The sequence below is a fragment of the Streptomyces sp. NPDC037288 genome, from assembly GCF_055603265.1.
On record NZ_JBVJVY010000003.1, the window covers coordinates 298,059 to 348,849 of the forward strand.

36 protein-coding genes, 1 rRNA gene and 1 pseudogene are annotated in these 50,791 nt (G+C 71.9%); 21 read left to right on the forward strand and 17 right to left on the reverse strand.

What is annotated here, in order from left to right; all coding sequences use genetic code 11:
* Nucleotides 1–124 precede the first annotated feature (124 nt).
* From ACZ7GZ_RS05480 to ACZ7GZ_RS05490, 3 genes and pseudogenes are all read left to right on the forward strand, one after another.
* A pseudogene (locus ACZ7GZ_RS05480) lies at nt 125–1,538 on the forward strand (CDP-glycerol glycerophosphotransferase family protein); the annotation flags it as partial.
* 152 nt (nt 1,539–1,690) lie between these two features.
* Nucleotides 1,691–3,892, forward strand: coding sequence for a bifunctional glycosyltransferase family 2 protein/CDP-glycerol:glycerophosphate glycerophosphotransferase (locus ACZ7GZ_RS05485; protein WP_471021180.1), 2,202 nt, complete (start codon nt 1,691–1,693; stop codon nt 3,890–3,892).
* A gap of 6 nt (nt 3,893–3,898) precedes the next feature.
* Nucleotides 3,899–6,106 carry a bifunctional glycosyltransferase/CDP-glycerol:glycerophosphate glycerophosphotransferase gene (locus ACZ7GZ_RS05490; RefSeq protein WP_471021181.1) on the forward strand — a complete coding sequence of 736 codons (2,208 nt, stop codon included), beginning with the start codon at nt 3,899–3,901 and terminating at the stop codon, nt 6,104–6,106.
* Nucleotides 6,107–6,167: 61 nt separating this feature from the next.
* On the opposite strand, the gene ACZ7GZ_RS05495 is transcribed toward ACZ7GZ_RS05490, so the two are convergent.
* Entirely contained in the window at nt 6,168–6,581 is a 414-nt protein-coding gene (locus ACZ7GZ_RS05495) for an organic hydroperoxide resistance protein (protein WP_471021182.1), read from the reverse strand.
* Nucleotides 6,582–6,678: 97 nt separating this feature from the next.
* Between ACZ7GZ_RS05495 and ACZ7GZ_RS05500 the strand changes: the two genes are divergently transcribed.
* The gene (locus tag ACZ7GZ_RS05500; RefSeq protein WP_471021185.1) at nt 6,679–7,173 is read left to right on the forward strand and encodes a MarR family winged helix-turn-helix transcriptional regulator; all 495 of its coding nucleotides are present in this window, start codon (nt 6,679–6,681) and stop codon (nt 7,171–7,173) included.
* Nucleotides 7,174–7,182: 9 nt separating this feature from the next.
* Entirely contained in the window at nt 7,183–7,563 is a 381-nt protein-coding gene (locus tag ACZ7GZ_RS05505) for a hypothetical protein (RefSeq protein ID WP_471021186.1), read from the forward strand.
* Here the strand turns inward: ACZ7GZ_RS05505 and ACZ7GZ_RS05510 are convergent.
* Nucleotides 7,560–9,041 carry a glycosyltransferase family 39 protein gene (locus ACZ7GZ_RS05510; RefSeq protein WP_471021253.1) on the reverse strand — a complete coding sequence of 494 codons (1,482 nt, stop codon included), beginning with the start codon at nt 9,039–9,041 and terminating at the stop codon, nt 7,560–7,562. The two genes, ACZ7GZ_RS05505 and ACZ7GZ_RS05510, sit on opposite strands and share 4 nt — an antisense overlap.
* A gap of 241 nt (nt 9,042–9,282) precedes the next feature.
* Here ACZ7GZ_RS05510 and ACZ7GZ_RS05515 point away from each other — a divergent pair, with 241 nt between their 5' ends.
* The 3 genes from ACZ7GZ_RS05515 to galE all read left to right on the forward strand — a co-directional run bounded on the left by ACZ7GZ_RS05515 (nt 9,283) and on the right by galE (nt 13,331).
* Nucleotides 9,283–10,551 (forward strand): glycosyltransferase 87 family protein, encoded by a 1,269-nt coding sequence (locus ACZ7GZ_RS05515; RefSeq protein WP_471021188.1) that lies wholly within the window; start codon nt 9,283–9,285, stop codon nt 10,549–10,551.
* A gap of 44 nt (nt 10,552–10,595) precedes the next feature.
* A complete protein-coding gene (locus tag ACZ7GZ_RS05520; protein WP_471021255.1) occupies nt 10,596–12,251 on the forward strand; it encodes a glycosyltransferase in 1,656 nt (551 codons plus the stop codon).
* Between the two features lie 99 nt (nt 12,252–12,350).
* Nucleotides 12,351–13,331 (forward strand): UDP-glucose 4-epimerase GalE, encoded by a 981-nt coding sequence (galE, locus tag ACZ7GZ_RS05525; RefSeq protein ID WP_471021189.1) that lies wholly within the window; start codon nt 12,351–12,353, stop codon nt 13,329–13,331.
* A gap of 131 nt (nt 13,332–13,462) precedes the next feature.
* On the opposite strand, the gene ACZ7GZ_RS05530 is transcribed toward galE, so the two are convergent.
* Complete coding sequence (locus ACZ7GZ_RS05530) at nt 13,463–14,089, reverse strand: TetR/AcrR family transcriptional regulator (protein ID WP_471021190.1); 627 nt, start codon at nt 14,087–14,089, stop codon at nt 13,463–13,465.
* 219 nt (nt 14,090–14,308) lie between these two features.
* Between ACZ7GZ_RS05530 and ACZ7GZ_RS05535 the strand changes: the two genes are divergently transcribed.
* The 4 genes from ACZ7GZ_RS05535 (at nt 14,309) to ACZ7GZ_RS05550 (ending at nt 20,074) form a co-directional block, all read left to right on the forward strand.
* Nucleotides 14,309–15,223: an ABC transporter permease gene (locus ACZ7GZ_RS05535; RefSeq protein ID WP_471021191.1), complete on the forward strand. Its 915-nt coding sequence runs from the start codon at nt 14,309–14,311 to the stop codon at nt 15,221–15,223.
* Nucleotides 15,216–16,028 (forward strand): ABC transporter ATP-binding protein, encoded by an 813-nt coding sequence (locus ACZ7GZ_RS05540; protein ID WP_471021192.1) that lies wholly within the window; start codon nt 15,216–15,218, stop codon nt 16,026–16,028. The genes ACZ7GZ_RS05535 and ACZ7GZ_RS05540 overlap by 8 nt, the downstream gene beginning before the upstream one ends.
* Nucleotides 16,029–16,178: 150 nt before the next feature.
* Nucleotides 16,179–18,395: a CDP-glycerol glycerophosphotransferase family protein gene (locus tag ACZ7GZ_RS05545; protein WP_471021194.1), complete on the forward strand. Its 2,217-nt coding sequence runs from the start codon at nt 16,179–16,181 to the stop codon at nt 18,393–18,395.
* Nucleotides 18,392–20,074: a glycosyltransferase family 2 protein gene (locus tag ACZ7GZ_RS05550; RefSeq protein WP_471021196.1), complete on the forward strand. Its 1,683-nt coding sequence runs from the start codon at nt 18,392–18,394 to the stop codon at nt 20,072–20,074. Before ACZ7GZ_RS05545 ends, ACZ7GZ_RS05550 begins: the two co-directional genes overlap by 4 nt.
* A gap of 127 nt (nt 20,075–20,201) precedes the next feature.
* Here the strand turns inward: ACZ7GZ_RS05550 and ACZ7GZ_RS05555 are convergent, their stop codons facing one another.
* The 3 genes from ACZ7GZ_RS05555 to ACZ7GZ_RS05565 form a co-directional block, all read right to left on the reverse strand.
* On the reverse strand, nt 20,202–21,713 hold the full coding sequence (locus ACZ7GZ_RS05555; RefSeq protein ID WP_471021199.1) for a hypothetical protein: 1,512 nt from the start codon (nt 21,711–21,713) through the stop codon (nt 20,202–20,204).
* Complete coding sequence (locus ACZ7GZ_RS05560; RefSeq protein WP_471021202.1) at nt 21,694–22,182, reverse strand: GtrA family protein; 489 nt, start codon at nt 22,180–22,182, stop codon at nt 21,694–21,696. The genes ACZ7GZ_RS05555 and ACZ7GZ_RS05560 overlap by 20 nt, the downstream gene beginning before the upstream one ends.
* A 127-nt stretch (nt 22,183–22,309) precedes the next feature.
* Nucleotides 22,310–27,247, reverse strand: a complete 4,938-nt coding sequence (locus tag ACZ7GZ_RS05565) for an NAD-glutamate dehydrogenase (protein WP_471021204.1) — start codon at nt 27,245–27,247, stop codon at nt 22,310–22,312.
* A 698-nt stretch (nt 27,248–27,945) separates the two neighbouring features.
* Between ACZ7GZ_RS05565 and ACZ7GZ_RS05570 the strand changes: the two genes are divergently transcribed.
* Nucleotides 27,946–28,512 carry a DJ-1/PfpI family protein gene (locus tag ACZ7GZ_RS05570; protein WP_471021206.1) on the forward strand — a complete coding sequence of 189 codons (567 nt, stop codon included), beginning with the start codon at nt 27,946–27,948 and terminating at the stop codon, nt 28,510–28,512.
* A 207-nt stretch (nt 28,513–28,719) separates the two neighbouring features.
* Here the strand turns inward: ACZ7GZ_RS05570 and ACZ7GZ_RS05575 are convergent, their stop codons facing one another.
* Together ACZ7GZ_RS05575 and ACZ7GZ_RS05580 are read right to left on the reverse strand one after the other, a co-directional pair.
* Nucleotides 28,720–29,388: an HAD family hydrolase gene (locus tag ACZ7GZ_RS05575; RefSeq protein WP_471021208.1), complete on the reverse strand. Its 669-nt coding sequence runs from the start codon at nt 29,386–29,388 to the stop codon at nt 28,720–28,722.
* A gap of 57 nt (nt 29,389–29,445) precedes the next feature.
* Nucleotides 29,446–29,958 carry a DUF6912 family protein gene (locus ACZ7GZ_RS05580; protein ID WP_471021210.1) on the reverse strand — a complete coding sequence of 171 codons (513 nt, stop codon included), beginning with the start codon at nt 29,956–29,958 and terminating at the stop codon, nt 29,446–29,448.
* 330 nt (nt 29,959–30,288) lie between these two features.
* Here ACZ7GZ_RS05580 and ACZ7GZ_RS05585 point away from each other — a divergent pair, with 330 nt between their 5' ends.
* On the forward strand, nt 30,289–30,876 hold the full coding sequence (locus tag ACZ7GZ_RS05585) for an Rv3235 family protein (protein WP_471021211.1): 588 nt from the start codon (nt 30,289–30,291) through the stop codon (nt 30,874–30,876).
* A gap of 142 nt (nt 30,877–31,018) precedes the next feature.
* Here ACZ7GZ_RS05585 and secA read toward each other — a convergent pair whose 3' ends face one another.
* Nucleotides 31,019–33,829: a preprotein translocase subunit SecA gene (secA, locus tag ACZ7GZ_RS05590; protein ID WP_471021212.1), complete on the reverse strand. Its 2,811-nt coding sequence runs from the start codon at nt 33,827–33,829 to the stop codon at nt 31,019–31,021.
* A 252-nt stretch (nt 33,830–34,081) separates the two neighbouring features.
* Here secA and ACZ7GZ_RS05595 point away from each other — a divergent pair, with 252 nt between their 5' ends.
* Both ACZ7GZ_RS05595 and ACZ7GZ_RS05600 read left to right on the forward strand, forming a co-directional pair.
* A complete protein-coding gene (locus ACZ7GZ_RS05595) occupies nt 34,082–34,651 on the forward strand; it encodes a GNAT family N-acetyltransferase (protein WP_471021214.1) in 570 nt (189 codons plus the stop codon).
* Nucleotides 34,652–34,703: 52 nt separating this feature from the next.
* The gene (locus tag ACZ7GZ_RS05600; RefSeq protein ID WP_471021215.1) at nt 34,704–35,906 is read left to right on the forward strand and encodes a winged helix-turn-helix domain-containing protein; all 1,203 of its coding nucleotides are present in this window, start codon (nt 34,704–34,706) and stop codon (nt 35,904–35,906) included.
* Between the two features lie 10 nt (nt 35,907–35,916).
* Here ACZ7GZ_RS05600 and ACZ7GZ_RS05605 read toward each other — a convergent pair whose 3' ends face one another.
* The 7 genes from ACZ7GZ_RS05605 to mtnA form a co-directional block, all read right to left on the reverse strand.
* Nucleotides 35,917–36,663 carry a response regulator transcription factor gene (locus ACZ7GZ_RS05605; RefSeq protein ID WP_351249899.1) on the reverse strand — a complete coding sequence of 249 codons (747 nt, stop codon included), beginning with the start codon at nt 36,661–36,663 and terminating at the stop codon, nt 35,917–35,919.
* Nucleotides 36,664–36,864: 201 nt separating this feature from the next.
* Complete coding sequence (gene hpf, locus ACZ7GZ_RS05610; RefSeq protein WP_471021217.1) at nt 36,865–37,557, reverse strand: ribosome hibernation-promoting factor, HPF/YfiA family; 693 nt, start codon at nt 37,555–37,557, stop codon at nt 36,865–36,867.
* 323 nt (nt 37,558–37,880) lie between these two features.
* A complete protein-coding gene (locus ACZ7GZ_RS05615; protein WP_471021218.1) occupies nt 37,881–38,729 on the reverse strand; it encodes a ComF family protein in 849 nt (282 codons plus the stop codon).
* A 126-nt stretch (nt 38,730–38,855) separates the two neighbouring features.
* The gene (locus ACZ7GZ_RS05620) at nt 38,856–40,694 is read right to left on the reverse strand and encodes an LpqB family beta-propeller domain-containing protein (RefSeq protein WP_471021219.1); all 1,839 of its coding nucleotides are present in this window, start codon (nt 40,692–40,694) and stop codon (nt 38,856–38,858) included.
* Nucleotides 40,684–42,789 carry an MtrAB system histidine kinase MtrB gene (mtrB, locus tag ACZ7GZ_RS05625; protein WP_471021220.1) on the reverse strand — a complete coding sequence of 702 codons (2,106 nt, stop codon included), beginning with the start codon at nt 42,787–42,789 and terminating at the stop codon, nt 40,684–40,686. The genes ACZ7GZ_RS05620 and mtrB overlap by 11 nt, the downstream gene beginning before the upstream one ends.
* A 1-nt stretch (nt 42,790) precedes the next feature.
* A complete protein-coding gene (gene mtrA / locus ACZ7GZ_RS05630; protein ID WP_187279108.1) occupies nt 42,791–43,480 on the reverse strand; it encodes a two-component system response regulator MtrA in 690 nt (229 codons plus the stop codon).
* A 4-nt stretch (nt 43,481–43,484) separates the two neighbouring features.
* On the reverse strand, nt 43,485–44,627 hold the full coding sequence (mtnA, locus tag ACZ7GZ_RS05635; protein WP_471021222.1) for an S-methyl-5-thioribose-1-phosphate isomerase: 1,143 nt from the start codon (nt 44,625–44,627) through the stop codon (nt 43,485–43,487).
* Between the two features lie 140 nt (nt 44,628–44,767).
* Between mtnA and ACZ7GZ_RS05640 the strand changes: the two genes are divergently transcribed.
* Genes ACZ7GZ_RS05640 through ACZ7GZ_RS05660 form a run of 5 tightly spaced genes read left to right on the forward strand, consistent with a single transcriptional unit; the run spans nt 44,768 to nt 50,414 of the window.
* Nucleotides 44,768–46,138 (forward strand): glycerophosphoryl diester phosphodiesterase membrane domain-containing protein, encoded by a 1,371-nt coding sequence (locus ACZ7GZ_RS05640; RefSeq protein ID WP_471021224.1) that lies wholly within the window; start codon nt 44,768–44,770, stop codon nt 46,136–46,138.
* A gap of 4 nt (nt 46,139–46,142) precedes the next feature.
* Nucleotides 46,143–46,922, forward strand: coding sequence for a DUF4129 domain-containing protein (locus ACZ7GZ_RS05645; protein ID WP_471021225.1), 780 nt, complete (start codon nt 46,143–46,145; stop codon nt 46,920–46,922).
* A complete protein-coding gene (locus ACZ7GZ_RS05650) occupies nt 46,919–48,115 on the forward strand; it encodes a DUF4350 domain-containing protein (RefSeq protein ID WP_471021227.1) in 1,197 nt (398 codons plus the stop codon). Before ACZ7GZ_RS05645 ends, ACZ7GZ_RS05650 begins: the two co-directional genes overlap by 4 nt.
* Nucleotides 48,115–49,104 (forward strand): AAA family ATPase, encoded by a 990-nt coding sequence (locus ACZ7GZ_RS05655; protein WP_471021257.1) that lies wholly within the window; start codon nt 48,115–48,117, stop codon nt 49,102–49,104. The genes ACZ7GZ_RS05650 and ACZ7GZ_RS05655 overlap by 1 nt, the downstream gene beginning before the upstream one ends.
* Nucleotides 49,104–50,414 carry a DUF58 domain-containing protein gene (locus ACZ7GZ_RS05660; protein WP_471021229.1) on the forward strand — a complete coding sequence of 437 codons (1,311 nt, stop codon included), beginning with the start codon at nt 49,104–49,106 and terminating at the stop codon, nt 50,412–50,414. The genes ACZ7GZ_RS05655 and ACZ7GZ_RS05660 overlap by 1 nt, the downstream gene beginning before the upstream one ends.
* A gap of 103 nt (nt 50,415–50,517) precedes the next feature.
* Here ACZ7GZ_RS05660 and rrf read toward each other — a convergent pair.
* A 5S ribosomal RNA gene (gene rrf / locus ACZ7GZ_RS05665) occupies nt 50,518–50,634 on the reverse strand.
* Nucleotides 50,635–50,791: the final 157 nt, after the last annotated feature.

Consider the following 50,791-nt stretch of genomic DNA (forward strand, 5'->3'; position numbering starts at 1 on the left):
GTGTGGTGGTGGGGGTGGGGAGACAGGACCTCCCCCTCTCCCTCCCCCCCCCCCCCCCCCCCCCCCCCCCCCCCCCCCCCCCTCCCTCGCCCCCCCCCCCCCCCCCCCCCCCCCCCCCCCCCCACGGCGAGTTCCTGCGCCGGGCCCGCGCCCACTACCGCCGCTACCGGGTCCCCGGCACCCGGATGCGACGGCGGAACATCCTGGTCCGCTTCGGTCTGCACCGCACGTTCCGGGCCCTGCAGCTGTCCTCGGCCGGGTGCCGGCGCACGCTGAAGGCGGTGGTGAAGCTGGCCCGCGCCGTGCGCACCGGCGCGCTGCGGCTGCACTACCGGATCCAGCTGCGGCTGCCCGTCCGCGCCGACCGGGCGGTGTTCGCCTCCGGTGCGGGCCGCGGCCACGGCGGCGACCCGGGCGCCCTGGAGGAGGCGTTCCGCGCGCACGTCCCGCACATCCGCACCGCGTGGATCACCCGCCCCGAGTACCAGCACACGGTCCCGCCCGGGCCGCGCCGGCTGCGGCCCGGCACGGCCGCCTACTGGACGGCGCTGGCCCGCTCCACGTACCTGGTCACCGATGATGTCCTGGACCGGCGGCTGCGCAAGCGGCGCGGGCAGGTGGTGATCCAGACCCGGCAGGGCACACCCCTCAAGCACATGGGCCTGGACCTCCAGGAGCGCCCGGCGGCGGCCCACGGCACCGACTTCGCCGAGCTGCTGCGCGGCGTCGACCAGTGGGACCTCGTCCTGTCCGGCAACCGGCACTCGACGCTGGTCTGGGAGCGGGCCCTGCCGGGCCGCTACACCACGCTGGAGTACGGCGCCCCGCGCAACGACGCCCTCCAGCGGGCGACCTCGGCGGACGTGGCCCGGCTGCGCGAATCGCTGGGCATCCCCGAGGGCGCGGTCGCGATCCTGTACACGCCGACCTTCCGCGACCACCAGCGCACCCAGGACCCTCCGCTGGACCTGGAGCGGATCGCCCGCCGCCTCGGCCCGCGCTTCGTGATCCTGGCCCGCCCCCACCCCACCCGCGGCGGCCCGCTCGGCACGGGCACCCGGATCATCGACGTCGGCGACCACCCGAGCGTGCAGTCGCTCTGCCTGGCCTCGGACGCGCTGCTCACCGACTACTCGTCGATCATGTTCGACTACGCGGTCCTGGACCGGCCGATCGTGGTGCACACCGGCGACTGGGAGGCGTACCGGGCGGCCCGCGGCGTCTACTTCGACCTGCGCGCCTTCCCGCCGGGCGCGGTCGCGCGCAGCGAGGACGAGCTGATCGACATCTTCGCGACCGGCCACTGGCGCGGCTCGCGCTCGGCCCAGCTGCGGGCGGCGTTCCGGGAACGGTTCTGCCCGTACGACGACGGGCGCGCCGCCGAGCGGGTCGTACGGCATGTGGTGCTGGGCGAGACGGGCCGGCCGCGGGTGGTGCCGCTCGCGGAGCGCAGCCCGGTGCCGTCCGCCTGCACGCGTTCGCCGCTGGCCACCGTGGCGCAACCTTCCGGTTCCCTCCCCGTCACCGAGAGGCGCTGAACAGCGTTGGTCCCTGCGGGAGTTCCCCTGCACCTCGGCTCGACGCGGCCCACCCCGAGCCGGCCGTCCACCTGGCGTCCGGCGGGGCGGCCCGGTCGCGGGTCCGGCGTCGTACGCGGGACACGTGTCCGCAAGACAACAGAAAGAACAGAATGCCCCGCTTCAGCATCATCGTCCCGTCCCACGGGGTCGCGGCCCGGCTGTCCCAGGCGCTGGACTCGGTTCTCGGCCAGTCCTTCGGCGATCTGCAACTGATCCCGGTCTGCGACGCCCCCGACTCCCCGGCCGCCGCGGTGGCCGCCGGATACGCGCAGCGGGACTCCCGGGTGACCCCGGCCGACTCGCCGCCGTCCGCCGGTCTGAGCGGGGCGCGCAACGCCGGGATGCGGGCGGCGACCGGCGCGTACGTGCTGTTCCTCGACGGCGACGACGTGCTGCTGCCGGGCGCGCTCGCCGCGCTGGACGCCCGGCTGACCGAGACCGCCGGCGTGGACGTGCTCCATGTCGAGCACGAGCGCGTCCCCTGGTGGGAGGGCGAGCCGGCCAACCCGGCCGCGCCGCTGCTCGCGCGGGCCCCGGAGGGCGCCTTCGCCCCCGCCGACCTGCCGGAGCTGACCGGCGTGCAGCTGCCGGCGTGGAGCGCGCTGTACCGCCGCGCCTTCCTCACCGAGCATCGACTCGCCTTTCCCGACAGCTGCTTCACCGACCTCGGCTGGGGCGGCCTGGTCACGATCGCCGCCGGGCGGATCGCGGTGCTGCGCCGGGTCGTCGTACGGCACCGGCTGCGCCGGCAGGGCAGCCGGCTCAACCTGCCCGGCCCGCACCAGCACGACCTGCTCGACCAGGTGGACCTGGTGCTGACCCGGGCCGCCGAGGCCGCCCTGCCCGCCGAGCGGATCCGGCCGCTGTTCGAGCAGTTGTTCTCCCGTGTGCTGAAGACCGCGTCCCGGCCGGAGCGGCTGCCGTCCGGGCACCGGGCGTTCTTCCGCCGCGCGGCCCGCCTCTACCGGCGCCACCGGCCGGCCGGCTTCCGGCCGCCGGGCGGCAGCCTGGGGGTGCAGCACCGGCTGCTGGCGACGGGCGCGTACTCCGCGTTCCGCGGTCTGCGCGGCGCCAACCAGGTGGCCTCCGGGGCCGCCGAGCGGCTGCCGCGCCCGCACATGCTGCGCACCCGGCTGCGCTACGCCCGCGACCTGCACCGCCCGCTCGACCCGCACCTGGCCGTGTACTGCGCCTACTGGGGCCGGGGCTACACCTGCAACCCGGCCGCGATCCACGCCAAGGCCCGCGAACTCGCCCCGCACATCCGCTCGGTGTTCCTCGTCGAGGCCGGCCAGGCGCACGCCATGCCGAAGGACGTGGACCACGCGGTGATCGGCTCGCGCCGCTACTGGGAGGTGCTGGCCCGCGCGACCTACCTGATCAACAACGCCAACTTCGCCGATCAGATCGTCAAGCGGCCCGGCAGCGTGCATCTGCAGACCCAGCACGGCACCCCGCTGAAGACGATGGGCGTGGACCAGTCGACGTACCCGGTGGTGGCCGCCCAGTCGGGCAGCTACACCCGGCTGCTGGGCCGGGTGGACCGCTGGGACTTCAACCTCTCCGCCAACCGCCACTCGACCCAGATGTGGGAGCGTGCCTTCCCCGGCTCCTACGAGCACCTGGAGTACGGCTATCCGCGCAACGACGTGTACTGCACGGCGACCGCCGAGGACGTGGCGCGGATCAGGCGGCGGCTGGGGGTCCCGGAGGGCAGGACCGCCGTGCTGTACGCGCCGACCCACCGCGACCACCACACCGGCTTCGAACCCGGGCTGGACCTGGAGGCGTTCTGCGCGGCGGCCGGCGAGGACGTCGTCGTACTCCTGCGCGCCCACTACTTCTACGACCGGGGCGGCTCCCAGGGCTCGGACCGGATCATCGACGTCACCGCGCACCGCTCCACGGAAGACGTGTGCCTGGCCGCGGACGCGCTGGTCACGGACTACTCGTCGATCATGTTCGACTACGCGAACCTGGACCGGCCGATCGTCGTGTACGCCGACGACTGGGACGTCTACCGGGAGACCCGGGGCGTCTACTTCGACCTGATGACCGAGCCACCCGGCCCGGTCGCGCGCACCCCTCAGGAGCTGGCCGCCGTCTTCCGTGACGGCTCGTACGCGGGTGAGGAGGCCAGGGCGCTGCGGGCCGCGTTCCGGGAGCGGTTCTGCGAGTTCGACGACGGCCGGGCCGCCGAGCGGGTCGTACGGCGGGTGCTGCTCGGCGAGCCGCCGGAGGCGCTCCCGCCGGTGATCCCGCTGGCGGAGCGCGTCCCCGCCCCCGCCGCCGCGACCCTCGTGAGGAGCTGACCCGCCGTGCCCCGCTTCAGTGTGATCGTGCCCTGTTACCAGGTGCAGGGCTTTCTGCGCGAGTGCCTGGACTCGGTGCTGCTGCAGTCCTTCAGCGACTTCGAGCTGATCGCCGTGGACGACCGCTCCCCGGACGGCTGCGGCGCGATCCTCGACGAGTACGCCGGGCGCGACCCGCGCGTGAAGGTGCTGCACCTGCCGGAGAACGTGGGTCTCGGGCGGGCCCGCAACGCCGGGATGCGGCAGGCCACCGGCGACTACCTGTTCTTCCTGGACAGCGACGACACCCTCACTCCGGGCGCGCTGCGGGCCGTCACCGACCGGCTGGCCGAGGCCCGGGACCCGGACGTGCTGGTCTTCGACTACGCGCGCACCTACTGGTGGGGCGGCACCCGGCGCAACGTCCTCGCGCACGTCCTCGGCGAGGCCGGACCGGGCACGTTCACCGCCGACGAGTTCCCGCAGATCCTGGATCTGCTGATGGTGGTGTGGAACAAGGTCTACCGGCGCCGGTTCGTGGAGTCGGAGGGCTTCGAGTTCCCGCCCGGCTACTACGAGGACACCCCCTGGACCTTCCCGGCCCTGCTCAGCGCCCGGCGGATCGCCACGCTGGACCGGATCTGCCTGAACTACCGGCAGCGCCGGCAGGGCAACATCCTGTCCACGACCAGCCGCAAGCACTTCGACATCCACGACCAGTACGCACGGGTCTTCGCGTTCGTCGAGCAGCGGCCTGAGCTGGCGCACTGGCGGCCGTATCTGCACCGCAAGATGGGCGAGCACTGCCTGGACATCCTGGCCAAGCCGGACCGGCTGCCACCCGCCGACAAGGCCGAGTTCTTCCGGCGTACGGCGAGGATGTTCCGCGACCACCGGCCCGAGGGCGCCCTGGTCGACGGCGAGGTCCGCCTGCTGGAGGGCTCCTGGACGGCGTACCGGATCAGGCGGCAGGCGGCGCGGGCCGGGCGGGAGACGGCACGGCGCGCGGACCTGGTCCGCGGCACGGCCACCGCGCGGGCCCGCTCCGGCTGGGCGTCCCTGCACACGCACCGCCCGCTCGACCCGCACCTGGTCGTCTACTCGGCGTCCTCCCACCGGGGCGTGCTCGGTGACCCGGCCGCCGTGTACGCCAAGGCCCGCGAGATCGCCCCGCAGCTGCGCGGGGTGTGGGTGGTCCGGGACGCCGAGACCGCCGCACAGCTGCCACCCGGCGTCGAGCACGTGATCGTGGGCTCCCGGCGGTATCTGGAGGTCACCGCGCGGGCGGCGTTCTTCGTCAACGACGTCAACTGGCCCGGCGCCCTGGCCAAGCGGCCCGGCAGCGTGCACATCCACACCCACCAGGGCACCCCGCTGAAGTACATGGGCGCCGACCTGCGGGACAAGCCGGGCGCCCGGCTCGGCTTCGACGTGCCGCAGATGCTGCGCCGGGCCGACCGCTGGGACTACAGCCTGGTCGCCAACCGCCACTCCGAGCTGGTCTGGGAGCGGGCCTACCCGTGCCACTTCACCTCGCTGCGCACCGGCAGCCCGCGCAACGACGTGCTGGTGGACGGCGGTCCGGGCGACTTCCGCGAGCGGCACGGCATCCCGGCGGACCACACGGTCGTGCTGTACGCGCCGACCCGCCGGGACTACCGCCGCGGCGGGCACGTGGACCGGATCGACCTCGCCCGGTTCGCGGCCGACCTGGGCGAGGGGCGCACCCTCGTGGTCCGGCTGCATCCGTCGCTGGCGAACGGGCCCGCGCGCGGAATGGGCCTCGCGGAGCTGGCCCGGCGCGGGATCGTGGTCGACGCGACCGGGGAGCCGCGGGTGCAGGACGTCCTGCTCGCGGCGGACGTGCTGGTCACCGACTACTCGGCCGTGATGTTCGACTACGCCAACCTGGACCGGCCGATCGTGGTGCACGCCGACGACTGGCCCGCGTACACGGCGAGCCGGGGCGCCTACTTCGACATCACCGCCGAGCCGCCGGGCCATGTCGCGGGCTCCTACCGGGAGCTGGCGTGGCTGTTCGCCTCGGGGTCCTGGCGGGACGAGGAGTCGGCGCGGCTGCGGGCGGACTTCCGGGCCCGGTTCTGCGAGTTCGACGACGGCCGGGCCGCCGAGCGCGTCGTACGGACGCTGCTGCTGGGTGAGCCGATGAGCGGCGAGGGCACGGTACGGATCCCCGGCCAGGCGGCCGGCCGGGACGCGCTGACGTCGGCGTGACAGCACGCGTGCGAGGGTGCCGCCCCCTGCCCGGCACCCTCGTCACGCCTGTCCTGCGGGCTTACTCGATGACGAGGTCGACCTCGACGTTGCCGCGGGTGGCGTTGGAGTAGGGGCAGACCTGGTGGGCGGTCTCGACCAGCTTGCGGCCGGTCTCCTCGTCCACGGTGCCGGGCAGCTCGATGCGCAGCGTCACCTTCAGCCCGAAGCCCTCGCCCTGCTTGCCGATGCCGACCTCGGCGGTCACCGCCGCGTCGGTGACGTCCACCTTCGCCTGCCGGCCCACGAGGCCGAGGGCGCTGCCGAAGCAGGCGGCGTAACCGGCGGCGAAGAGCTGCTCGGGGTTGGTGCCCTGGCCGTTGCCGCCCAGCTCCACCGGCGGGGCCAGCTGGAGGTCGATCGTGCCGTCGGAGGAGACGGCGCGACCGTCGCGGCCGTGGGTGGCGGTGGCGACAGCGGTGTAGAGCGCGTCCATGAAGACCATCCCTTACGAAGTCGGTGGTTCCGGCGGCCCCTGTCCTGACCGCCTCACGACCACAAGTAGAGCACACAATTAAGTTGTGCACAACTAAATGGACCGCAAGAGCTACCCTGGAGTCATGACCGACACGGAGTGGCTGCGCCTGGACCGCCAGATCTGTTTCTCGCTGCACGCGGCGTCCCGCGCCTTCAACGGCGTCTACCGCGTGATCCTCAAGGACCTCGGACTGACCTACCCCCAGTACCTCGTGATGCTCGTCCTGTGGGAGCAGGGCGACCTGCCCGTCAAGGCGCTCGGCGAACATCTGCGGCTCGACTCCGGCACGCTGTCCCCGCTGGTCAAGCGGCTGGAAGGGGCGGGCCTGGTGCGCCGGGAGCGCAGCGCGCAGGACGAGCGCTCGGTCCGGGTCCGGCTCACCGGGGAAGGTGCGGCACTGCGCGAGCGGGCCCTTCAGGTACCGCGCCGGATCGTGGGCGCGACCGGCTTCGACCTGGCGGAGATCGCAGAGCTGCGCGACCGCCTCGACCGGCTCACCACCGCGCTGGACGCGGCAGCGCTGGCGGAGGGGCACCAGGCCTTGTCCTAGAGTGCCGCCATGGGCAGGCGCAGGGTCCGCCGCATGACGGTGGAAGGCATCGTGTACGGCTGGTGTTTCGGGCACCGGCACGATCGCGTGCGGGGCTACCGCGGCTGCGGCAGCACGGTGACGCTGTGGCGTCCCGGGAGCCGGGCCTGCCTGCGCCTCGTGTTCCAGCCGGCATCCGGCCGGGCCATCGCCGACGGCTACTTCGACGAGGGCGCGGTGGTGCGCCTGCAGGACGGGGAGCATCTCAGTCTCCACGAGCCCGGCAGCGTCCGGGCGTTGCTGGACGAGGCCCTGGTCCGCGGGCTGTTTCCCGCGGTGGGATCGGTGGAAGTGGACGGCTGGCCCCTGTTCGACGCCGTACGCCCGCAGGCTCCGCCGGACGCGTCCTAGGCCCACCGGCCGACGCGGACCGGCCGACCCCGCCCGAGGGGCGCGGGCCGTGGGGCGCGGACGTACAGCCGTACGGTCGTCCCGTCCCGCGGGATGTCCTCCCGCTCGGTGAAGTCCCTGCGCAACACGGCGAGTTTGGCCCGCTCGACGGGACTGCGGGGGCTCCAGCGCCCGGCGAGCAGGTCCGGGTCCGCCACGACCCACACCCGGTCCAGCCGCGCCAGCCTGCGCCGCACCTCACGGGGGCCGGCCTCCCGCCCGTACAGGGTCCCCGACTCGGGCGCCCCCTCCACCAGCGTCACGTCCCGCACCCCCCGGAACGCCCGCGGATAGGCGAGGGCCACGTTCCGCACGCTCCCCGGCAGGAACACCACCGCCTCCCCCGGCCTCACCTCCCGCGCCACCGCCCGGGAAACCGCCCCGAAGTCATCGGCCCGGCTACCGGGATCACGGTCCGCGCACAGGAGGGGGAACTGGACGAGGAGGGCGAGGCAGACCGCGAGAACACCGGTCAGGGTGCCGAAAGGGAACCGCGGCAGAGGGCGGCCACCGAGCCGCAGGCGTCCCACGGCCCCGGCCACCCGCTCGGCCCCCGCGGCGACCAACAACGGCGCCCCGCTCAACGCGTACAGCACATACCGGTCGACATACAGCGGCGAGAGCTGGGAAGCCGACATCAACACCACCGGCGGAACCGCGGTCAACGGCAACGCCACCCCCGGAAGAGTGATGTGCCCCCGTCGCCCCACCAGCCCCGACAGCCCCACCAGGGCAAGGACCAGACACACCACGTACACCCCGGTTGCGGGCCCCAGAAACCCCCGCAACAACCCTTCCGCCGAAGACGCCGTGGGCCTCCGCAGCCACGCCACCTGCGCCGCCTGCCCCCGCGACACCACCACCACCGGCAGCAGCGACAGCACCACCACGCCCGCCGCACACCCCCAGCCCCGCCACACCCGCAGCCCCGCCCGGGCCAGCGCCAGCGACCCCGCGTGGGCGCACAGCAGCAGCACCGCGAACTCGTGCAGCCAGCAGGTGAGGCCGAGGACGGCGCCGTACGCCCACCAGGAACCCCCCTGCACCGCCCGCACGAACAGCAGCGTCGCGCCGGTGGCCCCGGCGGCGACCAGGGCGTAGGAACGGCCCTCCTGCGCATAGTGGCCGGCCATCGGCGCGACGGCGTACAGCAGCCCGGCCCACAGCCCGACCCGCGGCCGGGCGAGCCGGGTGCCGAGCGCCGCCACCAGCGCGGCCGTCACCGCCGCCGCACCCACCGACGGCAGCCGCAGGACGACCTCGCCTGGGCGGACGGCGAGCACGGTGTGCACGAGGAGGTAGTACAGACCGTGCACGGCGTCCACGTCGTGCAGCAGCTGCCAGATCTGCGGCACCGTACGCCGCCCGACCTGGAAGCTGACGGCCTCGTCCCGCCACATCCCGCCCCGGTCGAGCCCCCAGAGCCCGGCCCCGAGCATCACGAACGCGGGCACGCACACGGCGACCCGGCGGCGGATGCGCGCCCGGTGACCCTCCGACGGATGCCCCGTCCCACCGGCCGCCGCGACGGCTGTCGTTGCAGCCGCCTTGCCCGACTGCGCTTTCACAGGAAGCCCGACGTTCACCACGGCCCGATCTTTTGTGATTAGCCAACCTTTTAGGCGCCATGACGGCGTATCAGCGGGGACACACCATCCGTGCGGCTTAGGCTCCCATGTGATGAACCGTCTCCGTGTCACCCCCGGCCCGGTCCTCGCCGTCACCGCTCTCTGGCTCACCACACGTGCCCTGATGCTGTGGCTGCTCGTCCACGACAACGACCCGCTGCTCGGCGGGGGGTCGGTGGCACGCGAGGTATGGCGGTTGTACTTCAGCTGGTACGGCGTCCTGGCACACGGCTCCCTTCCGGCGCACGACACGCTGTGGCAGTACCCGCCGGGTGCGGGCGTGGTGCTGCTGGTGCCGGGCCTGCTGCCGTGGTTGACGTACTTCCAGGCGTTCGTGGTGCTCACGCTGGCCATGGACGCGCTGGTCACGGCGGCACTGGCCCGCGCGGGCGCGCGTACCGGGCGCAGCCTGCTCGGCGCGGCCCTGTGGACGGGCGGACTGCCGCTGCTGCTGCACGTCCCGCTCGCCCGGTACGACGTCCAGGTGACGGGCCTGGCCGTGCTCTCCCTGCTGGCGCTGGGCCGCTCCGCGCGCGCGGGCGGGGTGTTCGGGGCGCTGGGTGCGCTCGTGAAGGTGTGGCCGGCGCTGGTGCTGCTGGGCACGCCCCGGGGGCGGGTGACCCGCCGGGCGTGGGGGTGGGCGGTGGCCGCCGGGGCCGGCTCACTCGGCGTCCTCGCCGTGTTGTTCGACCATCCGCTGTCCTTTCTGCGGCAGCAGGGCGGGCGCGGGGTGCAGATCGAGTCGCTCGGCGGTACGGCGCTGAATCTCGCGCGGCACACCGGCTGGCCGGGCCGGGCGCGCTACCGGTACGGCGCCGTCGAACTGGTCGGCCCGGCCGTGGACGCCGTCGCCACCGCCTCGCTGGCGCTGACCGCGGTCGCCTGCGCGCTGCTGGTGCTGTGGCGGGTACGGGCGCGGCGCTGGAACGAGGCCACACCGTACGACGCGGCGCTGAGCGCGGTGCTGCTGTTCACGGTCACCAGCCGGGTGATCAGCCCGCAGTACATGGTCTGGCTGCTCGGTCTGGCCGCCGTGTGCCTGACCTCGCGGCACACCAGTCAGCGGCCGGTCGCGGCGCTGGTCCTGGCGGCGACCGCGGTGAGCGCCGTGGTGTACCCGATGTGCTACCGCGAGGTGATCGGCGGCACCTGGCCCGGCTGTCTGCTGATGCTGATCCGCAACGGAGTCCTGGCGGCCGCCGCCGTGCTGTCCTTCGTCCGGTTGTGGCGGGCCGCGGAGGCGGATGGAAAGAACCTGCAAACGACGGAACCCCGACCCGATTCCGACCGTCTTCCGGACCGACTGCTAAGCAGCTCTTAACGGAATATTACCCTTCATTTCTACGCTCCCGGCCTGTGGATTCCATGCGACCCGACCCGCCCGACACACCCGACCGGCCAGATCCGCCCGTCAGTCCGGACACCGCCGAGCCCGAGCCCGCGCCGCAGGTCGGTGTCGTCGTCATCGGCTACAACGACCGTGCGCACGTCGCTGACGCCGTCCGTTCGGCACTCGCCCAGGGTCCGGCGGTCACCGAGGTCGTCGCCGTGGACGACTGCTCGACGGACGGCAGCGCCGATCTCCTCGACCGGCTGGCCGCCGACGAGCCCCGGCTGCGGGTGGTGCGCCGGCACGTGAACAGCGGCGGCTGCGGCAGCCCGCGCAACACCGGGATCGACGCGGTGACGACGCCGTACGTGATGTTCCTGGACAGCGACGACGTACTGCCTGCCGGTGCGGTGGACGCGTTGCTGACGGCGGCCACGGGGGCGCACGCCGAGGTTGCGAGCGGCCTGTGCGTGCGCCGGGAGCTGCCCTCGGGGCGCGAACAACCCTGGCAGGCGCCCCTCTACACGGCGCACACCACCCTCGCGCGCCCCTCCCAACGGCCGCGCCTGGTCCACGACACGCTGTGCGTCAACAAGCTGTACCGCACCGACTTCCTGCGGGAACACGGCATCCGCTTCCCGGAGGGCCGCTTCCTCTACGAGGACATCGTCTTCACCGCGCGCGTGCTGGCCGCCGGCCCGCGCATCGCGCTCGTACCGGAGCGCGTGTACGTGTGGCATGTGCGCCGTTCCGCCGAGCGGCTGTCCCTCTCGCTGGACCGGGAGCACATCGACAACTGGCAGGCGCGCGTGGAGGCGTGCGCGCAGGCGTACGACACCCTGCTGAGCGCCGGGCAGAAGGAGCTGGCGCGGGCGGTGCGGGCCAAGTTCCTCGACCACGAGGTGCGCATGTACACACGCGAGCTGGGGTTGCGCGACGCGCACTACCAGCGCGCGTGGTGGGCGCACACCCGGGAGTACCTCGCGCACTACGAAGCCCCCGACTGGGAGTTGAACCCGACGGCGCCCGGGCGGTTGCTCGCGCGGGTCGTCCTGGAGTCGCCCGAGCCGCGCGACCTGCCCCGGCTGCGCGAACTGGCCGCACGCCCGGCACGCCTCCTGCCGCCCTACGCCCGCACCGCCGACGGTGCCCCCGTCTGGTCCGCCGACCTTCCCCAGGTCACCCTCGCGCCGTTCCTGACCCGCCCGGTCGCCGGCCTCCCGCTCGCCCTCGACGCGGAACTGCATCCACGCGCGCGTGCCTCGCTGCTGCGCCTGCGGCTGCACGAGCTGTACGGCAGAGTGGCCGAGGGGGGCCCGCGCGAGGTGGACGTGGAGTGGGTCTCGCGCGACGACGAGCGGACGCGCGGACGCACGACGGTTCCGCTCGCGCCCTCGGGCACGGACAGCTGGTCGGCTGAGCTCCCCGCCGACCTGGCCGCGCTCGGCGCGGGCACCTGGGACCTGCGGCTGACCGTGCGCTTCGCGGACGGCACGCAACGGGAGGTCACGGCGCACGCCCTGGCGGGCGCCGGCAGGCTGCGCCGGCGCGCCGTCCCGAGCGCCCGGCACGGCGTGCTCCTGGTGCAGCCGTACGCCACGCACTCCGGCGCACTGGCCGTGCGCATGGCGACCGGCGTGCGCGGGGTCGTACAGGTGCTGCGCGGCCGGCTCCGGCGCCTGCTGCGCTGAGCCGCCCGGTGCGTCACCGACGCGCCCGCTGCTTGACTGAGAGATGCCCACCGCCGCGCCACGCGGCGGAGCGGGCCGACTGACGAGGAGACGGCCGTAATGACCTGGCTGATCACCGGCGGTGCCGGATACATCGGGGCACACGTCGTACGGGCGATGACCGAGGCGGGCGAGCCCACGGTCGTCTACGACGACCTGTCCTCGGGCGTCGCCGAGCGCGTACCGGCACAGGTCCCCCTGGTGCGGGGCTCCACCCTGGACGCGGACCGGGTGGCCCGCACGCTCGCCGAGCACGAGATCACCGGGGTGGTGCATCTGGCGGCGAAGAAGCAGGTGGGCGAGTCGGTGGAGCGCCCGCTGCACTACTACCACGAGAACGTCGAGGGCCTGCGGGTCCTCCTGGAGGCGGTGACGGCAGCGGAGATCCCGTCGTTCGTCTTCTCCTCCTCGGCCGCCGTCTACGGCATGCCGGACGTCGACGTGGTGACGGAGGAGACCCCGTGCCGGCCGATGTCCCCCTACGGTGAGACGAAGCTGGCCGGCGAGTGGCTGGTCCGCGCGGCGGGCAGGTCGACCGGCATGTCGACCGCCTCCCTCCGCTACTTCAACGTGGCGGGCGCGGCCGGCCCCGAACTCGCCGACACCGGCGTGTTCAACCTGGTCCCCATGGTCTTCGAGAAGCTCACCGCGGGGGCGGCGCCGCGCATCTTCGGCGACGACTACCCGACCCCCGACGGCACCTGCGTCCGGGACTACATCCACGTGGTCGACCTGGCCGAGGCCCACGTCACCGTCGCCCGCGCCCTGGCCTCCTCCCCCGGCACCGACCTGACCCTCAACATCGGGCGCGGCGAGGGCGTCTCCGTCCGCGAGATGATCGACCGCATCAACGCGGTCACCGGCTACGACCGCCCGCCGACCGTCACCGCGCGCCGCCCCGGCGACCCCGCACGCGTCGTCGCCTCCGCGACCCGCATCGCCACCGAGCTGGGCTGGCAGGCCAAGTACGACGTCCAGGACATGATCACCTCGGCCTGGGAGGGCTGGGTGCACCACCACCCGGAGGCGGCACGGTCGTAGTCCGCACCGATGAACGTTGCGACGGGGGCGGCGCGGGCCGGAGGTGATCTGCGGCCCGTACATGGCCGGTCACGCCTGTGCGGCGGGGCCGTACACCGGTACGGCCCGGGGCCTCTTCGGGGTGCTCCCCCTCACAGCGCCTTGAGCGCCCCCGCCGTAGCCCGGGCCAGGTGCTCCAGGTAGCCCTTCGGCAGCTTCGGGGTGCGGATGACCACCGCACGCCAGTACAGCGGGCCGGAGATCAGATCGAGCGCGAGGTCGGGGTCGAGCCCCGCCCGTACCTCGCCCCGCTCCTCCGCCGCGGCCACGATCCTGCTGGCCACGCCCTCCTGACCGTCCCGCAGGGCCTTCTGGAAGGCGTCGGCGATGTCGGGGTTGCGGGCTGCCTCCGCCTGCAGGTCGGGGATGATCTGCGAGGCGACCGGGTGGCGCAGGGCGCGGGACGTGACCTCGTAGAGGAGGCGGAGGTCGCCCTCCAGGGAACCCGTGTCGGGGGCGGGGAGGCCGAGGACCGCCATCGCCGACACCACGTCCAGGACGAGGTGCAGCTTCGAACGCCAGCGCCGGTACACCGCCGTCTTGCCGACGCCCGCGCGCCGCGCGATGCCCTCGATGGACATGCGCGCGTATCCGACGGCCGCCAGTTCCTCGAAGACCGCCGCGCGGATCGCCTCGGTCACGTCCTCCCGGAGCACGGCGGCCCCGGCGGGGGTCCGGCGGCGCGTACGCGTCGGCGACTCGTCGGCGTTCGTGGTCATGACGCACAGCATAGGCCGTTACGACGAAACGGTTGCGTCCCGACGTCGATTGGTTCTACGCTCGCGTTGCGACGATACGGTCCCGTCCCGACGTAAGAGAACGTGAAGAGAAGCGTAAAAAACGCGCGAAGCGGAGGAAGCGCCGGACGACGGACCCACACGACGCGCCCCGGCCGGCGGCCGGACGCGCCACCCTCCCCCCGAGCGAAAGCAGCGGATGTGAGCCAGGTCCTCGACACACCGCCCCCCACCCAGGCCCCGGCCGACGACGACCTCGCGGCGCTGGCCGCCCGGCACGGCCTGTCGGTCAGCGGCGCCCGCCCCTCCCTGCCGGAGTACGTCCGCCAGCTGTGGGCCCGGCGCCACTTCATCACCGCCTTCGCCACCGCCAAACTCACCGCCCAGTACAGCCAGGCGAAGCTCGGCCAGGTCTGGCAGGTCATGACCCCGCTGCTGAACGCGGCGGTCTACTACTTCATCTTCGGCGTCCTGCTGGGCACCAAGCAGCACGTGCCGGACTACGTCCCGTTCCTGGTCACGGGCGTGTTCATCTGGACGTTCACCCAGAGCTCGATCATGGCCGGCACCCGCGCGATCTCCGGCAACCTCGGCCTGGTCCGCGCCCTGCACTTCCCGCGCGCCGCGCTGCCGATCTCCTTCTGCCTCCAGCAGCTGCAGCAGCTGCTGTTCTCCATGGCCGCGCTGATCGTCATCCTGCTCTGCTTCGGCGTGCCGGTCGCCGCCTCCTGGGCGCTGGCGCTCCCGGTCCTGGTCCTGCAGTTCGTCTTCAACACCGGTGTGTCGCTGGTCATGGCGCGGATGGGCGCCAAGACCCCGGACATCGCCCAGCTGATGCCGTTCATCCTGCGCACCTGGATGTACGTGTCCGGTGTGATGTGGAGCATCGACAAGCTCACCAAGAAGGACCACCTGCCGCACATCGTCACGGTCCTGCTGGAGACCAACCCGGCCGCGGTCTACATCGACCTCATGCGGTTCGCGCTGATCGACAGTTTCCACGCCCGCCAGCTGCCCCCGCACGTGTGGGCCGCGGCCACCGGCTGGGCGCTGCTCGCCGGCATCGGCGGCTTCATCTACTTCTGGAAGGCTGAGGAGACGTACGGCCGTGGCTGAGCAGACCGAAGCGAAGATCCCCACCGTCATCGCCGAGAACGTCGACATCGTCTACCGGGTCAACGGCACCGGCACCGGCCGTGGCACCGCCACCGCCGCCCTCAACCGCATCCTGCGCCGCCAGCAGGCCGAGAAGGCGGCGGGCGTGCGCCGGGTGCACGCGGTGAAGAAGGTGTCGTTCATCGCCTACAAGGGCGAGGCGATCGGCCTCATCGGCACCAACGGCTCCGGCAAGTCGACGCTCCTCAAGGCGGTCGCCGGCCTGCTCCCCGTGGAGAACGGCCACATCTACACCCACGGCCAGCCCTCCCTGCTCGGCGTCAACGCGGCCCTGATGAACGACCTCACCGGCGAGCGCAACGTCCATCTCGGCGGGCTCGCCATGGGCATGTCGCGCGAGCAGGTCAAGGAGCGCTACCAGGACATCGTCGACTTCTCCGGGATCAACGAGAAGGGCGACTTCATCACCCTGCCGATGCGCACGTACTCCTCCGGTATGGCCGCCCGGCTGCGGTTCTCCATCGCCGCCGCCAAGGACCACGACGTCCTGCTGATCGACGAGGCCCTGGCCACCGGCGACCGCAGGTTCCAGATGCGCTCCGAGGAGCGGATCCGTGAACTGCGCGAGACGGCGGGCACGGTCTTCCTGGTCAGCCACAACAACAAGTCGATCCGCGACACCTGCGAGCGGGTCCTGTGGCTGGAGCGCGGCGAGCTGCGCATGGACGGGCCGACGGAGGAGGTCATGAAGGAGTACGAGGCCTTCACCGGCGACAAGAAGGCCGGTGCCGACAAGGCGGCGTAAAAGTTAGCAGGAGGGAAACCGGGAGTCGCGGAACTTCCTCTTCCTCCCAGAGCGTCTCTCACCCCGAGCACGGTCATCCCTTTCATCCGCTTAGTGACAGTATGTTATGAAGGGTGCCCCGAGCTGAACGAGCAGAAGGAGTCCACTGCGATGCCCCAACTCAGCGTCATCGTCTACGGACCGAACGCACAGGGGCATCTGACAGAGCTACTGGGCTCCCTGGAAGCCCACCCGCTCCCGGACGCCGAGGTCATCGTCGCCGCGGTCGGCGACTGGGCACAGGAGACGGCCGAGGGCCACGCCCCCGACACGGTCGTCGTACCGCTGCCCGAGGGCACCGGTGACGCGGCGGCCCGGGCCGCCGGCGCCGCCCGCGCGACCGGCCGCTGGCTGCACTTCGTGCACGCCAAGGACGGCCTGCCGGCCGGCGCCGCCCGGCTGATCGCCGAGCGCACCGCCGAACTGGACGCCGCCGGCACCGACGGCGCCGCCCCCGTGGACGTGCTCCTCCTCGACCACGTCACCACCACCTGGCAGACCGCCGCCACCCCCTCCCGCGACGGCCGCCTCCTCGCCGCCGTCGGCCGCGAGGGCCTGCCCCTGGACGAGTCCGCCGACCTGCTGCGCCTCACCCCGCTGCTCGGCAACCGCGCCCTGCGCGCGCAGTTCTGGCAGGCGCACGAGGAACGGCTCACCACCCACGACGAACCGCACGCCGCGTACGCCACCCTGCTGCACGCCGGCCGCGTCGCCTGCCTGAACCAGGTGGCGTACGAGAACCGCGAACTGCGCCCCGAGAGCCTGCCGCCGCGCGCCCCCGAGGAGCGGTTCGCGCTGATCGAGCGCTACGAGTCGCTGCTCGCGCTCACCAAGGACCGCCGCGCCGCCCGCACGGTGCTGTACGACCTGATGATGCGCGACCTCGTGCGCACCTTCGCCGGTGAGAACCTGCCCGACGACGTGGCCCGGGAGTTCTTCCGCCGGGCCTCCCTCGCCGCGGTCCGCTGGCGCCCCGACGACCACGAGCGCCCGGCGGGCGTGGAGGGCGTACGGCACGCGCTGCTGGAGGAGGGCGCGTACACGAAGTACCGCGCCTTCCAGGCCGCCAACCGCACCCGCCGCGCCGCCAAGAAGGCCGTACGGACCCGCAAGAAGCAGATCGGCGCCAAGCTCCGCGACCAGCAGTACCGGCGCGCCCTGACCCGCCCGGTCGACCCGGACCTGGCCGTGTTCGCGGCCTACTGGGAGCGCGGGGTGGCCTGCAACCCGGCCGCGATCGCCGCGAAACTCCGCGAACTCGCCCCGCACATCCACCCGGTGTGGGTGGTGGCGAAGAGCAACGAGGCCCTGCTGCCGCCCGGCACCGACCATGTGGTCCCCGGCACCCGCCGCTACTGGGAGACCCTCGCCACCGCCAAGTACCTCGTCAACAACGTCAACTTCCCCAACGCGGTGGTCAAGCGCCCCGACGCGATCCACCTGCAGACCCACCACGGCACCCCCCTCAAGCGCATGGGCCTGGACCAGATGGAGCACCCGGCCGCCGCCAAGGGCCTGGACTTCGACGCCCTGCTGGGCCGCATCGACAAGTGGGACTACAGCGTCAGCGCCAACAGCCACTCCACCCGCATGTGGCAGCGCGCCTACCCGGCCCGCTACACCTCGCTGGACCACGGCTACCCGCGCAACGACGTCTTCTACTCGGCCACGGCCGCCGATGTCCGCGCCACCCGCGAGCGCCTCGGCATCCCGCGCGGCAAGACGGCCGTCCTGTACGCCCCGACCCACCGCGACTACGAGGCCGGCTTCACCCCGCGCCTGGACCTCGCGGCCCTCGCCGACCGGCTCGGCGACGACACGGTGCTCCTGGTCCGCGCCCACTACTTCTACGGCGGCGCCGCCTCCCCGCTCACCGGCCTGCGCCGCTCCGGCCGGATCATCGACGTCTCCTCCTACGACCCCGTCGAGGAGCTGTGCCTGGCCGCCGACGCGCTGGTCACGGACTACTCGTCGATCATGTTCGACTACGCCAACCTCGACCGCCCGATCGTCGTCTACGCCGACGACTGGGAGACCTACCGCACCACCCGGGGCGTCTACTTCGACCTGATGGCCGACCATCCCGGCCAGGTCGCCCGCACCCAGGAGGAGCTGACGGAGATCTTCGCCTCCGGCGCCTGGCGCGACGAGAGCGCGGCCAAGGCGCGGGCCGCCTTCCGGCGCCGGTTCTGCGAGTACGACGACGGACGCGCCGCCGAACGGGTCGTACGACGGGTGTTCCTGGGCGAACCGGAGGAGGCACTGCCCCCGGTGATCCCGCTCGAGGAACGCACCCCCGCCCCGACCCCCGAGGAGGCCTCGGCATGACGACCACCACGCCGACCGCGACCCCCGACGTCACGGTCACCGTCATCGTCTACAACGACGCGGCGCGCCTGCCCCGGGCGGTGGCGTCCCTGCGCGCGCAGACGCACGCGAACATCGAGATCATCATCAGCGACGACCACTCCACGGACGACACACCGACCGTGGCACGTCAGCTGGAGGCGCAGGACTCCCGCGTCCGCTATCTGCGCCTGCCCCAGAACAGCGGCGGCTGCAGCGCCCCGCGCAACCGGGCCATCGAGATCGCCCGGGCGCCGTATCTGATGTTCCTCGACAGCGACGACGAACTCACGCCCCGCGCGGTCGAGTTGCTGCTCGCCGCGCACCGCGAGCGCGAGGTGGACTTCGCCATGGGCGCGGTACGGCGGGTACGGGTGGACAACGGCCGCCGCACGACGTGGATGCCGCACCTGGTGGCGGAGCGCCGCACGGTGGAGGGCATCGACGCGGACCCCCGCCTGCTCTTCGAGCACCTGTCGACGAGCAAGATGTACGCCCGCTCCTTCCTGGACCGCCACGAACTCCGCTTCCCGGAGGGCATCCACTACGAGGACCAGCTGTTCTCGGCGCAGGCGTACTGCCTGGCGAAGGCGTTCACGATCATCCCGGACCCGGTGTACGTCTGGTACATCGACCCGTACGCGGCCGCGGCGACGGCCTCGATCTCCAACCAGCGGCACAAGGTCACGAACGTCCGCGACCGCGTCCACGTCCAGCGCCTGATCGACGACTTCCTGGTGGAAAGCGGGCACGCGGGTCTTCGCGAGGACAAGGACTTCAAGTTCCTCAAGCACGACTTCCGGATGTACGCGGGCGACCTGCCCTACCGGGACGAGGAGTGGCTGAGCGCCTTCGCGGACATCGTGAACCCGTACCTGGACACGCTGTCCGAGGGTGCGTACGTCCGCCTGCCCCGCCCCGAGCGGGTGGTGCTGGAGCTGCTGCGGGAGGGCCGCCTGGCCGACGCGCAGCTCGCCGCGCGCGGCCTCGGCCACGGGGTGGCACCGCGCCGGATCACGGCCGACGCGTCCGGAGTGCCGTACTGGGGTGACAGTGTCCCCTCCGACGACCGTGCCCGCCGCGAACTGGACATGTCCGACGTGGAGTTGGACACGCGTCCGTTCCCGAGCGCGCAGTTCCGCCACGAGATCGTCGACCTGACGCCCGAGCGGGGCGCCTGCGTGACGCTCTCCATCCGCACGTACGACCCCGGGCTGCGGCTGCCGGTCGGCCCGCAGCGCGCCGCCGTGCTCGTGTCGCCGGGCAACCGCCGCATGACGGTTCCCTTCCGTCTCGACCCGGTCTGCCCCGGCGTCTTCGAGGGCACGGTCCGCCTGGACCTGACCGCGGCCACGCTCCCGCTCCAGGGCTTCGCGGGCGTACGCCACCCGCTGGTCCGTCTCCAGCAGCAGGGCCTGGCCAACTCCGGCCTCCTACTGGCACCCCTGGACTTCCCCACCCTCAGGGCCCGCATCGACTACCGCTCCGGCGCGACCCCCCACGAGGTCACCGTCGAGCCGGAGGGCCGCAACCCCGGCCGTCTGCAGCTCCGCTGGCGCCCGGTGGGGGTCACGGCCCGGGTGATCCGCCCGGTGGTGCGGCGGGTGGCCGGACCCCGGGTCCGCAAGGCGGCGAAGCTGCTGTCCAGCGTGCTGCGGTGAGAGGGCCGGTTCCGAAGCGCCGTTGAGCTCGAGGGGCGTGGACGACCGCGGACCGGCCGTGGCTGGTCACGCGGTTTTCCACGCCCCTGGCAGCTGCAGCCGCCGCCGGCCGGACAGCTGCCGCGGCTCAGGGCGCCACCCGGTACAGGACCTGGCCTCCCGGGCCCACGGTCACCTTTCGCAACCCCTGCCCCGTCAGGCTCTCCGGACCCACGACCCACTTCACGTCGTACTCCCGCACGATCCCGGCCCGCGCGGAAGCAGACGTCCCCGCTGCGAAGTACCGCTCCGCCTCCGCCTCCCGCCGCGCGGCGTCCCGCAGGAACACATCCGGATACCCGGGCGCCACGGTGTACGCCCCGTACGCGGGAATCTGCCGCGCGGGAAACGTCCGGGCCATCACCACGTCCCCGTACTTCACCCAGGGCGTGATCCAGTGGTATCCCACCCACGGCGTCCGGTACTTCGCCGCGACCGGCGAGGGAAGCGCGGCCCTACCCGTCACGTACCCGAGCGTCCCGGCCTGCGTCCACGCCCCCACAGCCAGCGCGGCGCCCAGCACGCACGCCCACCCCACCCGCGTGGCCCGCCGCCCCGCCGACACGGCTTCCAGCGCGGCCGCGAGCTGCGCCGGGACCAGGGCGGCCGGCAGGGCGCGGCCCCACGAGTAGTGGCCGGTCAGCCCGCCCGCGGCGAACACCAGCGCGCCGAGGAGGAAGAACACGGCCAAGGGGTCCCGGCGGTCCCGGCGGACGCGCAGCACCAGCGCCGCCACCCCGAGCAGCACCAGCCCGAACCGCGCCGCCAGGTCCTCGTACAGCGGCTTGTGGATGGCCTCCAGGTCCGCACCGGCGGAGAAGAGGGAGAAGAAGTCGTAGTACGGCCACAGCCACAGCAGGAGCAGGCCCAGGGCCGGTGCGGCGGCCAGTCGCGGCAGCACCGCCCGGGCCGGCCGCGCCGCGATCACCGTGGCCAGCGCCCCGAGAGACGCCACGACGCCCGTGAACTGGTGGCACAGCAGGATCAGCGCCCACAGCACACCGAGCCACAGCCACCTCGCCCACGCGGTCTCCTCCCGCATCGCCCGGGTGAGCCAGGCCCAGAAGTGGAAGGTGAGGCCGAGCGCGAAGACGCTGGGGTACGCCACCGTCAGCGCCAGCGAGTTCAGGCCCAGGAAGCCGGACCAGTTGAACAGCAGGGTGCCCCAGAGGAAGAGCAGGCTGAGCAGCGCCAGCGCGGGGGCCGCGCGATGGGCGCTGAGGGTCCGGACGTAGCGCCGGACACCGGTGACCAGCAGGCTCAGCCCGACGAACGCGGCGATCCGCAGGACCACGAACACCGACAGGCCGGTCCCCTTGGCGAGCGCGCCCAGCACCAGCATCCACGGCGAGTAGTACGGGCTCGGGGTGTCCGCGTCGACCAGCGGGTTGCCGGGATGCAGCAGGTCATGGCGCAGGCGCTGGATGGTGGCCGCGTGCATGCCGAGGTCCCCCGCCCACGGCAGGCGGACGATCACCAGGAGGAGCAGTACGACGACGAGCGCGGCGGCGGCCTGCGGCAGCGCCCGGCCGGCCCGCGCGGCGCCCGCCGGGGACGGTGTGCGGCTCACCGGGTCGGTGTCAGGCGGTGCGGTGTGCATCCTGCTGGAACACCCAGGTGCGATAGACCAGAAAACGGAAGGCGGAGGCGAGCACGATCGACAGTGCCTTCGCCGCATTCGCCTGCAGCACGCCGTGCAGGCCGAGACCGTGGTAACCGACCCAGAACAGGCCGATTTCCATCAGGACGCCGAGGCCGCTGAACACGAAGAACAGCATGATCTGGCCGCGGGTGCGCGAGGCCCGGTCGCGATAGGCGAAATAGCGGAAGCCCAGGTAATTGGTCGCCATCGCGGTACAGCTGGCCAGGACGTTCGCCGTCATCGCCTGCGAACCCAGACCATGCATCAGCAGGTTGAAGACCAGGAAATTGATCAGGACACCGCTGCCGCCGACGATGCCGAATTTCACGACCTCCAGCACGACACGTGTGACGGGCCGGGCCGGAGCCGGCGCGGGTGCGGGCGCGGGGGGTGCTGCCGGGCGGGTCTCGGTGAGGTGAACAGTCACATCGCAGACCCTATCCGAAGGCCATCGATGAGCAGGAAACGGTAAATTCGCTGATCGTTTTTCGCTAAGGGTCGGCAAGAAAGGGAACGCCCCGGGCCGATTTCCCGTCGGCCCGGGGCGCCACGGCTTACGAGTGCGTGCGCAGCAGCGTCCGCATCGTCCGCATCGCCACCGAGAGGTTGGCGAGGTCGAACGTCTCCGAGCCGCGGATCTCCTCCAGGGTGGTGCGCGCCCGGCTCAGGATGGGCGCGTTCTTCTGCTCCCAGGCCTTGAAGCGCTGCTCGGGAGTGGAGGTGCCGTTGCCGGCCGCGAGGACGTCCGCGGTGAGCGCCGCGTGCGCCGCGTACAGGTCCTCACGGATGGAGGCGCGGGCCATGGACTGCCAGCGGTCGGCGCGGGGCAGCTCGATGATGCGGTCCATCAGCTGCGTGATGCTGAGCCGGTCGGCGAGGTCGTAGTACACCTCGGCGACGTCCAGCGGCTCCTTGCCCGTGCGGTCGGCCACCGACACGATGTCGAGTGCCGGGAAGGCGGAGGAGAACCCGGCCACGCGCGTGGCGAGCTCGTCCGGGACGCCGGCCGCGGACAGCTCGTCGTACACGTGCTGGTACCACTCCAGGTCCGCGCCGCGCAGCAGCTTCGGCAGCTCCTGCCACACCCGCTCGACCCGCTCGGCGAAGAACTCGACGGTCTCGGCGAGCTCCAGCGGCTGCGGCCGGTTGTTGAGCAGCCAGCGCGTGCCGCGCTCCACCAGGCGGCGCGAGTGCAGCCTGATGCGGGTCTGCACGGCGGCCTCGACCCGGTTGTCCAGGGCCTCGACCGCGTCCCACACCGGTGCCGAGCAGAAGATCGCGCGGGCCGCGGTCTGGGCCCGGACGATCTCCTCCAGGGAGGCGCCGGTCTCCTCGCGCAGACGGTGCAGATACGTCGTACCGCCCGTGTTGACCGTGTCGTTGACCAGCACGGTCGTGGTGATCTCGCGGCGCAGCGGGTGGCTGTCGATCGCGTCGGCGAAGCGCTCGCGCAGCGCCGTCGGGAAGTAGGCGTGCAGCAGGCCGCGCAGGTACGGGTCGTCCGGCAGGGTGGTGGCCAGCAGCTCCTCGGCGACCGTGATCTTCGTGTACGCCAGGACGACGGCCGTCTCCGGGCTGGTCAGGCCCTGACCCTGGCCGAGGCGCTCGCGGATCTGGCGGTCGGTGGGCAGGAACTCCAGCGCCCGGTCCAGGTGCCCCTCACGCACCAGGTGGCGGATGAACCGCTGCTGGGCGTGGAGCATGTCCTTGGCCTGGAACAGGGCGTTGGCCAGGGCGGTGTTCTGCGCGTAGTTGTTGCGCAGGACCAGCGCGCCGACCTCGTCGGTCATCTCGGCGAGGATCTTGTTGCGCTGCTTGACGGTCATGTCGCCGTCCGCGACCAGGCCGTTCAGCAGGATCTTGATGTTCACCTCGTGGTCGGAGGTGTCCACACCGGCGCTGTTGTCGATCGCGTCGGTGTTGATCTTGCCGCCGTGGTGGGCGAACTCGATCCGGCCGAGCTGGGTCAGGCCCAGGTTGCCGCCCTCGCCGACGACCTTGACCCTCAGGTCCTTGCCGTCGACGCGGATGGCGTCGTTGGCCTTGTCGCCGACGTCCGCGTTCGACTCGACGGACGACTTCACGTACGTGCCGATGCCGCCGTTCCACAGCAGGTCGACCGGCGACTGGAGGATCGCCTTCATCAGGTCGGCCGGGGTCATCTTGGTGACCTTGTCCTCGATGCCGAGGGCCTCGCGGATGTGTGCGTTGATCGGGATCGACTTGGCACTGCGCGGGAAGATCCCGCCGCCCGCCGACAGCAGCTCGGTGTTGTAGTCGGCCCAGCTGGAGCGGGCCAGCTCGAACAGCCGGCGGCGCTCGGCGTACGACGTCTCCGCGTCCGGGGTCGGGTCGATGAAGATGTGCCGGTGGTCGAAGGCGGCGACCAGACGGATGTGCTCGGACAGCAGCATGCCGTTGCCGAACACGTCACCGGACATGTCACCGATGCCGACGACCGTGAAGTCCTCGGTCTGCGTGTCCACGCCCAGCTCGCGGAAGTGCCGCTTGACGGACTCCCAGGCGCCGCGCGCGGTGATGCCCATGCCCTTGTGGTCGTAACCGGCCGAGCCGCCGGAGGCGAAGGCGTCGCCGAGCCAGAAGTTGTACTTCTCGGCGACGCCGTTGGCGATGTCGGAGAAGGTCGCGGTGCCCTTGTCGGCGGCGACGACCAGGTAGGTGTCGTCGCCGTCGTGCCGGACCACGTCCCGCGGCGGCACGACCTCCCCGGCGGCCATGTTGTCGGTGATGTCGAGCAGCGCCGAGATGAACGTCTTGTAGCTGGCGATGCCCTCGGCCAGCCACGCGTCGCGGTCCTTCGCCGGGTCCGGCAGCTGCTTGGCGACGAAGCCGCCCTTGGCGCCGACCGGCACGATGACGGTGTTCTTCACCATCTGCGCCTTGACCAGGCCGAGGATCTCGGTGCGGAAGTCCTCGCGCCGGTCCGACCAGCGCAGACCGCCTCGGGCGACCTTGCCGAAGCGCAGGTGCACGCCCTCGACACGCGGCGAGTACACCCAGATCTCGAACGCCGGACGCGGCGCCGGCAGGTCCGGGATGGCCTGCGGGTCGAACTTCATGGAGACGTAGTCGTGCGGCGTGCCGCCGTGCGCCTCCTGGAAGAAGTTCGTGCGCAGGGTCGCCTTGATGACGGTGAGGAAGGAGCGGAGGATCCTGTCCTCGTCCAGGCTCGCCACCTGGTCCAGGGCCGCGTCCAGCTCCTCCAGCAGGGCGTCCGTGATCTCCAGCCCGGCCTTCTGCCGGTCCGGGGACATCCGCGCCTCGAAGAGGGAGACGAGGAGCCGGGTGGTGTGGACGTTGTTGCGGAGGGTGTCCTCCATGTAATCCTGCGAGAAGGTCGAACCGGCCTGCCGCAGGTACTTGGCGTAGGCGCGCAGCACCATCGCCTGCCGCCAGGTCAGCCCGGCGCTCAGCACGAGGGCGTTGAAGCCGTCGTTCTCCGCCTTGCCGGTCCAGGTGGCGGCGAAGGCCTCCTGGAAGCGCTCGCGGGCGTCGTCGCCGAGATCCCCGCCGGCGCTCGTCGCCTTCGGCATGCGCAGACCGAAGTCGTAGATCCAGGCGGTGCTGCGGTCGACGCAGCGCAGCTCGTACGGCCGCTCGTCGGTGACCTCGACGCCGAGACGGCTGAGCACCGGCAGCACGTGCGAGAGGGAGACCGTACCGCCCTTCTGGTAGATCTTGAACCGGCGCTCCTCGGGCCCGGCGCCCACCGGCTCGTACAGGCTCAGGCTGAAGGTCTTGTCCTCGCTGAGCTGCTCCAGGTGGACCAGGTCGGCGACCGCGGCGCGCGGGGTGTGGTCGGCCTTGTAGCCCTCGGGGAAGGCGTTGTTGTAGCGGCGCAGCACCTCGGCCGCGTGCTCCTCGCCGCACTCGGCGGTCAGCGCCTCGGCGAACGCGTCGGTCCAGGAGCGGGCGGCCTCCACCAGACGGGCCTCGATGCGCTCCTTGTCGGTGTCCGACAGCTCGGGCAGCTCGGTGCCCGGCGGGACGCGGACGACGAAGTGCAGCCGGGAGAGGATCGACTCGGTGTTCCAGGCGGTGAAGTCGACGCTGATACCGCCGAGCTCCTCCTTCAGGATGTCGATGATCCGGAGCCGGACACCGGTGGTGTAGCGGTCGCGCGGGAGGTAGACGAGGGCCGAGTAGTAGCGGCCGTACTCGTCCTGGCGCAGGTAGAGCCGCAGCCTGCGGCGCTCCTGCAGGTACAGCACGGACGTGGCGATGGACTGCAGTTCGGCGGCGGGCGTCTGGAACAGCTCGTCGCGCGGGTAGGTCTCCAGGATCTGCAGCAGGTCCCGGCCGTCGTGGCTGTTGGGCGAGAACCCGGCGCGCTCCAGCACCTCGTCGACCTTGCGGCGGATGACGGGGACGCGGCGCACGGACTCGGTGTACGCGGCCGAGGAGAACAGCCCGAGGAACCGCCGCTCACCGACGACGTTCCCCTGCTCGTCGAACTTCTTGACGCCGATGTAGTCCAGGTACGACGGCCGGTGCACGGTGGCCCGGCTGTTGGCCTTGGTCAGCACGAGCAGCTTGTGCTCGCGCGCCTTCGCTCGGGCGTCGGCGGGCAGCCGCTCGAAGGAGGGGCTGACCGGGTGCTGCTCGTCCTCGCCGTGGTGCGGGTCCGAGCGCAGTATGCCGAGACCGGTGCCCGGTACTGCGGCGAGCGTGTCGTCCTCGCGCAGCTGATACTCGCGGTAGCCGAGGAAGGTGAAGTGGTCGTCGGCCAGCCAGCGCAGCAGCTCGCGGGCCTCCTCGGCCTCGGGTGCGGGCAGGTCGCCGGGCAGGGGCTCGCTCTGCAGCCCGTCGGCGATCCGGGTCGCCCCGTCCCGCATCTTCTCCCAGTCCTCGACGGCCTCGCGGACGTCGGACAGCACGCGCAGCAGGTCGGCGGTGATCTGCTTCAGATCGGCGCGGTCGGTCTCCCGGTCGATCTCGACATGGATCCAGGACTCGAAGTGCGCGTCGTGCGGGAGCTCACCGGCGGGCGGGGTCGGCAGGACCTCGATCAGCTTGCCGGTCAGGTCGCGCCGGACGACGAACTGCGGGTGGACGACGACGTGGATGCCGCGCCCGCGCCGGGTCAGCTCATTGGTGACCGAGTCGACGAGGAAGGGCATGTCGTCGGTGACGACCTCCACGACCGAGTGACTGCAGGTCCACCCGTTCTCCTCCACGGTCGGGGTGTGGACCCGCACGTTCGCCGTGCCCTGGGGGCGGTGCTCGGCGAGCCGGTAGTGCGACAGCGCGGCGCCGAAGACGTCGACCGGGTCGCGGCCGGTGAGGTCTTCCGGGGCGGTGTGCAGGTAGTAGCGCTGGAGGAACGCGAGCACGGACTCGCTGTCCGGGGTGTCCGGGGAGCCCTCGCCCGTGGTCCCGGTCGGTAGGTGCCCCCCGACCGGGCTGTTCTCAGCTACCCGGGCGGCCCTCTCGAGCAGCTCGGCCTTGGCTTCGTCCAGCTTGGTCTGCATTGTCCTCTGACTCCTGTCGCGCGCCGTTGCGTGACGTAGAAGGAAGTACGGTCTCTTCCCCTCCGGCTCGACGCCACGGCCCGGGGTGTCCGGTCCGCATCGACGCTATGCCGCGAGGTGAGATGCGCGGGGGGGATTCGGCCATTCTCGACACGCCCGTAGGGTGTGACGCTGCTCTCGGCGCCGCCGTGTCCAGGGTTGTCCTCGGCGTCCCGGGGGCTCCTGCGGCCCCGTCCCGCCCGCGAAGACCAGCGACCGCCGCCCGGTCACGGAGGTGTTCCGTGCAACCCGGGCGCAGGGCAGGGGCAGGATCGCCCCCGCGAGATATCGCGCTGATCACGCCACAAGGCTATCGCTCCTTACCCCGGACCCGTCATGAGCCGTATGTGTACAAAACCGAGGGGTGAAGTTTGACGTTCTGCACAGCGGTCGGGCGGGGGGTGGTGACGTATCCGGTCGGGTGGGGCCCGTGGGGCCGCCGGGGGCGGGCGGCACGGGCAGGCGGCGGCGTCCGGTCGCGCGGGGAGGGCCCCGATCGCACTCTGAGAACAGGGCATCCTGACATCCGGTAAGGCTCCGAGGCCGTCGCCGGAACCGCGACGGCCCCCTTGGCAAGCACGCCCGGTGTTGGCACCTTGCCCAGGGACAGTACGTCCCGCCCAGGAGTACGGAACACCGGAGTACCCGGAGGAGCCGACATGCCCGCGAAGATCCTGATCGTCACCGGCGACGCGGCGGAGTCCCTGGAAGTCCTCTACCCGTACCAGCGCCTGCGCGAGGAAGGCTACGACGTCCATATCGCGGCCCCCTCCCGCAAGACGCTCCGCTTCGTCGTCCACGACTTCGAACCCGGCTACGACACCTACACCGAGAAGCCCGGCTACACCTGGCCCGCCGACCTCGCCTTCTCCGACGTGGATCCCGGCGAGTACGCGGCCGTCGTCATCCCCGGCGGGCGGGCCCCCGAGTATCTGCGCAACGACCCCGAACTCCGGAAGATCCTCAAGGCGTTCTTCGACTCCGACAAGCCGGTCGCCCAGATCTGCCACGGTCCGCTGCTCACCGCGGCGATCGACAGCCTGCGCGGCCGCCGGGTCACGGCGTACCCCGCGCTCGAGCCGGACATGCAGGCGGCCGGAGCGGGCTTCCAGGACACCGAGGCCGTGGTCGACGGCACCCTGGTCTCCTCCCGGGCCTGGCCGGACCACCCGGCCTGGATGCGGGAGTTCCTCCGGGTGCTGAGGAGCAAGGCACCGGCGAGCTGAGCGGGTGGCGGAGCGGGCGGGGCCGGCCTCGGTCTCGCCGCTGACGTCGCGGTGCGCTGCCGGGTGACGGCCCGCCGTGGCTGGTCGCGCGGTTCTGCGCGCCCTGGGGCGTCGCGGTCACCGTGGACCGACGGCACCCTGCGAGCGCGGCCAAGCGACACAAACACCCGCACCGGCCCCAGCACAGGGCACCTGGCAAGCCCCCGGCTACGCCGCTATTCGCTGCGCTTCCTCCACCGCCTCGGCCAACGTGTCCACCACCGGCACCCCCGCCCCCTCCAGACTGGCCCGGCTGTGCGACCCGCCGGTGTACAGCACGGCCCGGGCCCCGGCTCGTCCCGCCGCGACCGCGTCGTCCGCCGCGTCCCCGATCACCACGGTCCGCGCAGGCTCCACCGCCCCGCTCAGCGCCTTCAGATGCCGCACCATGTGCTCGGCCTTGCTGCCCCCGGACGGCCCCGTACGCCCGTCGACCCGCAGGAAATGCGCCTCTATGCCGAAGCCCCGCACGAGGGGCACCAGTTCCTCGTGCACGTACATGCTCAGCAACGACTGGCTGTACCCCGCCGACCGCCACCCCGCGAGCAGGTCCGCCGCCCCCTCGGCCAGACCGCACCGCGTCCGGTGCTCGGCGTAGTACCGGTGGAAGACCCCGTCCATCAGCTCCCACTCGGCATCGGTCGGCAGCCGGCCGAGCAGCCGCTCGTAGAACTTCGGCACCGGCACGCAGTACAGCGACCGGTACTGCTCCAGCGTGATCGGCGCGAGCCCCAGCTCGGCGAAGGCCGCGTTCGTCGCCCCGATGATCGCGTCATTGTCGTGGAACAACGTGCCGTTCCAGTCCCAGACGATGTGCGCGCTTGCCTGCATCCCCATGCCAAAGACCGTACCCGCCCCCACTGACAACGACCGCTGCGGGCGGATACGGCCAGGTCAGGCCGGTGCGACCAGGTTGGGGACCTCCTGCGTGGCGTACCACAGCAGCTCGTGATCGTCCGCCGCGTCCACGACGGACTGTGCGTCGTCGTCCCCGCCGTCGGCCGCCTCCAGCGCCTGCGCCGCCGCGGCCACGTCCTGCTCCGCGTCATCTGCGTCGACGTGCACCGCGGCCGCCTTGGCGAGCGGCACGGTCACCGTCACGGCCACCTCGCCCGGTGCGGTCGGGTCCAGCCCGCTGTCGGGGTCGACGCTCGTGGCGCCGTCGGCCACGTCCACGGCGACCACCACCCGGCGCCGTACCGCACCCGGGTCCGCCGCGAGCAGCCGCAGCGAGGCCAGCGCGGCCCGGCTGAGCGCCGCGTACTCCAGCTCCTCGATGTCCTCGGAGAGGTACCACTCGCGCAACGCGGGCGTGACGGCGTACGCGGTGAAGGGGCCGCTCCCCAGCTCACCCGTCTTGTGCGCCTCGGCGAGACCGGGGAGGGTCAGGGGGACGTAGACGCGCATGCTGGCCGCTCTTTCCTGCTCAAAGGCTCCGCTGAGGCCCCGGGAAGGCCGGCTGCCGCGTCTCCCGGAGGGCCTTCAGAATACGTGCGCCCGTCCCCTTTCGGGTCTGTGCCCACGCCCCGGGAGCCGTCGACTCCGGGCCACGCGTTCACCCGGGGCGCCCGCCGCATCGCAGCGATCGGCCGATCCCGCGTCCCTCGGATAGGTGAACCTCCCGACCCCTTCCGGGCTCGTCCCGCCGTCCTTGCCACCCCGCTCCCGGCCCCCGTACAAGATCCCCACCAGCGAGTTACCGTCCGGTATCAACCGGGCCCGCCGAACGGGGACCCCATGAACAAGGTCATGAGCCGCACCACGGACAAGGCGGCGAGCCGCTCCTCCCAGCCCCGCCCGCGCCACCGCCCGCCCACCCGCCACGACACCCGCCGCCCGGCAGGAGCCCCACCGAGGGTCCCGCCCCGCCGTCCGACGGCCCACCAGCCGGCCGACCACCCGCAACCGGCCTGCACCCGCCCGACCGCGAGCCCGGAGCCGGCCCCCACACGCCTGCCCGCCGCGCCGGAAACGGCCCGCGCAACGCCCCAGACGGCCCTGCGGCAGCCCCGCACCACCGACCTCTTCGCCGACCGCCTGCTGGCCGTCCTGAGCGGTCAGCGGCCCGTGCACTGGATGCTCCGCCACACCGCGGGCCGCGCCTACGACGACCTGGTCCGGCTCGCCGAACGCAGCCCCCTGCGCACACGGGGCTCCCGCCCCCGCGTCCACGACATCGGCTACTACGTCCCCCGCGACGGCGCCCTGGAGGTCTTCGCCCGCATCACCGCCGGCGACCGACTCCGCGCCCTGGCCTTCCGCCTGGAACTCGGCCAGGACCTCCGCTGGCGCTGCACAGCGGTGGAAACCGGCAACCACCACTGACGACCACGCCCACACCTGTGGGCAGGCGGAACCCGCCCCGCCCAGCCGCAAGCACAGGGCACCGAGAGCACGCAACGCCGAAGGGCCGGGCCCCAGAAGGAACCCGGCCCTTCGGCACGGTCAAAGCGCCGCAGGCAAGCCGCTACTTCTTACGACGCCGGCCGCCCTTGGCCTGCCGCCGCCGCTCGGCCCGGGTCAGCCCGTCCGACTCGGACCGCACCGGCTCGTCGTCCTCGAGGTCACGCTCGACGATGCCGCCCTCACCGTCCACGGTGGGCGCCGAGAAGTGCAGATCCCGCCGCTGCGGAACGTCCAGCCCCTTGGCGCGGATCTCCGGACGCGCCCCGGCCTGCGCCGGAACCGTGTCGTGGACGCCCTCGCCGACCGGCTCCGCTTCCTCGACCGGGATCTCCTCGACCTGCTGCTCGACCTGGACCTCCAGGTTGAACAGGTAGCCGACGGACTCCTCCTTGATGCCGTCCATCATCGCGGTGAACATGTCGAAGCCCTCGCGCTGGTACTCGACCAACGGGTCCTTCTGTGCCATCGCGCGCAGGCCGATGCCCTCCTGGAGGTAGTCCATCTCGTAGAGGTGCTCACGCCACTTGCGGTCGAGGACCGACAGCACGACCCGGCGCTCCAGCTCACGCATGATCTCGGAGCCGAGCTGGGCCTCCCGGGCCTCGTACTGCTCGTGGATGTCCTCCTTGATGGACTCGGAGATGAACTCCGCGGTGAGACCCGCCCGGTCGCCGGCGGCCTCCTCCAGCTCCTCGACGGTGACCTTCACCGGGTACAGCTGCCGGAAGGCGCCCCACAGCCGGTCCAGGTCCCAGTCCTCCGGGAAGCCCTCGGCGGTCTCCGCGGCGATGTACGCGTCGATCGTGTCGTCCATGAAGTGCTGGACCTGCTCGTGCAGATCCTCGCCCTCCAGCACGCGCCGGCGCTCGCCGTAGATGACCTCGCGCTGCCGGTTGAGCACCTCGTCGTACTTCAGAACGTTCTTACGGGTCTCGAAGTTCTGCTGCTCGACCTGCGACTGCGCGGACGCGATCGCGCGCGTGACCATCTTGTTCTCGATCGGCACGTCGTCCGGCACGTTGGCCATGGACATCACGCGCTCCACCATCTGGGCCTTGAACAGGCGCATCAGGTCGTCGCCGAGCGACAGGTAGAAGCGGGACTCGCCGGGGTCGCCCTGACGGCCGGAACGACCGCGCAGCTGGTTGTCGATGCGCCGCGACTCGTGCCGCTCGGTACCGAGGACGTAGAGGCCGCCGAGCTCCTCGACCTCCTCCTTCTCCGCCTTGACGGCCTGTTCGGCCTTCTCCAGGGCGGCGGGCAGGGCGTGCGCCCACTCCTCGATGTGCTCCTCGGGGTCGAGGCCGCGCTGGCGCAGCTCCGCCTCGGCGAGATCCTCGGGGTTGCCGCCGAGCTTGATGTCCGTACCACGGCCGGCCATGTTGGTGGCCACGGTCACCGCGCCCTTGCGGCCGGCCTGGGCGACGATCGACGCCTCGCGTTCGTGGTGCTTGGCGTTGAGCACCTCGTGCTGGATGCCACGCTTGGAGAGCTGCTGCGAGAGGTACTCCGACTTCTCGACGGACGTCGTGCCGACGAGGATCGGCTGGCCCTTCTCGTGCTTCTCGGCGATGTCGTCGACGACCGCCTCGAACTTGGCGACCTCGGTGCGGTAGATCAGGTCCGACTGGTCCTTGCGGACCATCGGCCTGTTGGTCGGGATCGGGACCACGCCGAGCTTGTAGATCTGGTGGAACTCGGCGGCCTCGGTCATCGCCGTACCGGTCATGCCGGAGAGCTTGTTGTAGAGGCGGAAGAAGTTCTGCAGGGTGATCGTGGCGAGCGTCTGGTTCTCGTCCTTGATGTCCACCCCTTCCTTCGCCTCGATCGCCTGGTGCATGCCCTCGTTGTAGCGGCGGCCGGCGAGGATACGGCCGGTGTGCTCGTCGACGATCATGACCTCGCCGTCGATGACGACGTAGTCCTTGTCGCGCTTGAAGAGCTCCTTGGCCTTGATGGCGTTGTTCAGGTAGCCCACGAGCGGGGTGTTCACCGACTCGTAGAGGTTGTCGATGCCCAGCCAGTCCTCGACCTTGGAGACACCGGACTCGTGGATGGCGACCGTGCGCTTCTTCTCGTCGACGTCGTAGTCGCCGGTCTCCTCGAGGCCCTTGAGGGGGTTGCCCGCCTCGCCCTTCTTCAGGCGCAGCACGAGCTTGGCGAAGTCGCCGTACCACTTGGTGGCCTGGTCGGCCGGGCCGGAGATGATCAGCGGCGTACGGGCCTCGTCGACCAGGATGGAGTCGACCTCGTCGACGATCGCGAAGTTGTGGCCGCGCTGCACCAGCTCGTCCTTCGACCACGCCATGTTGTCGCGCAGGTAGTCGAAGCCGAACTCGTTGTTCGTGCCGTAGGTGATGTCGCACGCGTACTGCTCGCGGCGCTGTGCCGGCGTCATGTTGGCGAGGATGCAGCCGACGTCCAGGCCCAGGAACTTGTGGACGCGGCCCATCATCTCCGAGTCGCGCTCGGCCAGGTAGTCGTTGACCGTGACGATGTGGACGCCGTCGCCGGACAGGGCGTTCAGATACGCGGGCAGCGTGCCGACGAGGGTCTTGCCCTCACCGGTCTTCATCTCGGCGACGTAGCCGAGGTGGAGGGCGGCGCCACCCATCATCTGCACGTCGTAGTGCCGCTGGCCGAGAACGCGCTTGGCGGCCTCGCGCACGGTGGCGAACGCCTCGGGGAGCAGGTCGTCCAGACTCTCACCATCGGCGTAGCGCTGCTTGTACTCATCGGTGAGGGCTCGCAGCTCGGCGTCGGAGAGGTCGACGAAGTCCTCTTCGATGGAGTTGACCTGGTCCGCGATGCGGTGCAGCCTGCGCAGGATCTTGCCTTCGCCTGCACGCATGATCTTCGAGAGGACGGACACGGGGGTTTGTCTCCTTGCCGGTCGGGCCTGGGACGGTCGGTTTCCATTGGACATACTGAGCAACGGCCATCGTATGCGAGGACCCGGCTGGGCCGGGAGGCCTGGCGGCCCGACGGCTGCTTCATCCAGGACAACGGACGGGCCACGGCGATAGTGCCGCATCGGCGCGAGGAATTGCGCGAACTGTGATCGCGTGCTCACGCATGGCGAAAACCGATGGCCCGACCGCGTCCCGCCGACCACAATCGGCCGATGGAACCCGTCACACTCACCACGGACCGCCTGGTCCTGCGCACGGTAGGCCCGCACGACACGCAGGCGGTGTACGACGCCGTGCAGGACCCCGACATCCAGCGCTGGACCACCGTGCCGTCGCCGTATCTGCCCGAGCACGCGAGCGGCTTCACCGAGCAGCTCGTCCCCGACGGCTGGGCAGAGGGCTCGATGTTCACCTTCGGCGTCTTCCTCACCGCCGGGGAACTCGCCGGCATGCTCGCTCTCACCATGCGCTCGCTCGGCGTGGCGGAGGTCGGCTTCTGGGCGGCCAAGGAGCATCGCGGCCACGGGTACGTCAGCGAGGCCACGCTCACCGCCTGCCGGTGGATCTTCACCGAGGTCGGCGTCGACCGCATCGAGTGGCGTGCCGAGGTCGGCAACCGCGCATCCCGCGCGGTGGCCGAACGCGCGGGTTTCACCATCGAGGGCACCCTGCGCTCCGCGCTCAACAACAAGGGAGTACGCCGGGACTGCTGGGTCGGCTCCCTGCTCCCCTCGGACCTGGGCCTGCCGTCCACGGCACCGTACCTGCCCGCGCGCGTCTAGCGAACCCGCAGGTCACCGGGGACTGTCAGTGGCACCCTCTATCGTCCGGGGCATGACGACCCTGCCGCGCCCGACCACCACCCTCACCGCGGACGACGCCCGCCGAATCGCCCTGCGGGCCCAGGGCTTCCTCGGCGCGCCCGACCGGCGGGCCGGAGTCCGCGGGGTGCTGCGCCACCTCGGCGCGGTCCAGCTCGACACGATCTCGGTCCTCGCCCGCTCCCATGAGCTCGTGCCCTACGCCCGGCTCGGCGCGGTCGGCCGCAAGGCGGTGGAGGCCGCCTACTGGAAGGGCGCGTCCACGGGCGTGTCGCCGGCGCGCCCGCACGCCTTCGAGTACTGGTCGCACGCGGCGTGCATCCTGCCCATCGAGGAGTGGCCGCACTTCGCCTTCCGCCGCCGCGCCTACCGGGACCGCCCGCACTGGAACCACGAGCTGCCCGAGGGCGCCTACGACCAGGTCATCAAGCAACTGCGCGCGGAAGGCCCGCTGACCTCCACGGAGCTGGGCGGCGCGAAGAAGACGAACGAGTGGTGGGACTGGTCCGGCACCAAGGTCGCCGTGGAGCGCGCGCTGATGTACGGCGAGGTGGTGTGCGTCGAGCGGCGCGGCTGGAAGCGGGTGTACGACCTGGCCGAGCGCGCCGTCCCGGACACGCTGCTGCACGACGAGCTGGACGACGGCGAGTGCCTGCGCCGCCTGGTCCGGCTGGCCGGCGAGTCCCTCGGCGTCGGCACGCGCGCGGACATCGCCGACTACCACCGCCTCAAGGGCGAGCAGGTCGACGCGGTCATCGCCGACTCGGGACTGGTGCCGGTCGAGGTCGAGGGCTGGGGAAAACCGGCCTGGGCGGACCCGGCGGCCCTTGCCACGGCGCCGCGCGGGCGTCACCGGACCACGCTGCTGTCGCCGTTCGATTCGCTGGTCTGGGAGCGGGCGCGCACGGAGCGCATCTTCGGCTTCACCCACCGCCTGGAGGCGTACGTGCCCAGGCCCAAGCGGGTCTACGGCTACTTCGCGATGCCGGTGCTCGCGGGCGGCCGGCTGGTCGGGCGGGTCGACCCGGCCCGCGAGGGCCGCACGCTGGTGGCCAAGCAGGTCACCCTGGACGGCCCGAAGGCGGTCCCGGCGGTCGTCCAGGCCCTGATCGAGGCGGCGACCTGGGTGGACTGCACGGACGTCCGGGTGGAGCGGGTGGAGGCACCCGGCCTGCGCGATGCCCTGACGAGCGAACTCGCCCGCGCCCTGGGCTAGTCCACCCCCGCTAACGAATCTCGAGGATCTTCTCCCGCATCGCGTAGACCACGGCTTCCATCCTGGAGTGCAGCTGGAGCTTCTCCAGGATGTTGCGGACGTGGTTCTTCACGGTGTTCTCCGAGATGAACAGTTCCTTGGCGATGTCCCGGTTGTTCATCCCGGTGGCGACGAGCTTGAGGACCTCCAGCTCCCGGTCGGTCAGCCGCGGCGCGGGCACCAGCCGGCGTTCGTCGGTGCGCTGGATCATCGACTTGAACTCGGTGAGGAGCTTGGACGCCATGGACGGGCTGATCTGCGACTGCCCGTCGGCCACCGCGCGAATGGCGGTCGCCACCTCGTCCGTGGAGATCTCTTTCAGGAGGTATCCGGTCGCGCCCGCCTTGATCGCGTCGTAGAGGTCGGCCTCCTCGTCGCTGATCGTCAGCATGATGATCTTCGCGCTGGGGGCGACCTCCTTGATGGAGGTGCAGGCCTCGATCCCGCCGCGCTTGGGCATGCGGACGTCCATCAGCACGATGTCGGGCAGCAGGTCGGCGGCCTTGTCCACGGCCTCGGCGCCGTCGCCGGCCTCGCCGACGACCTGGATGTCCTCCTCGGCCGCGAGCACGATCTCCAGGCCGCGCCGGAAGAGGGCGTGATCGTCCACGACCAGGACTCTGATCGGCTCCGCGCGCAGGGCGCCCGCGTCCGGTCGCATGCCGCTGACACCCTCCTCGCCGTCCTCGTCCCGCATCGGTCCGAAGGTGTCCGCCATCGTTCCTCCCCCTGAGGCTGTGGCCCGTGGTCCTGTGCCATCGCCAACCCAAGGCAGCGGCCCACCGGTTGGGCCGGTCCGGCCATGATTTCATGCCCGGGCGACACAGAGGTGACGTGCGGGGCGTGAAGTGGTCGCACACAGGTGCCCCTGGGGGCGCACACGCGCTTCCAGGGGCACCGGATCGATTTGGGCCGGATGTCAGCCGCCCAGCGTGCCACCCGCCGCGGGGGCCTGCGCCTCGGCGACCATCGGGTCCGTGCTGAGGTGGATCACGCCGTAGTCGTAGGCGTGCCGCCGGTAGACGACGCTCGGTTCCTTCGTCTCCGCGTCGACGAACAAGTAGAAGTCGTGGCCGACCAGCTCCATCTCGTAGAGGGCCTGGTCGAGGCTCATCGGGGAGGCGACGTGGGTCTTCTCGCGGACGACGAGGGGGCCGTCACCCTTGATCTCCAGCGAGCCGATCTTCTTCGTCGGCACTCCCTCCGTCTCTTCCTCCTGGACGGGAAGGCCGGTGCCGTTCAGCGTCGCCGCGCCCGGGACGTGGTCGGCAACCTCGGCCGCCGAGATCCGGCGTGCCCCCCGGCGCGAGAAACGCTTGTCGTGCTGCTTGCGCAGTCGGGCGTCCAGCTTCTCCGCCGCCAGGTCGAGTGCCGCGTACGGGTCGCTGGCCGCTGCCTCCGCCCGGATCACCGGACCGCGGGAGCGGAGCGTGATCTCCACTCGATCGCAACGGTCGGCCTGTCGGGGGTTCGGCTCCTTGGACACCTCGACGTCGAGGCTGATCACCTTGGCATCGAGCCTCTGGATCTTCTCCAGCTTCAGCTTCTCGGCCACGTGCTTGCGGAACCGCTCGGGCACCTCGGTCTTGCGGCCTTTGACGACGATGTCCACGCAGAACTCCGTTCCCGGATCGCTCCGCTCGCTCGGCGGAGCATCTCCCTTTCGCACCAGGTCCGGTGACCACCGGACCTCGGACTCGGTGACTTCCACCTCCTCCTCCCCCAGGGACGAGATCTCCACCCCACCGGCACGGGTGATTGCGGAAAACCCGTGGCACGGCATTCCGATATGAGAGGTGTGGCCTGCGCCTTTCCTCACAACCGAACATATCTCGCCCGGACGGATGGCGTCACCCTCTACTCCGGCGTACCTCCGTTCAGGCGAATTACCCGTCTCACAGCCTGCAACGACGCAGGTCGGCGGTCAGTTCCTGTTTATTCGAAAGAATCCCGCGGAGCGGCGACCACGGCTGCATGGAGCGCATGCCCGAGGGCGTTCGGCGGCGCCTTTTCCGGTGCACCATGCACCCACTTGTCGCGCTCCGTCCGTGCTCCGATCCGTTGTTCATCCCTTCCTTCCCGAGTTACGGCCCCGTACACGGCCGTTCTCACTCGACTTCGCTCCTCTGCCACGTCCCGGACGGCCCGTGCCGCCTCCGCGAGGCTGGCGCCCGTCGTGATCAGGTCGTCGACGAGCACGACGTGTCCGGAGCCGAGCAGCCGGCCGCCGGCCGCCGTCACCTCCAGCGCGCCCGCGAGATTCGCGAGGCGTCGCCGTGCGTCGAGCCCGGCCTGGTCCGCCACCGGACGCCGCTGGCGCAGCACGGCGGCCACCCTGGCCGGCGTCCCGGCGCGTCGCAGCTCCCCGGCCGCCGCGAGCGCCATCCGCCGCACCGGATCGTGCCCGCGCGCCCGAACGGCCCACCGGGCGGAGGGCACGGGGACGAGCAGCACGGTCCCGGACTCCCCGGCACCGCCATCAGCACCGCACCCGGCGAGCCCCGCCCGCACAGCCCCCGCCAGAGCGACGCCCAGCTCTCCCGCGAGCGCCAGCGCGCCCCGCTCCTTGTGGGCGAGGAGGAGCGTGCGCACCTCCTCCGCGTACGCAGCCGCCGCATGCACCACCGGCAGCCCGGCCGGCTCCGGCACCGGCCGCACCCGCCGCGGCGCGCGACCGCACAGCGCGGCCCGGCAGCGCGGGCAGAGCACCGTGCGAGGTGCCCCGCAGCCCGCGCACTCGGCCGGCAGCACCAGGTCGGTGAGGTCTCGCCACCACCCCCGCATGTCCACCACTGTGCCAACGCCGAAGCCACCCGGCCACCCCTGTGGACAACCCCCTGTGGACAACCCCGTAAAACCGCGCACCGCCCATCACCCACACGGGGGAACGGGCGGTGCGTAAGGCGGTGGTCAGCCCGGATAGACCGGTGCCGACCCGTCCTTGTCCACCTTCTGCCACTGCGACCCGGACGGCAGCCGTACGATCCCGTCGTCCTCCGAGTAGGCCACCAGCGGCACCCGCTCGTCCTCGGACGCGGCGATCGACTTCACGCCCGTGAGCGCGCCCGGCGCCGGACCGTCGAGCGTGGAGCCGTCGACCTGGACGTACCGCATCTGCAGCACGCCGCCCTGCTCCCGGCCGACGACGAGCAGCCTGCTGTCCCCGGCCCACGACAGGGCGCCGACCTGCTCCAAGTCGGGTGCGGCCGAGCGCAGTTCGACGACCGACGTACCCTGCCCGGTCCCGTCGTCGCGCTGGATCCGGCCGATGAGCAGGGACCGCTTGTCGCCCTTCGTCACGACGAGCGCGATCCGCACCCCGTCGGCGGCGACCCGGACATCCTGGATCTGGCCGGACAGGCCCGGGATCGCGACCTCCCGCGGTTTTGCGACGCCCTGCTCCATGACGTACAGCCGCCGACGGTGCGGGTCACGGTCGGCCACCCACAGGTCACCCCGGGCGTCCCAGCTCGGCGTCGTCAGCCGGTCGGCCGGGGTCGGACCCTGGCTGGTCACCAGCGCGTCCCCGAGCGAACCGCCCGACGCCAGCGACGTCACGTACAACGACCTGCCCTGGTCGCCCACGCCGGCCGCGGTGTGCTCGTCCCGCGACACGGCCACCGAATCGAGCGCCCTGTCGCCCTCGCCCAGCGGACCCGGCACCGGAACGGCGCTGGTGCTCGTGCTCCCCGTCGGTATCCGCACCAGCCGGTGCTTGCCGTCGAGGAAGTACAGGTCCTCGGGGCTCTTGGCCGACCCCCGCCACGCCACGGTCTCGGCGCGCTCCTCACTCAGATCGCACAGCCGGTGCCCGCCGGCGCCCTGCAACTCCACGGACTCCAGCGTCGGCGCCAGGTTCCGCAGCGTGAACAGCACCTGCGTCGCCATCTCGGTGCACTTGCGCGCCGCGACCTGGGACGCCTTGAGGTTCAGCGGCACCGTCAGCTTGTTCTGGTCGTCCGGCGCCAGCCCCGACACGTCCTTCTGCAGGGCCGTACCCGTCGGGAAGCTGGACCGGACGACCGGCCCGAGCCAGCGGCTGGGACCGCCGACCAGTGAGCGGACCATCTGCGTCATCGGGTCCACCTTGCTGCGCACGAACACCGGGTCGGCGACCGCCACCGGCTGCCCCGTCGCCCCGACCACCGTGTCGGAGGCGAAGTAGTACTTGTCGACGGACGTGTAGTTGCGCTGGAAGTCCGACTTGCCCATGACGACACCGTCGGGCAGCCCGTCGATGCGCCACTGGCCGTCCTTGGGGCTCCGCGTGAGGTGGACCTTCTTGCGGTAGTCACCGCCGGCCGGCTCGTACGCCAGCTGCGCGTCCACGGTCGCGACCCGGCTGCCCGCCAGCACACAGGTGACGCTGCTGGTCGGTTCCGTGCCGCCGCCCGCACGGCAGTCCGGCTCGATGCTCGGGCCGCCCGCGAGGACCGTCGTCGACTGCTCCGGCCGCCAGCGGCGCGCCGCGTCTGACGACAGATACCTGCGGGCCGTGTCGTAGTCCGGGTCGTCGCTGGTCAGCGCCTCCAGGAAGCCCTGCATGATCTCAGCGGGCCCCGCGCCCTCGGCCGGCGGCATGGCGAACACCCGGACCCGGGTGTCCTGCCGCGGTGTGGACTCCACGTTCCGCAGATCCCCGCTGTCGGGCATCGAGGCGCACCCGGCCAGCAGTACGGCCCCCAAGGCGGTGTACGCCACCGCGCGTCCCGGCCTGGGCCGGGCGCCCCCCTTGCGGTCAGCGCCCACGAAATGCCTCCCCTGGCTCGGTCGAGTCCTCCGCCTGGACTGCATCCGGCCGGGCCGCGCCCGTGTCGGGCGCCGGAGGTGTGGCGCAGTTGCCGTCCGCGCGCTGCGTGCCACCGGCGGGCCGGGGCACCACGCGCGCGCCGCTGCCGTTGCCGGGCAACGCGGCCGGGTCGGCGGCGACCGGCCGGGGCGCGATCGGGGCGCGCGGCGGCAGCGCGGACGCCTGGGCGCCACCCTGCTGCACCGGAACGGTCGCCCGCTTCTCCTCGTCTCCCCCGGGCAGCCCGGCCTCGTCGAGGCCGCGGTTGCGACGCGAGTCCTTCGGCTCCAGCGGTATCGGCGATCCTCGCAGAGGCTCGTCCGCGGTCCGGGGCAGTGTCAGCCGGAACTGGGAGCCGCCGCCCGGCTCACCCCAGGCCTGCAGCCAGCCGCCGTGCAACCGCGCGTCCTCCAGGGCGATCGACAGCCCCAGGCCCGTACCGCCGGTGGTACGCGCGCGTGCCGGGTCCGCGCGCCAGAAACGGCTGAAGACGCGCGTCGCCTCACCCGGCTTGAGCCCCACTCCGTAGTCGCGCACCGCGACGGCGACCGCGCCACCGGCCGCGGCGAGCTTGACGACGACGTCCTTGCCCTCGCCGTGCTCGACGGCGTTGACGACGAGATTGCGCAGCACGCGCTCCACCCGGCGGGCGTCGGCCTCCGCGACGACGGGCTGCTGGTCACCGACCACGCGTATGTGCGTGCCCTTGCGCTCGGCGAGCGGCTCGGCGCCGCTGACCACGCGCCGCACGACCTCCCTGAGGTCTATCGGCTCGGCCTCCAGCGCCGCCGCCCCCGCGTCGAAGCGGCTGATCTCCAGCAGGTCCGCGAGCAGCGACTCGAACCGGTCCAGCTGGTCGGCGAGCAGCTCGGCCGACCGGGCGGTCACCGGGTCGAAGTCCTCGCGGGCCTCATGGATGACGTCGGCGGCCATACGCACGGTCGTCAGCGGGGTACGCAGCTCGTGCGAAACGTCCGACACGAACCGGCGCTGCATCCGCGACAGGTCCTCCAGCTGCTGGATCTTCACCTGGAGGTTCTGCGCCATCTTGTTGAAGGCCTCACCCAGACGCGCGATGTCGTCCTCGCCGGTGACCTTCATCCGCTCCTGCAGCCGCCCGGCGGACAGCCGCTCCGCGATCCCGGCCGCCATCCGCACCGGCGTGACGACCTGCCGCACCACCAGCCAGGCGATGGCGCCCAGCAGCACGACGACGAACAGCCCGGCGGTCGCGAGCGTGCCCTTGACCAGGCTCAGCGACTTCTCCTCCTGCGTGAGCGGGAAGAGGTAGTACAGCTCGTACGGCCGCCCGTTCGGGTCGCTTACCTGCTTGCCGATGACCAGCGCCGGCTGGGACTCCTTGCCGTTGGAGTAGACGATCCGCGTGTAGCTCTGGGCGGCCGTCGTACCGCCGTTGACCCTGTCGCGCAGGTCCGCGGGCACGCTGGAAGTCGGGTTGACGTTCCCGGAACCGCGCGGGCTGCGCCCGCCACCACTGTCGTCACCGACGGGCAGCGTGACGACGTCGAAGGCGCCCGCGCCGCCGCTGGACAGCGACTCCACGAGGTCGCTCATCCACTGGATGACGTTCTGCGACTGCCGGCCGTCCACGGTCGCCGTGCCGTCGGCGGTTCCGGACCCGGCAGCCGCGCCGGCGCCGGCACCGGCACTCGCCGCCTCGTCGGCCCTCTGCTTGGCCACCGCGAAGCCGCCCGTGGCCTGGCTCTGCGAGGCCTTCACCTTCGCGTCCAGCAGGCCGTTGCGCACCTGCCCGATCACGACGAAGCCGAGCAGCAGGACCACGCCCAGCGACATCACCAGCGTCGTGGCGACGACCCGCAGCTGGATGTTGCGCCGCCACAGCCGCATCACCGGCAGCAGCGGACGGCGCACCCAGCGCAGGAACAGCCTGATGACCGGGCTGCCCTGGACCCCGCCCTCGAGCAGTCCGCCCTCGAAGAGACTCCTGAGCCGCGCACCCGCCGTCCGGCCGACAGGCCGCCCCGGACGGGCCCCGGACCGGCCGGGAGCCGAAGCGGCGCTGTCCCCGGACATGTCAGCTCGGTCCGGCCTTGTAACCGACACCACGGACGGTCACCACGATCTCCGGCCGCTCCGGGTCCTTCTCGACCTTGGAACGCAGCCGCTGGACGTGCACGTTGACGAGCCGCGTGTCGGCAGCGTGCCGGTAGCCCCACACCTGCTCGAGCAGCACCTCACGCGTGAACACCTGCCACGGCTTGCGGGCGAGCGCGACCAGCAGGTCGAACTCCAACGGGGTCAGCGCGATCGACTGCCCGTCCCGCTTCACCGAGTGCCCGGCCACGTCGATGACCAGGTCACCGATGGTCAGCTGCTCCGGCGCCGGCTCCTCAGAGCGCCGCAGCCGCGCCCGGATCCGGGCGACCAGCTCCTTCGGCTTGAACGGCTTGACGATGTAGTCGTCGGCACCCGATTCCAGGCCCACGACCACGTCGACGGTGTCGCTCTTCGCCGTGAGCATCACGATCGGCACCCCGGACTCCGCCCGGATCAGCCTGCACACCTCGATGCCGTCACGCCCGGGCAGCATCAGGTCGAGCAGCACCAGATCGGGCTTGCTCTCCCGGAAAGCGGCCAGCGCCTTGTCGCCGTCGGCTACGAAAGACGGCTCAAAACCTTCACCACGCAGCACGATCCCGAGCATCTCGGCCAGTGCGGTGTCGTCGTCGACGACAAGGACTCGTCCCTTCATAAACGACATCATCCCATTAGCTAATCGTTACCTGGCGTGACCTGGCACACAGCTCCGCAAGAGCCTCGGCCGTCACGGGTGAAACGGCTCCCTCCTCGGTGACGATCGCCGTCACCAGCTCGGGCGGCGTCACGTCGAACGCCGGGTTGTACGCCTGGGTCCCCAGGGGTGCCACCGGAATCCCGCCTCCTGCTCCTGTCACCGGCACCAGGGGTGCTGTGACCTCGGTCACTTCGAATCCGGCGCGCTGCTCGACCTCGATGGACGCACCGTCAGGAGTGTCCGGGTCGACCGTCGTCACCGGCGCCACCACGATGAACGGCACGTGGTGGTAGCGCGCCAGCACAGCGAGCGGATAGCTCCCCACCTTGTTCGCCACCGAGCCGTCGACCGCGATCCGGTCCGCCCCGACCAGCACCGCGTCCACCTCGCCCGCCGCGAACAGGGAACCCGCCGCACTGTCGGTGAGCAAGGTGTACGCCATGCCACTGCGGGCCGCTTCGTACGCCGTCAGGCGAGCACCTTGCAGCAACGGACGCGTTTCGTCCACCCACAGCCGCCGCAGCCGCCCCTCGCGGTGCGCCGCCAGGGCCACCGCGAAGGCCGTGCCCTCACCGCCCGACACCAGCGAACCGGAGTTGCAGTGCGTGAGGATCCGGTGCCCGCCGCCGGGCAGCAGCTCGTCCAGGAGCGCCAGACCATGCGCCGCCATCCGGGTGCTGGCCTCGGCGTCCTCCCGGTGCAGCGCCCGCGCCGCGGCCAGCGCCGCCCCGGCCGCCTCCGTGGGATCCCCGGTCTTCGCCAGCGCCGCCTGATGCGCGGCCCGGGCCCGGCGCACGCCGACGGACAGGTTCACCGCGGTGGGACGGGCGCCCTCGAGCGCCTGTGCCGCCTCGGCCACGTCGAAGCCGCGCGCGGCGGCGAGCGCGACACCGTACGCGCCCGCGATCCCCAGCAGCGGCGCCCCGCGCACGGAGAGCGAACGGATCGCCTCCACCAGCGCCGACGCGTCCGTGCACACCAGCTCGACCTCCTCGGCCGGCAGCCGCGTCTGATCGAGAAGGACCAGCACAGGGCCTTCGGGTGGTTCCTCCCATCGGATCGCAGGTATCTCGGTCGGCCGCTTGTCCCCGTCGGTTCGCGCCTGCTGATCAGCCATGCGGTCAGTCTGCCCCGGATCCGGCGGACAATTGAAGGGATCCGGCGCCTACCGCGGCCGGTCCCCCGGTGACCACCCCATGGCACGATGGCTGCCAACCTGCCGCCGCGACCGCGGACGGGCACCGAGAAGGAGCTTCGATGACAGACACTCCGGGCTGGGCCTCGCCCGGATCCGCCCCGTCGTCCCAGGGGCGGGAACCCGGCGCGTCCGGTCCCGCCGAGCCTGCCGACCGCCCCGGCGACACCCCACCCGCACCGCAGGATGCGAACGCGCAGGGCCCGGGCGTGAAGTGGTCCAAGGAGCAGCCGCCACCCGGCCAGTGGTCCGCGCCCACCGGTGCCCCCAGCCCGAACCGCACCCCTCCGCCCCCGCCGCCCGGCCCGGGCTGGGACGGCCGGCCGCCCATGGGCCCGGGCCCCGGCGGCTACGCAGGCCCGCCCGCCGGCTACAGCGGCTACGGCACCCCCGGCGGCTACGGAGCTTGGGGCGGCGGCTGGGGCGGTCCCCCGCCCGCCGCCAAGCCCGGTGTCATCCCGCTGCGCCCACTCGGCGTCGGCGAGATCCTCGACGGCGCCGTCTCCACCATGCGCGCCTACTGGCGCACGGTGCTCGGCATCTCGCTCGCGGTCGCTCTGTTCACGACAACCAGCCTCGTCCTCATGCAGGGCCTCGTCCTGAACGACGCCGTCGCACAGGTGCAGCTGGGCAGCCGAGACGCCAGCCCCGACGACGTGTTCCGCGCCCTGCCCGACGTCATGATCGGCACCGGCATCGTCGCGTTGATCTCCACGATCGCCGTGATCATCGCGACGGCCCTGCTGACGACCATCACCAGCCGCGCCGTCCTCGGCAAGCCGGTCGCCATCGGCGAGGCCTGGCGCGACGCCCGTCCGCAACTGCCGAGGCTGTTCGGCCTGATCCTCCTGCTGGGACTGATCGTCGCCGGCGTCATGGGCGCCGGGGCGCTGCCCGGCATTCTCGTCGTGCTCCTCGGTGACGACGTCGTCGCGGGAGCGGGCCTGCTGGTCCTGGGCCTCCTCGGAGCCGCCGTCGTCACGACGTGGCTGGTGATCCGCTTCTGTCTGTCCACTCCCGCCCTGATGCTGGAACGGCAGAGCATCGTGAAGGCCATGAGCCGCTCCGCGAAGCTGGTACGCGGCTCCTGGTGGCGCACGTTCGGCATCCTGCTGCTCACCGGGCTCATCGTCAGGATCGTGCAGGCACTCGTCGCCATCCCCTTCACCGTCATCGGGGCCGCCGTCAGCGGCGACGGCATCAACGACCTGCTCGCCACCGGCGGCGGACACCCCGGCTGGACGACCCTGATCATCCAGGGAATCGGCACCCTGATCGGCAGCGCACTCACCCTGCCGATCAGCGCGGGCGTCACCGTGCTCCTCTACATCGACCAGCGCATCCGCCGCGAGGCCCTCGACCTCGAACTGGCCCGCGCCGCCGGCGTCCAGACCTCCGGCACCGGCGCCCCCGGTCCCGTCCCGGGGAGCTGATGCGGTGAGTCCCACGGGGGGAGTGCTCACGGCGGCGGCCTCGTCCGGCACCGGTGAAACAGTCGTACGAGGCCTGCTGCGCGCTGCCGCCACGGCCAGCCGCGCAGCCGACGGCTCGGGAGACGAGCCGCCCGTGACCATCCCGCGTGACCCCGCCCGGGATGCGGCCCGCCGCGAGCTGTCCAAGCGGATGTACCACGAGAACGACCCCGGACTGTTCCAGCGCGCACTGAACGCGTTCTGGCACTGGCTCGGCCGGCTGTTCGACTCGGCAGCCTCGGCAACACCCGGCGGCACGATCGGCCTGATCGTGGTCGTCCTGTTCGTCGTCGCCGTCCTGGCCGCCCTGTGGTGGCGCCTCGGCACCCCGCGCCGACAGCCCACCTCCGCCGCCGTCCTGTTCGACGACCGCCCCCGCAGCGCCGCCGAACACCGCGCGGCCAGCGAGGCGCACGCCGCCCAGGGCCACTGGAACCAGGCCGTGCAGGAACGCATGCGGGCCATCGTCCGCTCCCTGGAGGAACGGACCCTCCTCGACGTCCGTCCCGGCCGCACCGCCGACGAAGCAGCCGCCGAGGCCGGCCGCACACTGCCGGCGCACACCGACCGGCTGCGCGCCGCGTCCCGCGAGTTCGACGACGTGACATACGGCGGACGCCGGGCAGGTGAACAGTCGTACCTGCGCATCGCCGAACTCGACCGTGACCTGGAACGCACCAGGCCCGCCCTCGCCCACAGCACCGCCAGCACGGCCCACAGCACCCACCAGGGGGCCGCCGAGTGACCGCCGAGGCCACGCTGCCGACGACCTCCACCGCGCCCACCGTCCGCCAGGTGTGGACGCGGACACGAGGCATCGCGCTCGCCGTCGTACTGATCCTGGCCGGAGCGGTCGCCCTGGCGGCCGTGCACTCCACCGCCCGGCACGGCGAACTGGACCCGCGCTCCGCCGACCCCTACGGCAGCCGCGCCGTCGCCCAACTGCTCACCGACCGGGGCGTCTCCACGCGCGTGGTCACCGCACTCGGCGCGGCACGCGCCGCCGCGGCGCCCGACACCACACTCCTGGTCGCCGTACCCGACCTGCTGACCGCCCGTCAACAGGACCAGCTGCGCAAGGCCACCGCGGCCGCCGGCGGACGCACCGTCCTCGTCGCGGCCGGCAGCTCGTCCGTGCAGCGACTGGCTCCGGGAGTGACCGCGGACCCCGCCACCAGCACCGGCACGACCCTCACCCCCGACTGCACCCTGCCCGAAGCCCGGCGCGCGGGCAGCGCCGACACCGGCGGCATCCGCTACACCACCACCCACCTCGACGCCGACTCCTGCTACTTCAGCGCACGCCTCGCCACCCTGCTCCGCATTCCCGAGGCATCCGGGGGCGGTGACACCGTCGTGCTCGGCGCCCCCGACATCCTCTACAACGACCGCCTCGACAAGCAGGGCAACGCCTCGCTCGCCCTCCAGCTCCTCGGCTCCCGCCCCCATCTGGTCTGGTACCTCCCCTCGCTCTCCGACGCCTCGGCCACCGACACCGGCGACCGCAAGGACTTCCTCGACCTGCTCCCCTCGGGCTGGCTCTGGGGCATCCTGCAACTGTTCGTCGCAGCGGTCCTCGCCGCCTTCTGGCGGGCACGCCGCTTCGGTCCCCTCGTCCCCGAGCAACTCCCAGTCGCGATCCGCGCCTCCGAGACCACCGAAGGCCGCGCCCGCCTCTACCGCAGGGCCAACGCCCGCGACCGCGCCGCAGCCGCTCTTCGCTCCACCACACGCACCCGCCTCGCCCCCCTCGTCGGCGTCCCCGTCACCCGGGCGCACACGCCCGAGGCCCTGCTCCCCGCCCTGTCCGCCCACCTCTCCGGCGACGGACGGGCCCTGCAGTCCCTCCTCTTCGGACCGCCGCCCGACGACGACGCGGCCCTCATCACACTGACCGACCAACTCGACGCCCTCGAAAGAGAGGTACGCCGTTCATGATGGACCCGACCACTGACAACGCCGGGACCACCGGGGACGCGGGCACCGCCCGAGCCTCCCTGGAAGCCCTGCGCGCCGAGATCGCCAAAGCCGTGGTCGGCCAGGACCCCGCTGTGACCGGCCTCGTCGTCGCCCTCCTCTGCCGCGGACACGTTCTCCTCGAAGGAGTCCCCGGAGTCGCCAAGACGTTGCTCGTCCGCGCCCTCGCTTCCGCCCTCGAACTCGACACCAAGCGCGTCCAGTTCACCCCGGACCTGATGCCGAGCGACGTCACCGGCTCCCTCGTCTACGACACCCGCACCGCCGAGTTCTCCTTCCAGGAAGGCCCGGTCTTCACCAACCTCCTCCTCGCGGACGAAATCAACCGCACCCCACCCAAGACCCAGTCCTCCCTCCTCGAAGCCATGGAGGAACGGCAGGTGACGGTCGACGGCACCCCCCGCCCGCTCCCCGAACCGTTCCTGGTCGCCGCGACACAGAACCCGGTCGAGTACGAGGGCACCTACCCCCTCCCCGAAGCCCAACTGGACCGCTTCCTCCTCAAACTGACGGTCCCTCTGCCCTCCCGGCAGGACGAGATCGACGTCCTGACCCGCCACGCCTCGGGCTTCAACCCACGCGACCTGCGCGCCGCCGGCGTACGCCCCGTCGCCGGCCCCGCCGAGCTGGAAGCCGCCCGCGCCGCCGTCGCCAAGACGACCGTGTCCCCCGAGATCACCGCCTATGTCGTGGACATCTGCCGCGCCACCCGCGAGTCGCCCTCCCTCACCCTCGGCGTCTCCCCGCGCGGTGCCACCGCCCTCCTGGCCGCCTCGCGCGCCTGGGCCTGGCTGACGGGCCGCGACTACGTCATCCCCGACGACGTCAAGGCCCTCGCCCTGCCCGCCCTGCGCCACCGCGTCCAGCTGCGCCCCGAGGCGGAGATGGAAGGCGTGACAGCCGACTCCGTCATCAACGCCATCCTCGCCCACGTCCCGGTCCCCCGCTGATGGCCCTCACCGGCCGCGCCGCCTTCCTGGCGGCCCTCGGCTCCATTCCCGTCGGCATCCTGGAACCCGGCTGGACGGGAATCCTCGCGGTCAACGGCCCGCTGGCCCTCGCCTGCGCCTGCGACTACGCGCTCGCCGCCCCCGTACGACGGCTCGTCCTGTCCCGTTCCGGCGACACCTCCACCCGTCTCGGCGAGACCGCCGACGTCACGCTCACGATCACCAACCCCTCTCGCCGCCCCCTGCGGGCACAGCTGCGGGACGCCTGGCCGCCCAGCAGCTGGCAGCCCGGCACCGAAACCGAGGCGTCCCGTCACCGTCTGACCATCCCGCCTGGCGAACGCAGGCGGGTGACGACCAGACTGCGGCCCACCCGCCGCGGCAACCGCCGGGCCGACCGCGTGACGATCCGCTCCTACGGCCCCCTCGGCCTGTTCTCCCGCCAAGGCGCCCACAGACTGCCCTGGTCGGTACGAGTCCTGCCCCCGTTCACCAGCCGAAAGCATCTCCCGTCGAAACTCGCCCGATTGCGTGAACTCGACGGCCGCACCAGCGTGCTGACACGCGGTGAGGGAACGGAGTTCGACAGCCTGCGCGAGTACGTCCCCGGAGACGACACCCGCTCGATCGACTGGCGCGCCACGGCCCGCCAGTCTCTCGTCGCCGTCCGCACCTGGCGCCCGGAACGCGACCGGCACATCCTGCTCGTCCTCGACACCGGCCGCACCTCGGCCGGCCGGGTGGGCGACGCACCACGCCTCGACGCCTCCATGGACGCGGCACTCCTCCTCGCGGCACTGGCCTGCCGAGCCGGCGACCGCGTGGCTCTCCTGGCCTACGACCGCCGCGTACGCGCCCTCGTCCAGGGCCGTTCGGCGGGAGACGTGCTGCCGGGCCTGGTAAGCGCGATGGCCTCGCTGGAACCGGAACTCGTCGAGACCGACGCCCGCGGGCTCACCGCGGCGGCTCTGCGTACGGCGCCCCGCCGTTCCCTGATCGTGCTGCTCACGACGCTCGACGCGGCCCCGGTGGAACAGGGGCTGCTTCCCGTACTCCCCCAGCTCGCTCAACGGCACACTCTTCTGGTCGCCTCGGTCGCCGACCCGCACATCGCGCGCATGGCCGAGGCCCGGGGGAACGCGGAGGCAGTGTACGAAGCCGCGGCAGCGGCCCAGGCCCAGAGCGAACGTCAGCGCACCGCCGAGCAGCTACGGCGACATGGAGTGACGGTCGTGGACGCGACGCCGGAAGATCTTGCGCCGGCCCTGGCGGACGCATACCTGGCTCTGAAGGCGGCAGGCCGGCTCTGACCTCTGGTCCGCTCCGGCTCCGCCGCCCTTCGGGCTGCGTCGGCATGCGCCCTGAAAACAGAAAACCCCCGCACCATGACGGTGCGGGGGTTTCTCAAGATTTGTTCGGCGGTGTCCTACTCTCCCACAGGGTCCCCCCTGCAGTACCATCGGCGCTGTGAGGCTTAGCTTCCGGGTTCGGAATGTAACCGGGCGTTTCCCTCACGCTATGACCACCGAAACACTATGAAACTGACAACCGGACCATGTGTGGCACATGGGGCTGTTCGTGGTTTCAGAACCAACACAGTGGACGCGAGCAACTGAGGACAAGCCCTCGGCCTATTAGTACCGGTCACCTCCACACGTTACCGTGCTTCCAGATCCGGCCTATCAAC

Coding starts and splice junctions, on each gene's coding strand:
- ACZ7GZ_RS05500 (WP_471021185.1), top strand. CDS start 6,679: ATGGACCGCAAGAGCTACCCTGGAGTCATGACCGACACGGAGTGGCTG.
- ACZ7GZ_RS05655 (WP_471021257.1), top strand. CDS start 48,115: ATGGACCCGACCACTGACAACGCCGGGACCACCGGGGACGCGGGCACC.
- ACZ7GZ_RS05495 (WP_471021182.1), bottom strand. CDS start 6,581: ATGGACGCGCTCTACACCGCTGTCGCCACCGCCACCCACGGCCGCGAC.
- mtrA (WP_187279108.1), bottom strand. CDS start 43,480: ATGATGTCGTTTATGAAGGGACGAGTCCTTGTCGTCGACGACGACACC.
- ACZ7GZ_RS05555 (WP_471021199.1), bottom strand. CDS start 21,713: ATGCACACCGCACCGCCTGACACCGACCCGGTGAGCCGCACACCGTCC.
- mtnA (WP_471021222.1), bottom strand. CDS start 44,627: ATGGCTGATCAGCAGGCGCGAACCGACGGGGACAAGCGGCCGACCGAG.
- ACZ7GZ_RS05565 (WP_471021204.1), bottom strand. CDS start 27,247: ATGCAGACCAAGCTGGACGAAGCCAAGGCCGAGCTGCTCGAGAGGGCC.
- ACZ7GZ_RS05595 (WP_471021214.1), top strand. CDS start 34,082: ATGGAACCCGTCACACTCACCACGGACCGCCTGGTCCTGCGCACGGTA.
- ACZ7GZ_RS05545 (WP_471021194.1), top strand. CDS start 16,179: ATGCCCCAACTCAGCGTCATCGTCTACGGACCGAACGCACAGGGGCAT.
- ACZ7GZ_RS05550 (WP_471021196.1), top strand. CDS start 18,392: ATGACGACCACCACGCCGACCGCGACCCCCGACGTCACGGTCACCGTC.
- ACZ7GZ_RS05580 (WP_471021210.1), bottom strand. CDS start 29,958: ATGCGCGTCTACGTCCCCCTGACCCTCCCCGGTCTCGCCGAGGCGCAC.
- ACZ7GZ_RS05570 (WP_471021206.1), top strand. CDS start 27,946: ATGCCCGCGAAGATCCTGATCGTCACCGGCGACGCGGCGGAGTCCCTG.
- ACZ7GZ_RS05510 (WP_471021253.1), bottom strand. CDS start 9,041: ATGCTCGGGGCCGGGCTCTGGGGGCTCGACCGGGGCGGGATGTGGCGG.
- ACZ7GZ_RS05640 (WP_471021224.1), top strand. CDS start 44,768: ATGACAGACACTCCGGGCTGGGCCTCGCCCGGATCCGCCCCGTCGTCC.
- ACZ7GZ_RS05660 (WP_471021229.1), top strand. CDS start 49,104: ATGGCCCTCACCGGCCGCGCCGCCTTCCTGGCGGCCCTCGGCTCCATT.
- ACZ7GZ_RS05585 (WP_471021211.1), top strand. CDS start 30,289: ATGAACAAGGTCATGAGCCGCACCACGGACAAGGCGGCGAGCCGCTCC.
- ACZ7GZ_RS05530 (WP_471021190.1), bottom strand. CDS start 14,089: ATGACCACGAACGCCGACGAGTCGCCGACGCGTACGCGCCGCCGGACC.
- ACZ7GZ_RS05575 (WP_471021208.1), bottom strand. CDS start 29,388: ATGGGGATGCAGGCAAGCGCGCACATCGTCTGGGACTGGAACGGCACG.
- ACZ7GZ_RS05505 (WP_471021186.1), top strand. CDS start 7,183: ATGGGCAGGCGCAGGGTCCGCCGCATGACGGTGGAAGGCATCGTGTAC.
- ACZ7GZ_RS05515 (WP_471021188.1), top strand. CDS start 9,283: ATGAACCGTCTCCGTGTCACCCCCGGCCCGGTCCTCGCCGTCACCGCT.
- ACZ7GZ_RS05605 (WP_351249899.1), bottom strand. CDS start 36,663: ATGGCGGACACCTTCGGACCGATGCGGGACGAGGACGGCGAGGAGGGT.
- ACZ7GZ_RS05615 (WP_471021218.1), bottom strand. CDS start 38,729: ATGCGGGGGTGGTGGCGAGACCTCACCGACCTGGTGCTGCCGGCCGAG.
- ACZ7GZ_RS05520 (WP_471021255.1), top strand. CDS start 10,596: ATGCGACCCGACCCGCCCGACACACCCGACCGGCCAGATCCGCCCGTC.
- ACZ7GZ_RS05600 (WP_471021215.1), top strand. CDS start 34,704: ATGACGACCCTGCCGCGCCCGACCACCACCCTCACCGCGGACGACGCC.
- galE (WP_471021189.1), top strand. CDS start 12,351: ATGACCTGGCTGATCACCGGCGGTGCCGGATACATCGGGGCACACGTC.
- mtrB (WP_471021220.1), bottom strand. CDS start 42,789: ATGTCCGGGGACAGCGCCGCTTCGGCTCCCGGCCGGTCCGGGGCCCGT.
- ACZ7GZ_RS05485 (WP_471021180.1), top strand. CDS start 1,691: ATGCCCCGCTTCAGCATCATCGTCCCGTCCCACGGGGTCGCGGCCCGG.